This is a genomic window from Pseudomonas sp. Q2-TVG4-2, assembly GCF_013620795.1.
GTDB lineage: Bacteria > Pseudomonadota > Gammaproteobacteria > Pseudomonadales > Pseudomonadaceae > Stutzerimonas.
The window spans coordinates 57,672-115,342 of record NZ_LGLW01000005.1; the positions used below are offsets into that span (position 1 = coordinate 57,672).

Sequence of the window (57,671 nt, forward strand, 5' to 3'; positions counted from 1 at the left end):
TCTTTCAGGGCAACGAAGACGATGCCGCTGTTAGGACTGTTGGTGAAACCGTTAATCGACAGGCCAGGGAAGGCAATGGTGTTTTCCACGCCGGGATGCTCACCGGCGATTGCCGACATTTGCTTGATCACGTCTTCGGTGCGGTCCAGGGTGGCGGCATCCGGCAGTTGTGCAAAAGCCACCAGATATTGCTTGTCCTGCGGCGGCACAAAGCCGGTGGGTGTGCTGGCGAAACCCATGTAGCCCAGACCTACCAAGCCGACATAAACCACCAGCGCGATGCCGCTTCCGCGCAGGATGCGTTTGACCGCGCCGACGTAGCCGTGGCTGGCACGCTCGAATACGCGGTTGAAGGGCGCGAACAGCCAGCCGCCGAACAATTTGTCCAGCAGGCGCGAGAAACCATCCTTCGGTGCGTCGTGGGCGCGCAGCAGCGCGGCTGCCAATGCGGGGGACAGGGTCAGTGAGTTGAACGCGGAGATCACCGTGGAAATCGCGATGGTCAAGGCGAACTGCTGATAGAACTGCCCGGTAAGGCCGGAGATAAAGGCGGTCGGGATGAATACCGCGCAGAGCACCAGCGCGGTGGCGATAATCGGCCCGGTCACTTCCTTCATCGCCTGCTTGGTGGCGTCGACCGGCGACTTTCCAAGGCCGATATTTCGCTCGACGTTCTCCACCACGACGATGGCGTCATCCACCACGATACCGATTGCCAGCACCAGGCCGAACAGCGACAGCGCATTGAGTGAGAAGCCGAGCATGTGCATTACAGCGAAGGTGCCGATCAGCGATACGGGCACGGCAGCCAGCGGAATGATCGAGGCGCGCCAGGTCTGCAGGAACAGGATCACCACCAGCACGACGAGCACAATGGCCTCGAGCAGGGTATGCACCACCGCTTCGATGGAGCCGCGAACGAAGATGGTTGGATCGTAGACAATCTCGTAGTCCACGCCTTCGGGGAAGTCCTGCTTCAGCTCGGCCATGCGTGCACGGACCGAGTCGGAAATCTCGATGGCGTTGGAGCCGGGGCGCTGGAAGACTGGAATGGCGACGGCAGGCTGGTTGTTAAGCAGCGAACGCAGGGCGTACTGGCTGGACCCTAACTCAATACGCGCGATGTCCCTTAGGCGGGTGATCGAGCCGTCCTCGCCGGCGCGAATGATGATGTTCTCGAACTCTTCCTCGGTGACAAGTCGGCCCTGCGTATTGATCGATAGTTGAAAATCCGTCGCACCCGGAGCCGGTGGCGCGCCCAGCGAGCCCGCCGCAACCTGGCGGTTCTGCTCGCGGATCGCATTGACCACATCGGACGCGGTGAGATTGCGCGAGGCGACCTTGTTCGGGTCGAGCCAGACGCGCAGCGAGTAGTCACCCATGCCGAACAGTTGCACGTCGCCAATGCCGTCCAGGCGCGCCAACTCGTCCTTGACGTTCAGCGCGGCGTAGTTGGACAGGTAGAGCATGTCGTAGCGCTCATCCGGGGACGTCAGGTGCACCACCATGGTCAGGTCCGGAGACGCCTTGTCCACTGTCACCCCGAGGCGTTGTACTTCGGTGGGCAGGGTCGGCATGGTGCGGGTTACACGGTTCTGCACCTGCACCTGCGCATTGTCCAGGTCAGTGCCGAGGGCAAAGGTGATGGTCAGGGTCAGCTTGCCGTCGGCAGTCGCCTGGGACGACATATAGAGCATCCCTTCGACACCCGTGATGGCCTGCTCCAGCGGCGAAGCGACCGTTTCACCGATGACCTTGGGGTTGGCGCCGGGAAAGTTGGCCCGTACTACGACCGTGGGCGGTACCACCTCGGGGTATTCGCTGATCGGCAGCTGGAACAGCGAAATGGCGCCGCCGATGAGGATCACCAGCGACAACACTGCAGCGAAGATCGGCCGCAGGATGAAGAATTGAGAGAAATTCATGACGCACTCCGGGGGGAAAGGATGCGCATGACGCACCCTGACGGAATCGGTTTTTCTAGGTGTGCGCCGAGGCGCACGAATCGGCTGCTGCTAGCGCTGGGTTCAGCTACTCGGGCGACGCGCCACGTTGCGATCAACGACCTGCCGTTCGAATGCGGCGGTTATCGCACGGTGCTGTTCCTTCAGCGCTGCCAGGGTGTCCGCGTCCGCCATCGGCACGTTCTGCGGCGCGACCGTCGCACCTGGGCGAACCCGCTGCAGACCGTTGACGACGATGGTTTCGCCCTGCTCGAGACCGTTACGCACGATACGCAGCCCTTCGAGCTTCGGGCCCAGTTCGACGGAGCGGTAACTGACTTTCCCGTCATCGCCGAGGACCAGCACGAACTTCTTGCCCAGATCGGTTCCCACCGCAACGTCCTTGATCAGTACCGCCTCATAGGTCGCGCTGCCAACCAGCTTCAACCGTGCGTAGAGACCGGGGGTGAAGCGTCCGTCACGGTTGTCGAACACGGCGCGGCCGCGAATGGTGCCGGTACGCGGATCGACCTGGTTGTCGATAAAGTCCATATGGCCGAGGTGCGGATGACCGTCCTCACTGGATAGGCCGAGGTAGACGGGGGTCGCCTCGCCACGAGCGCCGTCGCGGGCCAGCTCGCGGTATTTCAGATAGGTGCGCTCGTCTGCTTCAAAATAGGCGTAGACCTTTTCGGTGGAAACCAGGGTAGTCAGCAAGGCCTCGCCTGCGTTGACGAGGTTTCCGGCGGTGATCAGCGCGCGTCCGGCTCGGCCATCGATGGGCGCGGTAACACGGGTGAAGCTGAGGTCCAGCTTGGCGGCATCCAGTTGCGCCTGGATGGCAGCGACGGCGGACTTCGCTTCGCTGGCGGCGCTGACACGCGCGTCGGCCAGTTCGGCGGAGATGGCGTTGTTGGCACGCAGCCTCTCACCACGCTGGGCTTCGCTGGCAGTGCGTTGCTGGGTCGCGCGGGCTTGTTGCAGTTCGGCTTGCAGTCGCTTGACCTGTGCCTCGAACGGCCGCGGGTCGATCTGGAACAGCAGGTCGCCTTTCTTGACCAATGCGCCTTCCTCGAAGGCGACCTTGTCAATGAATCCTGAAACCCGCGGACGAATCTCGACCGACTCCGGCGCCTCCAGACGTCCGGTGAGCTCGTCCCATTCGGTCACCTGCTGTTCGATGACTTCCGCGACGCTGACCGCTGGCGCCGGCATTGCCGCTTCGGTCGCCTCGGGTGCCTGTCCGCACGCGCCGACGAGGGCAGCGGCAATCGCAACCAGTGGGTAACGCAAGGCTTTGAGTGAACGTTCCATGCTTGACTCCGCAACTCGGTTTTTATCGATGGCGGGAGTGTGCAGGCTGGCCTCGCTATGCAGAAATCGAACAAGCCGAATGTGAATATCATCCACGATGATGTTGCAGACTGTTTCATCAACGGCGAGATAGCCGGGCGGAACCCTTGGCTCGCAACTAGATAGTGAAGCTGGAGTTCCGGCGGGCTGAAGTCTATGGCGGACTCAAGCGGAGCGCTGTCGGGGTCACCCTGCGTAAAGCCAATCAGAGGCTGTCGGGGTCACCGACGAACATCTGGATGCGCGAGCGCAGCCAACGCTCTGCGGGGTCGTTGTCCTGGGCGCCACGCCAAGCCATGGAGAGTTCGAAGTCCTGGCTCGTCTCGAATGGCAGCGGTTCGGCACGCACGCCACCATTGGCGGCTAATGCCGCCGCGGCGTAGTCAGGCAAAGTCGCTACCAGGTCGGTGCCCGCGAGCAGGCTTGCGAGGCCGTTGAACTGCGGCACCGCCAGCACGACCTTGCGCGTGCAGCCGTGCAGCGCCAGCTCCTCATCGATGTAGCCGTTCAGGTCGCCAGCGAAGGAAACCATGGCGTGCGGGCGAGAGCAGTAGTCGTCCATGCTCATCCGTCCGGGAATACTGTCCGCGCGCAGTAGCATGGGCTTCGGCCGGCGCAACACTTTGCGTTTGGCATTGGCCGGCAGCTCCTGGGTATAGCAGACGCCCACCGATATCTCGCCGGAAGCCAACAGGCCCGGCATCAACAGGTAATTGGCGCGCCGCACCACCAGCACCACGCCCGGTGCCTCGGCCCGTATGCGCCGGAGCAACTGAGGCAGCAAGGCGAACTCGACCTCGTCGGTCAGGCCGATGCGGAACACCAATTCACTGGTGGCTGGGTCGAAGGTCGAGGCACGGCTGACCGCCGTGGAAATCGAATCCAGCGCGGGGGAGAGCAGCCCGGCGATTTCCTGGGCACGGGCGGTCGGCTCCATACTGCGGCCCGTGCGCACGAACAGCGGGTCGTCGAACAACATACGCAGGCGTGCCAACGCGGCACTGATCGCCGGTTGGCCGAGAAACAGCTTTTCGGCCGCTCGGGTTACGCTGCGCTCATGCATCAACGTTTCGAAGACAATCAGCAGGTTCAGATCCACACGGCGAAGGTCGTTGCGATTCATGCCATTCACTTCAAGCTGTGGTCAGACAAAGGTGCGGCTGACCTTCAGGGTTGCGTCTGCATTCTAGACACATCCGCGTGAAGCCGGCATGTCCATTTCCGCTTTGCAAATACACAAACCTGCAGAAAGCGTGCGACTTTACATACAGCCGATCATCATTCCCGCGCATGGCGACTATCGAACGGAATGCAGGCATCGCGACTGGAGTTGTGTCGGCGGTGCAGATAGAGTCACTAATACAGTAGTAAGCGAGGGGTCTTTCAATGTCCCGCATCATCCGTTTCCATCAGTTCGGCCCTGCTGAGGTGCTGCGCTACGAGCAGCAGGACGTCCCACGGCCAGGCCCCGGCGAAGTGCTCATTGGCGTCCACGCTATTGGCATCAGCTGGAACGACGTGCTGTGGCGGCAGGATCTCGCCCCGCGCCATGCGCAACTTCCATCCGGGCTTGGCTGCGAAGTCGCCGGTGAAGTGCTGGCGGTGGGCGATGAGGTCGATGGTTTCTCCGTGGGCGACCGAGTGGCTAGCTTCCCGGCTCATGACCTTAACCAGTATTCGCTATATGGCGAGCATGTACTGCTGCCGCACACTTCGCTCGTCCACTATCCCGACATGCTCAGTCCGGTCGAGGCTGCCATTCACTACACGCCAGCGCTAGTGGCGTACTTTGCGCTGGTTGAGTTGGCGCAGCTGGAGCCCGGCCAGTACGTATTGGTGACCGAGGCGCGTCATTGCACGGGCCCGACCGCTGTGCAGCTGGCAAAGGCCCTGGGAGCGCGCGTGATTGCCACGTGCGATACCGCTGAAGACCGTGATTTTCTACGCGAGCTGGGCGCCGAATCGGTGATTGCCACCGAAGAGGAGGATCTCGTCGGGCGTCTGCAAAAGATCACTGGCGGCGCCGGCGTCGAGGTGGTGCTGGATGGTTGCGGCGGCTCGCAAATGAAGCTGCTGGGCGATGTCATCGCGCCGCGTGGCAAGTTGATTCTCTACGGACTCAATGGCGGCAACGAGACGGCATTTCCAGCCTGTGCGGCGTTCAAGAAAAACTTCAAATTTTTCCTGCACTGCCTGTGCGATTTTACCGGCCAGCCGGAACTGGGCATTGAGCAGAACCGCGAGGCAGTCAAGCGCGCACTGTTGCACATCAATCAGCTGACCGCGGACCGACTCATCACGCCCCAGGTCGATAAGGTGTTCGGCTTTGGTGACGTCGTCGCGGCGCATCAATACGTCGAAAGCGGCGTACCACGCGGGCGAGTCACACTTCGCCTCGATTGAAGCGGGGCCCACTGGCTGGGCCCTCTCATCGCTTCACAGAAACTTTTCCCCAGCCGTTCAAGTCCTCCGAAGACAGGTTATTCACCTTGACGGAGATATTGGCATGGCCGACGAAAACCAGACTCTACCGCCTCAACAGCAACCCGAACCTGGCAAGGAAGGCTTGATGAACCCCCGCCCCGAATTCAAGGGTGAGGATTACAAAGCCGCCGGCAAGCTACAGGACAAGGTCGCCATCATCACCGGCGGCGACAGTGGCATCGGTCGTTCGGTCGCGGTGCTTTACGCTCGCGAGGGTGCCAACGTGGCGATCCTGTACCTGGACCAGCACCAGGATGCGGATGAAACCCGCCGGGTGGTTGAAGGCCATGGTCGCCAATGCCTGACCTTCGCTGGCGATGTGGCCGATCGTGAGGTGTGCCGCAAGGTTATTGACGAGACGCTGGCCAAGTTCGGCAGGCTCGACATCCTGGTCAATAACGCCGCTGAGCAGCACCCGCAGAAAAGCCTGGAAGACATCAGCGAGGAGCAGTGGGAGAAAACCTTCCGCACCAACATCTTCGGCATGTTCCAGATGACCAAGGCTGCGCTGCCGCATCTCAAGGAGGGCGCCTCGATCATCAATACCACGTCGGTGACGGCCTATAAGGGAAGCCCGCAACTGCTGGATTATTCGTCTACCAAAGGCGCGATTACCGCCTTTACCCGATCGCTGTCCATGAACCTGGCCGAGCGCGGCATTCGCGTCAACGGCGTCGCGCCGGGGCCGATCTGGACACCGCTCATTCCGTCCACCTTCGATGCGGATAAGGTTGCTGAATTCGGTGCCAACGTGCCGCTCAAGCGTCCCGGCCAGCCGGATGAAGTCGCTCCGGCATACGTCTACCTGGCCAGCAGCGATTCGTCCTACGTGAGCGGTCAGATCATCCATGTGAATGGCGGTACAGTGGTCAACGGCTGATCGCCTGTCGACAGGAGAGAACGTTATGCCTCGCACGATCTGGAAGGGAGCCGTCAGTTTCGGCCTGGTCCATATTCCCGTCGCCCTGGTGCCAGCCACTACTCGCTCGGGAATCGATTTCGACTGGCTCGACAAACGCAGCATGGATCGGGTCGGCTACAAACGCATCAACAAGACCACCGGCGAAGACATCGACAGCGAAAACATCGTCAAAGGCGTCGAGTACGAAAAAGGCAATTACGTCGTGATCAGTGATGAAGAGATCAAGGCGGCCCATCCCAAAGCGACGCAGACGGTAGACATCGTCGCCTTCGTCGACGCCAAGGACATATCGTTTCTCTATATCGACAAGCCCTATTACCTGACGCCCGATCGTCGGGGGGAGAAAGTCTACGCACTGTTGCGCGAAACGTTGATCCAGACCGGCAAGGTTGGCGTCGCCAATGTAGTGCTACGCAACAAGCAGCACCTTGCGGTGGTGATGCCGCTGGGCAAGGCGCTAGTGATGAACACGCTGCGTTGGGCGGAGGAAGTGCGCGGCGAGGAGTACCTCGAGATGAAGGACGAGGCGCTCAATGCTGATCTCAATCCCCGCGAGCTGGAGATGGCTAAGCGGCTTGTCGAAGACATGACCGAAGAATGGAGCCCCGAACGGTACAAAGACACCTTCCAGGACGAGATCATGGATCTGGTGGAAACCAAGGCCCGCGAAGGCAAGCTGGAGGCTGTTGGCGGGCCGGAAGAAGCGGTCGATCGCCGCAGCGCCGATGTCATCGACCTCACCGAGCTGCTCAAGCGCAGCCTTGCGGGCAAAACGGCCAAAAAAGCTGTACCGGTAGACGAGGTCGACGATGAGGAGGAGGCCAGCGAGGAAGAGGCGACGCCGCGTAAAGGCACGACCAGCAAGAGCACCACGGGCAAGAAGGCGCCTGCCAAGTCGACGGCCAGCAAATCATCGGCAAGCAAGGCCTCGACTACGCGTAAGAGCGCAGCCAGCAAGTCCAGCAGCAAGAAAGCCAGCTGACCCGACGAGGTACGCGCATGCCCGCAAAGTCCGGCAAGAGCAGCCGCCCCGATGTGGGCGGCATCGGCATCAGCAACCCCCAGCGGGTTATCGACGCGAAGAGCGGCGCGACCAAGCTGCAGCTGGCTCAATACTATCTGACGGTGGGCGACTGGCTGACGCCGCATCTGGCCAATCGGCCGTTATCCATCGTCCGCGCGCCCGACGGCGTGGATGGGGAGAGCTTCTTTCAGCGCCATTGCGGCCGCCTCAAGATGCCCAACATGCGGGTATTGGACAAATCGCTCGATCCAGAACATGCACGTTTGATCCAGGCCGACAGCATCACGGCGGTGGTCGAGGCGGTGCAGATGGGTACCGTTGAATTCCATACCTGGAATGCCCGTAGCGACCGGATCGACCGGCCGGACCGTATTGTTTTCGACCTCGATCCGGACCCCACGCTGCCATGGTCGAGGATGATCGAAGCGACCGGTATGACGCTTGATCTGCTGGAGGAGCTGGGCCTCCAGGCATTCCTCAAAACCAGTGGCGGACGCGGCATGCACGTGGTCGTGCCGATCGATCGTCGGCAGAGTTGGGATTGCATCAGCGAATTTGCACGTGGCGTGACGACGCGTCTCGCCACAGAGGCACCCGAACGGATCGTGGCGAAGATGGGACCGAAAAACCGTGTCGACAAAATCTTCGTCGATTATCTGCGTAATCAGCGCGGCGCCAGCACTGTGGCAGCTTACTCGGCGCGCGCTCGTCCCGGTTTGCCGGTTTCGGTACCCATCGGCCGCGGCGAATTGGAGCAGATTGCCGGTGCGGACCAGTGGAACATTCAAAACCTCCAAGAGCGGTTGGAGCAAATCCGTGTCGATCCCTGGTCCGATTACGCCTCGACCAGACAGTCGATTTCGGCGCGCTTGCTGAAGTTGGTCAACGCGAGCGCCTGATTCGACCGGTGGGCTTTCCATTACCGAAACTCCAGCTAGCCTTCAACTAGCGTAGCGAACATGCGCCGAACTCATCGTCGGTCTGCAGGAACCATCGTAGAGCGGTTGCAGTCGACTTATTCGATGAGCAGAACATAACAAGCAAACAGGAGATACCGATGACCGTGCGAGTATCCCGGCGACAGTTCCTGAAGTTCGGTGCGGCTGGTGTAGGTGCATCGAGCATGGCCATGATGGGGTTTGCGCCTGATGAAGCCGTAGCGTCGATTCGTCACTTCAAACTGACCGGCGCGAAGGTTGCGCGCAACATATGCACTTACTGCTCGGTAGGCTGCGGCATGTTGCTCTATTCCCGCGGTGATGGCGCCGCCAACGTAGTCAACGAGATCTACCACGTCGAAGGCGACCCGGATCACCCGGTCAGCCGCGGCTCGCTCTGCCCACGCGGCGCGGGTGTGCTGGACTTCATCAAGAGCGAATCAAGGGTCAAGTACCCCGAGGTGCGTGAGCCATTCACCAACGAATGGAAGCGCATCAGCTGGGACGAAGCTTTCACCCGTATCGCGCGGCACATGAAGGACGACCGCGACAAAAATTTCGAGACGCATAATGAGAAGGGTCAACTGGTCAACCGTTGGCTGACGACGTCCATGGTGGCGGCTTCAGCCTGCACCAACGAGACCGCATACATCACGCAGAAGATTACCCGAGCACTCGGCATCCTCCAGCTCGACAACCAGGCGCGCGTTTGACACGGACCAACGGTGGCAGGTCTTGCCCCAACATTTGGTCGCGGTGCCATGACGAACCACTGGGTCGACATTGGAAACGCTAACGTCATTCTGTCGATGGGCGGTAATTCGGCTGAAGCACATCCCGTGGGCTTCCGCTGGGTCATGCATGCCAAGGAGCGCAGCAATGCGATCCTGATTTCGATCGATCCTCGCTTCAACCGCACCACGGCGGTGGCGGATTATCACGCCTGGATTCGCACCGGCACGGACATCGTGTTCCTCGGTGGTTTCATCAGCTACCTGATCGAGTCCGATCGCTATGCTCATGAGTACGTACGCGAATACACCGACGCGAGCTTGATCGTCGCAGAAGGCTTCGGTTTCGAGGATGGTTTGTTCACTGGCTATAATCCAGAGGACCGAATCTACAACCGTGAGACCTGGAATTTCGAACTGGACGAGCGCGGCTTCGCACGCTCCGATCCCAGCCTCAGGCATCCACGCTGTGTGTTCCAGCTGATGCGTCAGCATTACAGCCGTTACACCATCGAGCAGGTGGAAAACGTTTGTGGCATGCCTCGCCAGAAGGTGCAGGAGCTCTGGGATTTGATGGCGCAGACCTCGGCGCCGGATAAGACCATGACCATCCTCTATGCCCTGGGATGGACGCAGCACACCATTGGTTCGCAGATCATCCGTTGCGGTGCGATGGTGCAATTGCTGCTCGGCAACATGGGCATGCCCGGCGGCGGTGTGAACGCGCTGCGCGGCCACTCCAACATTCAGGGCCTGACGGACATCGGTCTGCTTTCCAATCTATTGCCGGGCTACCTGAACCTGCCGTCGGCGAATCTGCAAAGCTATGCCGATTACATGAAGACCCGGATCAAGCCGCCGCTGGTGGAAGGCGAGGTGTCGTACTGGAAGTTCTATGAGCGGTTCTTCGTCAGCCTGATGAAAGACTGGTACGGCGACGTCGCCACTGTCGAGAACGACTGGTGCTACGACTGGCTACCGAAGCTGTCGGTGCCGATCTACGACGTGCTTTACGCCATCAATGACATGACCCTGGGCAAGATGACCGGCGCCTTCTGTCAGGGCTTCAACATCCTGGCGGCGTTTCCGAACAAGGCCAAGGTCATGGATGGCCTGTCGAAGCTCAAGTACTTTGTGATCATGGATCCGCTGACAGTGGAAACCGGCGAGTTCTGGAAGAATTTCGGTGAGTATCACGATGTCGATCCGTCGCAGATCGGCACCGAAGTGTTCCGCTTGCCGACCACCTGTTTCGCCGAGGATGACGGTTCCATCACCAACAGCTCGCGCTGGCTGCAGTGGCATGAGAAAGCGGCGCCGGGACCGGGCGAATCGATGCCTGATACCGAAATTCTCGGTGAGCTCATGCTGCGGTTGAAAGCGATGTATCAGGAGGAGGGTGGCGCGTTCCCGGATCCGATTCTGAATCTTTCGTGGAATTACAAGGACCCGAAGTTTCCGCGAGCCGAAGAACTGGCCAAGGAATATAACGGCCGAGCGCTGACAGACCTGACTGACGAAGCGGGCAATGTCGTCCGTCGCAAAGGTGAGTTGCTGAAGGATTTCAGCGAGCTTCGCGACGACGGCTCGACAGCCTGCGGTTGCTGGATCTACTCCGGAGCCTGGACCGAAGAAGGCAACATGATGGCCAGGCGCGACAATTCCGATCCCTACAACACCGGCAACACCTTGGGCTGGGCCTGGTCTTGGCCAATGAATCGGCGTTTGCTCTATAACCGTGCGTCGGCGCGGCCGGATGGCACGCCGTGGGCACCCAACAAGGCGTTCGTCTGGTGGAATGGCGAACGCTGGACCGGGGCGGACGTGCCGGACTTCCCGCTGACGTCGCCGCCGTCACAGGGCGTGGGACCGTTCATCGTCACTCAGACAGGGGCTGGACAGTTTTTCGCGTCGGAATGGTTGAACGAGGGGCCGTTCCCGGAGCACTACGAGCCAATGGAAACGCCCATCGACCGCAACCCGATGAGCCCGAACAATCCATTGGCGCTGAACAATCCGATTGCGCGTGTTTTCGAACAGGATCGCGATTCGTTCGGCTCAAACAAGGAATTTCCCTACGCGGCGACAACCTACCGTCTTACCGAACATTTCCATTATTGGACGACGCATGCGCGGCTCAACGCGATTGCCCAGCCGGAAAAGTTCATCGAGATCAGCGCCGTGCTCGCCGAGGAGCTGGGTATCGTTGCGGGAGAACGGGTGCGGGTGAGCTCCAAACGGGGCTTCATCACGGCAGTCGCCGTGGTGACCAAGCGACTGGTTCCGCTGCAGATCGATGGCCGTACCGTGCACCAGATCGGTATCCCTATTCATTGGGGCTTCAAAGGTGTGGCGAAGAAGGCGCACCTGACCAACACCCTCACGCCGTTCGTGGGTGACGGAAACACCCAGACACCGGAATTCAAGTCGTTCCTGGTGAATGTGGAGAAGATTGGAGGAGCTGCCTGATGCGTGGAGACCAGATCAACCTGCAGAACATCATCGCCCGCTCGGCGACCACCACGCCATCGCCGCAGGTGCGGCATGGCGGCGTCGAGAAAGTGACCAAACTCATCGATGTCTCGGTCTGTATCGGCTGCAAGGCTTGTCAGGTGGCCTGTTCGGAGTGGAACGACCTGCGCGACGAAGTCGGCGAGTGCGACGGGACCTACAACAACCCGCAGGACTTGACGGCGGAGTCCTTCGAGGTCATGCGCTTCAGTGAGTATGAGAATGAGCAGGGCAACCTCGAGTGGCTGATCCGCAAGGACAACTGCATGCATTGCGCAGAGCCGGGTTGCCTCAAGGCCTGTCCGTCGCCCGGCGCCATCGTGCAGTACGCCAACGGCATCGTGGATTTCAATTCCGAGCATTGCATCGGCTGCGGCTATTGCATTGCAGGTTGCCCGTTCGACATTCCTCGAATCTCGAAAAAGGACAACAAGGCGTACAAATGCACGTTGTGTTCCGACCGGGTCTATCACGGGCTGGAGCCCGCCTGCGTGAAGAGCTGCCCGACCTCGGCAATCATGTTCGGCACCAAAGAAGACATGCTCGACTACGGTGCCCATCGGGTCCAGCACCTCCAGGGAAGAGGGTACGAGAACGCAGGTATCTACGATCCAGCGGGTGTAGGCGGCACGCACGTCGTGTATGTGCTGCAGCATGCGGACAAGCCGGAAATCTACAGTGGACTGCCGAAGGACCCACACATCGCTCCGACCGTAGAGCTATGGAAAGGTGTGACCAAGCCGATCATGTCGGTGGCGCTGGGTATGTCGGTTCTGGCCGGCTTCTTCCACTACGTGATGAAGGGGCCGAAAGAAGAACCTGAAGACGATCCGGATCCAGAGTTGGCTGCGGCCGATCGAGAGCTTGATCGCCGTGGGGAGGACCGGTTATGAGCCATTCCAATGTCAAGCACGGCATCCTGCGCTACGGCTGGTGGACGCGAGTTAACCACTGGCTGATAGCGATCACCTTCGTGATGCTGACACTAAGCGGACTCGCGCTGTTCTACCCTGCCTTCTTCGGCCTAACGGCTCTTTTCGGCGGGCCTGAACCGACTCGTATCGTGCACCCCTATATAGGGGTGTTCATGTCGTTGTTCTTCATCATTCAGGCGGTGCGTTTCTTTGGCGACAACCTGATCCGAAAGCACGATGTGCAGTGGACCAGGCAGATCCGCGACGTACTCAGCAACCGCGACGAGCGCTTGCCCCCGGTGGGCAAGAACAACGCGGGGCAAAAGCTGGTGTACTGGATCTTTCTGGCTACCGTGCCGGTGCTGCTGATCACTGGAATCGTGCTCTGGCGCCCCTGGATTGCCGATGACATGCCGATCTGGGCCCTGCGCTGGGCCGCAATGATCCACGCGATTACCGCATTCATTGCGATCATCACGCTGGTCATCCACATCTACTCGGCGATCTGGGTCAAAGGCTCGGTGCGGGCCATGACGCAAGGCCGTGTCAGCCACGCCTGGGCGCGACACCATCATGGGCTGTGGTACGAGGAAATCATGCGTAACAAGAAATCTGATTCGCAAAGTGCGTCGCCCACCAGCGAAGTGCAAGACCGCCGCCGATGAAAGGAGCTGCAGTGAACCATTCTTATGGAAGTGCGCCTTCTGGGATTATGGACGCGCCACATGTGGTGCTGCCGGACGCCAAAGTGTTTAGCAAGCGGGCCACGCGGCTGCGGGAGCTGGTGTTACAGGTTCCGCCGCTGGACGAGTTTCTTGCTTTCATGGCGCGTCTGGTTCAGGCCCAGCATCAGGTGCTGACCGAGCAAGAGCCAGCCTGGCAACCGGCGGCGGATGCATTTGATCAGGCGCTGAAACACGGCATGCCGCCGCTGGGCTTTCAGGCGCTGCGGCGAGATGTTTGCTGGCAACAAGACCTGCTTGCCATTCTCGATGCGATCGAACTTCACGTTGGTGAGCGCCAGCGGCCACTGCTCGCCACGCTGCGTGAGATGTCGGCCGATCAGCTCAATGAACTGGCCGATGACGTATTCGAGATGCGCCCCGGCAACGAGGCCACCCGCGCCTTGCTGCCGTTGGTTGCCGCAGCGCTGCAGGTGACCTGGATGCGCCTGGCCATCGGGCTGCCGAACCCTCCGGCACGCCCGGTCGGCGAGGCGCAGGCGCTGTGTCCCTGTTGCGGAGCCGCGCCTGTGGCGAGCGTGGTGCATAACGAGCGCCATCGCAGCGGCGTGCGCTATCTGCACTGTTCGCTGTGCGCGACCGAATGGCATCTGGAACGCGTCAAGTGCAGCGTGTGCGACAGTGGCGGCAAGTTGCTTTACCTGACCCTCGACGATGATCAAGGCAAGCCGTTCCTGCCGGTCCAGGCGGAGGCCTGCAACGAGTGTCACAGCTATCTGAAGGTCATGCAGCGCGAGCTTCACGGGCGCGCTGATCCGGTGGCCGACGATCTTGCCAGTTTGGCCCTGGACCTGTTGCTGGCCGAGCAGGACGAATACGCGCGCAGCGGCTACAACCCCTTGCTGATCGCTGGGGACTAGGTCGGCTCCGGCGCCTCGTCGGCTACGGCCTGGCCTCCGAAAGGCGTGCCAGGTTTGTAATCATCGAGGTCGTCGGGGCAGGGCACCTGGGGCAGATCACCCGGCTTGTCATGCATGACGGGATCGGGTTGGGGCACATCGGGGCGGGCATGCGGAGTCATGGCAGTCTCCATCAGTTCAATCAGTAATCATCAGGAATAGCTCGTGATGGGCGGAACGCAAGCGCACCGGTGACCGTTTCCCACGTCCGGCTTTTCCATTTGATTAAAGACCTTTCCTGAACCGCCATCGAAGTTTCCGACGCCCGTCGTATAGCTGCGTGCAGCGGCATCGTAGCGGCGTGTCATGCTGAACTTTTACGGCCTCCTTTGGTTCGGAAGAACAGAGCCCGAGAAAGCCCGCACAGCGGATTCTTACGCGGTGAACCCAACCCGTACGGTTCTCTTCCGTAGCGGTTGGGCGTCGTATTGCAACGATTTAGGCCCCAGGAGCCCGTTCGATGAACGATGCACAGCCCCACGCAACGATTCACCCCCGACTGGAACAGGCACTGAAGATGCCACGCATTGCCATCGAGTCGACCGAGCCGGTGCTCGACGGCGGGCGATTCGCGGCCAAGGCCATCATCGGCCATCCGGTAAACGTTACCAGCAAGATCTTCGCCGACGGTCATGACCAACTGGCCGCCGCGATCTGTTGGCGTACCAAGGACGAGAGCACCTGGCGCCGTGCACGACTCAAGCTGCTCGGCAATGACAGCTGGGAAGGCCAGTTCACCCCGACTCAGGTCGCCGGTCACGAATTCATGATCGAAGCCTGGTGGGACATCTACGAGACCTACCGTTACGAACTCTCGAAAAAGCATGCTGCCGGCGTGCCTATCCAGCTGGAGCTGGAAGAGGGCCGTAGGCTGTTGGAACGAGCAAGCGGCCGAACCCAGGGCGAAACCAGGGCCATCATCGACGATCTACTGCATCGCCTGAGCACAGCGCATCTGGACGATGAGCGCGTCTCGGTAATGCTCGCTGAGGAGACCGCCGCGGTGATGGCTGCCGCCGACCCTCGCGAGCATTGCAGCCAGAGCCCGGTATTCCCCCTCGATGTCGAACGCCCCCTGGCTCAATTCGCCAGTTGGTACGAGCTGTTTCCTCGCTCCGAAACCGACGATCCGAATCGCCACGGCACCTTGCGCGACGTGCACAAACGCCTGCCGTCGATCCGCGACATGGGGTTCGACGTGCTCTATTTCACGCCTATCCACCCCATCGGACGCCAGCACCGCAAAGGCCCCAACAACACGCTTGAGGCCGGCCCCAACGATCCCGGGAGCCCCTATGCCATCGGCAGCGAGCAGGGCGGCCATGAGGCCGTTCACCCGCAGCTGGGCACGCTGGAGGATTTCCGTGAGCTGGTGGCCGCTGCGCGCGAACACGGGCTGGAAATCGCGCTCGATTTCGCCATTCAGTGCTCCCAAGACCATCCCTGGCTGAAGGAGCATCCGGGCTGGTTCTCCTGGCGGCCTGACGGGACCATCCGCTATGCGGAGAACCCGCCGAAAAAGTATCAGGACATCGTCAATGTCGATTTCTACGCCGAAGACGCCATGCCCGACCTATGGATCGCCCTGCGCGATGTGGTCTGGCATTGGGTGCAGCAGGGGGTGAAGATTTTCCGTGTCGATAATCCGCACACCAAACCGCTGCCATTCTGGGAATGGATGATTGCCGACATCCGCGAGCGAGACCCGGACGTGATGTTCCTCTCCGAAGCGTTCACCCGGCCGGCCATGATGGCGCGCCTGGGCAAGGTCGGTTTCAACCAGAGCTATACCTACTTCACCTGGCGCAACAACAAAGCGGAGCTGAGCGAGTATTTCACCGAGCTCAACGAGCCGCCGCTGCGCGATTGCTATCGACCGAATTTCTTCGTCAACACCCCGGACATCAACCCGTTCTTCCTGCATGACTCCGGCCGCCCGGGGTTCCTTATTCGTGCGGCCCTGGCCACGATGGGGTCGGGCCTTTGGGGCATGTATTCGGGCTTCGAGCTGTGCGAATCCGCCGCGATCCCGGGCAAGGAGGAGTACCTCAATTCCGAGAAGTACGAAATACGCCCACGCGACTATCACGCGCCGGGAAACATCATCGCCGAAATAGCCCAGCTCAATCGCATCCGCCGGCAGAATCCGGCACTGCAGACCCATCTCGGTTTCAAGGCCTACACGGCCTACAACGACAACATTCTCTTTTTCGGCAAGCGCACGCCGGATCGCTCGAACTTCATTCTGGTTGCCATTAGCCTGGATCCGCACAACGCCCAAGAGGCGCATTTCGAATTGCCTTTATGGGAGCTTGGGCTTTCCGATCACGCCGAAACACGTGGCGAAGACCTCATGAACGGGCATCGCTGGACCTGGTACGGCAAAACACAGTGGATGCGAATTGAGCCGTGGCATCAGCCATTCGGTATCTGGCGACTGACCGCCGAGGCGCCTGATCCAGACCTAAAGTAGATTCTAGAAAATTATAACAAAACCATTGGATATCAGAGCTTTACGGATAAAACATAATCTGACATCTAGACCGTTAGTGCACTTTTTCAGTCTCCACCCGGCGCCTTTATGGGTCGGGTTCTGGAGGTCATGAAAGGAAAGAGAACATGGCCAAAGCGCGCAAACCAGCCGCCTTCATTAAAGACCCCCTCTGGTACAAGGATGCGGTGGTCTATCAGGTCCACCTTAAATCGTTCTATGACTCAAATAACGACGGCGTCGGCGACTTCCAAGGGTTGATCGACAAGCTCGATTACATCGCCGACCTTGGCGTCAATACCATCTGGCTGTTGCCGTTCTACCCCTCGCCACGACGCGACGACGGTTACGACATCGCCGAATACCGCGGCGTACATTCGGACTACGGCACCATGGCCGATGCCAGGCGCTTTATAGCCGCCGCGCACAAACGCGGTCTGCGGGTGATTACCGAACTGGTCATCAACCATACCTCGGATCAGCATCCCTGGTTCCAACGAGCGCGCAAGGCGAAAAAGGGTTCTGCGGCGCGCGATTTCTACGTCTGGTCGGACAGCGATGACAAGTACGACGGGACGCGGATCATCTTCCTCGATACCGAGGTATCGAACTGGACCTGGGACCCGGTGGCCCAGCAATACTTCTGGCACCGCTTCTATTCGCATCAGCCGGACCTCAATTTCGACAATCCGCAGGTGATGAAGGCGGTCCTCAGTGTGATGCGCTATTGGCTCGACCTTGGCATTGATGGGTTGAGGCTCGACGCGATCCCGTATTTGGTCGAACGCGACGGCACCAACAACGAGAACCTGCCCGAGACCCACGTGGTGCTGAAACAGATTCGGGCCGAGATCGATGCCAACTACCCGGACCGCATGCTGCTGGCTGAAGCCAACCAGTGGCCGGAGGACACCCAGCTGTATTTCGGCGGTGAGGACGGCGGCCTGGGCGACGAATGCCACATGGCGTTCCATTTCCCGCTGATGCCGCGCATGTACATGGCCCTGGCACAAGAGGATCGCTTCCCGATTACCGATATCCTGAGGCAGACACCGGACATTCCGGAAAACTGCCAATGGGCGATTTTTCTGCGCAACCATGACGAGCTGACGCTGGAAATGGTGACCGACAAGGAGCGCGACTACCTCTGGAATTACTACGCCTCGGATAAGCGCGCGCGGATCAACCTCGGCATTCGTCGGCGCCTGGCGCCGCTGTTGGAACGCGACCGCCGGCGGATCGAACTACTCAACAGCCTGCTGCTCTCGATGCCCGGCACGCCGGTAATCTATTACGGCGACGAGATCGGCATGGGTGACAACATCTTCCTCGGCGACCGCGATGGGGTCCGCACCCCGATGCAATGGTCGGTAGACCGCAACGGGGGTTTCTCCCGCGCCGACCCACCCAGCCTGGTATTACCACCAATCATGGACCCGCTTTACGGGTATCAGGCGATCAACGTCGAAGCGCAGCAGCGCGATCCGCATTCGTTGCTCAACTGGACCCGACGCTTGCTTTCAATCCGCAAGCAGTTCAAAGCGTTCGGCCGTGGCACGCTCAAGATGCTCGCGCCGAGCAACCGGCGCATCTTGGCTTACCTGCGCGAGTTCACGGCACCCAGCGGGGAAACCGAGGTCATCTTCTGCGTGGCCAACGTGTCGCGCTCGGCTCAGGCCGCCGAGCTGGAACTGTCGCATTACGCCGGCATGGTGCCGGTGGAAATGGTCGGCGGCAGTGCGTTCCCGCCGATCGGCCAATTACCTTATCTGCTGACCTTGCCACCGTATGGCTTCTACTGGTTCCAGCTGGCGACCAGTCACCAGATGCCTAGCTGGCACCAAGAACCGGTGGAAACCATGCCTGACTTTCAAACGCTGGTACTCAAGCGTCTGGATACGCTTACTGCGGCCAACAAGCGCACTCTCGAAACCGAATCGTTACCGGCGTACCTGCCGAAACGGCGCTGGTTCGCCAGCAAGGACGCGGCCATCGACTCGATCAAGATTTGCTACAGCGTGCCGTTCGGTGACCCACAGCGTCCGGTACTGCTGAGCGAAATTGCAGTGGAGGCGGCAGGACGCACCGATCTGTACCAGTTGCCGCTGGGCTTCCTCGACGAAGGCGATTTCGACACCGCGCTGCCGCAACAACTGGCCATGGCGCGAGTACGACGGGGGCCCCAGGTGGGGTTGCTGACTGATGCGTTCGCGCTAAACCAATTTGTGCTGGGCGTGATTCAAGGGCTGCGCGAGGAACGGGTAGTGCAGTGCGGCGACGGTGAGATCCGCTTCGAACCGATGGCCCAGCTGGCCGAAATCGAGCTGCCAGCTGATGCCGAGGTGCGCTACCTCACGGCCGAGCAATCCAACAGCTCGGCAATCATCGGCGGCAGCATGATGATCAAGTTGCTGCGGCGGGTGTCGGCGGGTGTGCACCCGGAACTGGAAATGGGACGTTTCCTGACGGAGCAGGGCTTCAACTACATATCTGCGATGCTCGGCCAGGTGACGCGTGTCGACAAGCAGGGCGAGCTGCATGCCCTGATGGTGATTCAGCGCTATCTCGACAACCAGGGCGACGCCTGGGAGTGGACGCTCAATACGCTCGACCGCGCCGTGCGCGACCAGATCGCTGGCGGCGTCTCCCTGCATGAAAACCAGTTCGACGCACTCGAAGAGCTTGAAGCCTTCAATCGCCTGCTCGGACAACGTCTGGGCGAGATGCACATGACACTGGCCGCACACACCGATGACCAGGCATTTGCCAGTGAGCCGACTCGTCCGGCCGATACCAAGGAATGGATCAGCGCCATCTCTGGCCAGGTGGAACGTGCGCTGGATCTGCTGCAGGCGCGCCGTGGCGATCTCGACCGCAAGATGGCGGCGTTGGTCGACCCGCTGCTCGGTCAGCGCACGCAGCTGTTGGCCGAAGTGAAACGGTTGGCTGAACGGACCGTTGGTGGCCTGCGAACCCGTGTGCATGGAGACCTGCACCTTGGTCAGGTATTGGTAGCGCAGGGCGATGCCTATTTCATCGACTTCGAGGGCGAGCCGGCGCGTTCGCTAGAGGAGCGCAGAAGCAAGCTGAGCCCATTCAAGGATGTTGCCGGCGTGTTGCGCTCATTCGAATACGCAACCGCCATGACCATGCGCAATGCTCAGATCAGTGACAGCTCCGAAGCGGCGGATCTGGCGCGACGCAATATTTCCGATACCTATCAGCAGAGCGCGCGCAGTGTCTTCCTTGAGGGCTATCGCGAGGCTACCGCAGACATGCCGCACGCCTGGAAGGATGCCGCCGGAGCCGACGCCGCGCTGGCGTTGTTCAGCCTGGAGAAGACGGCATATGAAGTGGCCTATGAGGCAGAGAACCGCCCGGCCTGGCTGTCCGTTCCCCTACAGGGATTGGCGGCGTTGGCCCAACAGATTTCCGATGGAGGTTCCCAATGAATGATCGTCCGGTGGTGACCATGCCCGGTGAAACCCTACTTCCCAGAGATGCCGATGTAGACGCGCTGGTACGCGCGGAGCACGGCGATCCGTTCTCGATCCTCGGGCCGCACCCAGACGGTGATGGCCTGGTGGTGCGTGCTTATCTGCCCAATGCGCTGGGTGTCGAGGTGCTGGAACGCTCCGGCGGCCGTGTTCTGGCAGCGATGGAGCAGGGCCAGGTGCCGGGGTTCTTCTTCACTCGGCTGACCAATCAACAGTCGTATCTGCTGAGGATTCGTTGGGCCGGCGGTGTGCAGGTGACCGAGGATCCGTTCAGTTTCGGCCCGCAGCTCGGTGAGACGGACATGTATCTGTTCGCCGAGGGCAACCACCGGCAGATCGGCCGCGTGTTCGGCGCACAGCCGATGGAGGTCGACGGCGTGCAAGGCGTGCGCTTCGCCGTCTGGGCGCCTAACGCCAGGCGGGTATCGGTGGTGGGTAGCTTTAACGATTGGGATGGTCGACGGCATCCGATGCGTCTGCGTTTCCCGGCGGGTGTCTGGGAGATTTTCCTACCGCGCTTGCAGCCCGGCGACCGCTACAAGTACGAGATTCTCGGTCCGCACGGTATCTTGCCGCTGAAGGCCGACCCCGTGGCGCTGGCGACCGAGCTCCCTCCTGGAACCGCTTCGGTGATCTCGCACCCGTTGGAGTACGAATGGAAAGACGATGCCTGGTTGCAACAGAGAGCGGCGCGGCAGTCGCTTCAGGCGCCGATGACGATTTACGAGCTGCACGCCGGCTCCTGGCGTCGGGAAGGCGGCGACGATGGCCGGCTCTACGACTGGCATGAACTGGCCGAGCGATTGATTCCCTATGTTGTGGATCTGGGCTTCACCCACATCGAGCTGATGCCAATCATGGAGCACCCGTTCGGTGGCTCGTGGGGCTACCAGCTGCTCTCTCAATTCGCGCCCAGCGCGCGTTACGGCAGCGCGCATGACTTCGCCGCCTTTGTCGATGCCTGCCACACCGCTGGCATCGGCGTGATCCTCGATTGGGTGCCGGCGCATTTCCCGACCGACGCTCACGGCCTAGGGGAGTTCGACGGCACGGCGTTGTATGAGTATGCCCACCCCTTCGAGGGCTTCCATCAGGACTGGGATACCTACATCTACAACCTGGGGCGCAGTGAGGTACATGGCTTCATGCTGGCTTCGGCGCTGCATTGGCTGCGTGAATTTCACGTCGACGCATTGCGTGTCGATGCGGTTGCCTCGATGCTCTATCGCGACTATTCACGCAACGAAGGCGAATGGATCCCTAACCGTCACGGCGGTCGGGAAAACCTCGAGGCGATCGACTTCCTGCGTCACCTGAACGACGTCGTAGCGACCGAGACACCTGGCGCGTTGGTGATTGCCGAAGAGTCCACGGCATTCCCTGGCGTCAGCAAACCTACCTCGGAAGGTGGCCTTGGCTTTGCTTACAAGTGGAACATGGGCTGGATGCATGACAGCCTCAAGTACATCCAGGAAGATCCGATCAACCGCCAGTATCACCATGACAAATTCACCTTCAGCATGGTCTACGCCTACTCGGAGCACTTCGTGCTGCCGATCTCCCACGACGAAGTGGTGCACGGCAAGGGCTCGCTGATCGACAAGATGCCCGGTGACCGCTGGCAGAAGTTCGCCAATCTGCGTGCCTACCTGTCGTTCATGTGGACGCACCCGGGCAAGAAACTGCTGTTCATGGGCTGCGAGTTCGGTCAGTGGCGCGAGTGGAGCCATGACCGCGAGCTGGATTGGCATCTGCTTGAGGAAGCCGACCACCGTGGTGCGCAGAATCTGGTTCGTGACCTCAATCGGCTATACGGCCAGGAGCCTGCATTGCATCAGCTGGACGCCGACCCGCAGGGCTTCCAATGGCTGATCGGGGATGATCGCGCCAACAGCGTGTTCGCCTGGTTGCGCAGGAGCTCGACTGGCCATCCATTGTTGGTCGTCGGCAACTTCACCCCTGTAGTGCGCGAGGGCTATCGGGTCGGTGTGCCGGTAGACAGTCGTTGGCTGGAGATTTTCAACAGCGATGCCGAGTGCTACGGTGGTTCCAATGTGGGCAACGGCGGCGGCATGCTCGCCGAGCAGGTGCCTGCGCACGGCCAGGATGTGTCACTCAGCCTGACGCTACCGCCGCTTGGCGTGATCATCCTGCGACCCCAGGTGTAGCAAGGCCGGCATCCCGGAGCGCATGCCAGAAACCGAAAAAGCCGGGACGACGAATCGTCCCGGCTTTTTAGTGCGCATCTCCACGTCCAACGGTACTACTGACGAGCCTCAGCGCCGGCGGAGGGATGTTTCGTCTGCTCCTCATCGGGTTTGGGTTGAGCTTCGTTGCCGGAACGCAGCTTCTTAGCCCGCGCTTCGAGCACGACGTACAGAATCGTGGCAAAGAACAGCGGCACCAGGAAATACACGACCCGATAGCCGATCAGGCCAGCCACGATTGCGCTCTGGCTGAGTTCATCGGCGAGCATCGCCACGAACACCGCTTCGATCACACCGAGCCCGGCCGGAATGTGCGCTATCACGCCAGCGATGCTGCTGATCATCAGGATCCCCAACACTTCGGGATATGGGGCCTTCTGCGACAACATGAAATAGACCACGAGGGCCATCAGCGACCAGTTGGCCGCGCCCAGCAGCATCTGTAGGGCTGCCAACCGCAGTGAGGGAAGGTGAATTTCATGCTTGCGTATCGTCCAATGACGGCGCTTGGAAAAACCGCATGCCCACAGATACACCAGCGCGACCACCAGCAAGCTGATGCCGAGCACACGCAGCGCTGTGTGACCGATTTCCCACGAGTCCGGCGGGGTGATCCAGCCCATGACGAAGATCAATCCGGCCAGCCAGATGTAGCCAAGCCAGTTGGTCAGCACGCTCATTGTGAACACGCGGGTGATCTGCGAGGCGCGTAAGCCAAGTCGGGAATAGAGACGATAGCGCAACGCGATGCCGCCAACCCAGGCGCTCAGGTTCAGGTTGAAGGCATAGCATACGAAGGTGACCGGCAGGATCTGCCGGACCGGCAGCTTGTGCTGCGCATAATGTTTGCCGAGCACATCGAAGAAGCAATACACCGTGTAGCTGGCGAATGCCGCGGCGCCGGCCATCCATAGCGTCTTTGCGTTGTAGTTGCGCAACGTGGTGTACACCTCGTTCCAGTCCACATTGCGCGCGAGGCCGATCAGCAGCCCGGCAACCAGAATGAAGAAGACATACGTCAGGATCTTCTTGATCAGCGGCCAGCGGCGTCGCCAACCGCTGCGTGGCTCATCATGTGACTCGGTCATCGCTGATCTCGTTGCAAGGGGGCAGGACTAGGCTCCAGTGGCTCGGCATCGAGCAACTGCAGCCGGGGCCGATGGGCGGGGAACAAACCCACCATCTGCGGGAAGTGACGCAGGAAGTGGAAGATGAAAAAGGCCAGCGGTGCGCGCCACCAGTAACCACGAATGATGCGTTCCAGTGGAATGCGTCGGCAGTCTTCCTGCAGCAGCCGGTCGAGTTTTTCGTGCAGTTGCCGGTTGAAATTGTGGTCGCGGATGATCAGATTCGCCTCGAGATTCAAAGAGAGGCTAAGCGGGTCGAGATTGCTCGAACCCACCGTTGACCATTCGTAGTCTGCCAACGCGACCTTGCCATGCAGGGGGCGGCGGCAGTATTCGTGGACCTCGACGCCGTCGCTCATCAGATAGTTGTAGAGCATGCGTGCGCCGAACTTGGCGATCGGCATATCCGGTTGGCCCTGCAGGATCAGACGCACTCGGACGCCACGACGAGCAGCGTTGCGGATCTCACGCAGTACACGGTAGCCGGGGAAAAAATAAGCATTGGCGATCAACAGCCGCGAACGGGCATCACGTATCGCCTGCAGGTAGTGCTGCTCGATGTCGTTGCGGTGATCATTGTTATCGCGGGTGACGAACAGCGCACGCGCTTCGCCCCGGCTGACGCCGACGTATCCATTGCTCTGCGTGCGTGTACGCCGATGCCACCAGCGTCGGTTCGACTGCGCCGGCGCGATGGTGCTGAGGGCAAAACGGTGAATGTCATGTACCACGGGCCCTTCGACCCGCAATGCGTAATCCTGCTTGGCCGCCGGGCCGAAATCGCCAAGGTGATCGGCAGAGAAGTTGATGCCACCGATGAAGGCGAGCTCGCCATCCACCACGACGATTTTACGATGCATGCGACGGAACACATTGATCCGCTTGCCCAGCAGGCGCTTGCCGGGATCGAACATATGGATGCGTACGCCGGCCCGTAACATCGCAGCGGCAAAGTCTCCGTTAAGGTCAGCCGAGCCATAACCGTCCACGGTCACGTCGATGCTGACACCGCGCTCGGCGGCGGCGATCAGCGCCGCTTGAAGCTCCTGGCCAACCTTGTCCTTGAAGAAAATGAAAGTCTCCAGCAGGACTTCCTTTTCCGCGGCCGCAATGGCCTCGAACACGGCGGGGAAAAATTCCTCGCCGTTTTCCAGCAACTGAAGGCGATTCCCGTCTCTCCAGTGAAAATTCATAGGTGTATCTCCACCGCCAAGGGCAGATGATCGGACAAGTGCGTCCAGGGTTTGTTACCCAGGATTCGCGCTTTATGACTCGTGGCATTTCGCACGTAGATCCGGTCCAGGCGCAGCATCGGCCAGCGTGCCGGAAAAGTCTTGGCGACTTTGCCCTGGGAAACGGCGAATACCTCGTGCATACCGGCGCAACGATCCAGGACCTGGGCACCCTTCAGCCGCCAGTCATTGAAGTCGCCGGCGACGACCACCGGTGCGCCGTCTGGCAAAGAGTCGAGCAGGTCGCAGAGCAGACGGAGCTGCTGCTGTCGATGGGCTTCGCGCAGGCCAAGGTGCACACAGATCGCATGGAATTCCTCGTGGCCCGGCACCTGCAACACGCTGTGCAACAGCCCGCGACGCTCGGGGCCGGCGATGGAGATGTCGAGATTTTCGTAGCGCGTGATGGGGAATTTGGAGAGCAGGGCATTGCCGTGGTCGCCGTCCGGGTAGACCGCGTTGCGGCCGTAGGCGAAATCCGTCCAGATGCTGTCTGCCAAAAATTCGTATTGCGACATTTTCGGCCAGTCGTGGAAGCGCAGGGCGTGCTTCTCATGCGTGCCCAAAACCTCCTGCAGAAACACGATGTCGGCCGACACGGATCTGACGGCCTCGCGCAGCTCCGGCAGGATGAATCGCCGATTGAGAGCGGTGAAGCCCTTGTGGGTGTTGACGGTAAGCAGGCGGACCGAGTTGACCGCCGTCGACATGTGGGCGTCCAGGTCGCTGCTGTCGAGCGGATGATTCTTGTCCAGATTCAAGCCAGTGCTCCTTCCAGGTGGCCCGGAGTGGTCTCCAGGTTTTCCTCCAATCCGAGCCGGCGCAACAGCTGTCGCGCATCGTAGGGGGCCCGGACCTTCACGTCGTTATCGAAATAGCAGTAGACCTCTCGCGCCTTGCGTGAAGGAGGCTCGGCGGAAGAGATGAGCTGGGCATCGGCGGGTTGCCGGCCCTGGTTCCAGAGGTTGATCCGCTGGCACCAGTTGTCCAGCGCCTCGTCGCTATAGCCGCTGGTATAAAGCTCTTCGGCGCCATGCAGGCGGATATAGACGAAATCGCTGGTCAGGTCCTCGCGGTAAGGCCACTTACCAGCGGTGTCCGCAACGACCAGCGCGACCTTGTACTTGCGCAGCAACGCGACGAACGCCGGATCGACGAAACTCTCGTTGCGGATTTCCACCGCATGCCGTAGACGGCGCTTGCGGTCTATCTGCAGGTAGCTGCGGCCTTCCATCCGCGCCTCGCAGCCTTTCGCCATTTCCAATGCTGCCTCGGTATCGTGAGGCAGCAGGGCGAGAAAGGCCTCGAAGCGTTCCGGATCGAACTTGAAAGACGGCGGGAACTGCCAGAGCATTGGGCCGAGCTTGTCCTTGAGCGCCAGCACACCCGAGGCGAGAAAGTTGGCGATGGGCTTCTCGACATCGCGCAAGCGCAGGATGTGCGTGATATAGCGCGGTGCTTTGACGCTGAAGACGAAGCCGTTGGGGGTTTCGTCGTACCAGCCGGCGTAGAGCTCGGGCCGCTGGAGCGAATAGAAGGAACCGTTTATTTCGATGCTGCTTACGGCACGCGAGGCGAACTTCAGTTCGTTCTTCTGGGTAAGACCCTTGGGATAGAAGTCGCCTCGCCAGGGTGCGTAGCGCCAGCCTGAAATTCCGATATGGATGGCTGCCATCGCCGTCTCCTGTTGTTACCTGGGATTCTGCATGCTGGTCGGGTCGCTGGCTGGGAAGGTGTCGGCGATCGCTTTGTCGACCACGTTCTCCTCGGATCCGACCCCGGCCGAACTGCTGCGCTGGGGCTGCAGCTCCACCTTGATCCAGCCACGTTCACGCCGGTCGAACGCCTCGAAGGCGGCGATGGCGTCGGTCATCGGCTTCACCTGGGTCAGGATTTTCGCCGGGTCGATGCGCCGCGCCTGGATCATCTCGATCAGCCGGGGGATGTATTTGCGGTGATGGCAGTTGCCCATGTTCATGGTGATGTTCTTGTTCATCGCCATGCCGATAGGGAAGGTCATCGCGTCCGGTGGATAAACGCCGATGATGGACAGCGTGCCGGCTTTCGCAAGACTTTGAACTGCCCACTCCAGCGCCTGGGACGGGCCGTCGCCGGGCTGCCATTGGGCGCCTTGGCCTGCCTGCGCACCGTCGGCTGGCTTGCCTCCGCAACAGCCGTGTTCGGCGTCGATGCCGACCGCATCGATTACGCGGTCGACCCCGATGCCACCGGTGAGTCGCTTGAGCGTTTCGATCGGGTCCTCGCGATTGAAATCGATAATCTCCGCGCCCTGATGTTGCGCCATGCGCAGTCGATCCTCGAACTGGTCTATGGCGAACACGCGTCCGGCGCCCAGCAGCTTGGCGCTGGCTATGGCGAACTGGCCGACCGGCCCGCAGCCGAACACCGCCACCGTATCGCCGGAACGGATCTCGGCCATTTCGGCGCCGAAGTAACCGGTTGGGAAGATGTCCGAAAGCAGGATGGCTTGATCATCGCTGACGTCTGCCGGGAGCTTGACCAATCCGATGTTGGCAAAGGGAATACGCGCCTTTTCCGCCTGTAGACCATGGAACGGGCCAGTCGCCGACGGACCGCCATAGAACGCCGTGCCTGCTTCCTTGCCGTTGGGATTGGCCACGTCACATTGAGCGAAATAGCCGGAACGACAATAAGAGCAGTTGCCACAGGCGATGGTCGAAGGAATCACGACCCGATCGCCGATCTGCAGGTTACGAACGTCGCTGCCGAGCTCTTCCACGATGCCGACCGCTTCGTGGCCCAGGATGGTGCCGGGCTTCATCCCGCTGAAGGTGCCGCGTACAAAGTGCAGGTCGGTTCCGCAGATGGCCGAGGCAGTGATGCGAACAATGGCGTCAGTCGGCGCCTCTATGCGTGGTTCGGCTACGTCCTCAAGGCGGATGTCGCCGACACCGTGATAAACAACAGCTTTCATGGCTACTCCGTAACGCACCGCTCAAGCCGGCTGGGCTCGAACGGTATGGATGGTTGGTGACGTCCTGCGAGTCGGTCGGCGTTCCTTCGGAGTGGGGCCCGGCCTTTGCCGGCGGGCCATCCAGCAGCACACTGCGCCGAGCAGGTGCACCTTCATTCCGACTGACCGTGGCTTGCGCGGTTCATCTTTTTTTCGGTCGACCAGGCGTAGGCGCCCGCTTCAGAGGCGTTTTCTGAACGCAGCGCGACTGTGCATGTGATTGTTGCGGACGCCGGGAAGCGGCGGCTGGCCGGAGAGTCAGGCGTGCGCTGTCATCCAGGGCAACTCGCCTGAGAAGGCTTCGACGAGATAATCGATCATCGCCCGCACCTTGGCCGGCGGGCGGCGATCAGGCGGGTAAACCACATGGATGCCGCCGAGACCCAGCGTAGGCTGATCCAGCTCCACCACCACCAGCTCGCCACGGCTCAGGGCGGCAGCGACGATGAACAGGGGTTGGTAAATCAGGCCCTGATCGCCGACGGCGGCGGCCACCAGCGCCGCACCGTTATTGGCGATCAGGTTGCCTTGGATGGGTACGCGGACTTCTGCGGCGGTGCCGAATGCCCATTCACGGCCGCCGAGCATAGCGGACAGGCTATACCCCAAGCAGTTATGCCGGGACAGATCGCTCACCCGCCGCGGCACGCCATGCCGAGCGATATATCCGGGCGAGGCGCAGACCCGCATCTGGCAGTCCGCCAGGCGCCGCGCCTGCAAAGGACTATCGTTGAGGCGGCCGATCCGCACGGCCATGTCCCAGCTCCCGTCGATCAGATCAACCTGGCTATCGGTAAGCCCCAGTTCCACCTTTACTGCGGGGTGGCGACGGCTGAACTCCGGCAACAGCGGGGCGATGAAACGAGTACCGAATGATAGGGGCACGTTCATGCGCAGCAGCCCCGAAGCATCGACTCGCTGCGAGGCGACGCTGGCTTCGGCCTCATCGATCTCCGGCAAGATGCGTAGGCAGGCCTAGAGGTAACTGCTGCCGGCCGCTGTCAGGCTCAAGCGTCGGGTGCTGCGATGGAACAGCTTGACGCCGAGCCGGGCTTCCAACGCGTCGACGTGCTTGGTCGCCATTGCGGGCGAGAGGCCTAAATGCCGCGCCGCAGCGGACAGGCTGGCAGCACTGGCGGCACGGGTGAACACGCGCATCCCTGTGATTCGGTCGAGCATCTCGGCTCCTACTGCCAGTTGGAACTGTTGAAGTGTTTTACCTTGTTAAAGCCAAACGAAGTGTAATCCATACTGATGCCTCACCCCGTGAGGACGACGACGAGATGATCCGCCACTCCGATAACGCGCCAGCTCCGATGCAGATGCCAACCCTGTTCGTACCGCACGGTGCCGGTCCCTGTTTCTTCATGGAATGGAATCCGGCCGATGCCTGGGACAAGATGGCGGCCTTCCTCAAGGGCATTGCCGCGACACTGCCGCAGCGGCCACGCGCCATTGTGCTGATATCCGGGCACTGGCTGGAGCGACAACCCATGGTCACCGCCAGCGCCAACCCCGAGTTGATCTACGACTACAACGGTTTCCCTGCGCATACCTATGAGCTGCGTTATCCGGCGCCGGGTGATCCTGCGCTGGCGGCGCGTCTGGTGGAGCTGCTCGGCCAGGCCGGAATTACGGCTGGTGAAGACCCTCAGCGCGGTTATGACCACGGAACCTTCATTCCGCTGAAGGTGATGTTCCCGGATGCTGATGTACCAGTCGTGCAGCTGTCTCTGCGCAGCGATCTGAATGCCCGGGCCCATCTTGAAATCGGCCATGCCATTGCCCCTTTACGTGACGAAGGCGTGCTGATCGTTGGCAGCGGCATGAGCTTTCACAACATGCGCGGGTACGGCAATCCACGTTTCGCACCGATCTCGGACGAATTCGATCATTGGCTGAGCGAAGCCATTGCCGCGCCGCCAGACCGGCGCGACATGCTCCTGCAGCAATGGGACGAGGCGCCCTCGGCACGGCTGTGCCATCCGCCTCGCGCCGAAGAGCATCTGCTGCCGTTGATGGTGGCCGCTGGCGCCGCAGCGAACAGTTCGGGGCGCAAGATTTTCACCGACCGGGTCATGCAAACGACGTTGTCGGCTTATCAGTTCGGCTGAGCGCATCAGCCCATCAACATGGAGATTTACATGCCCAGTTCTAGCGTACGGATCGAAACGTCCAGCCCGAGCCGCCTGATCCGCCGGCTCTGCAAACATTGGGGTCACAAGTTCAATGTGAGCCATGACGATCGGCAAGGGCGTATCGCGCTCGGCGATACCGACTGTTTGCTTACAGCTGGCGAGGGAAGCCTGACCGCGAAACTACAGACTGCAGACGAGGCACAGCTGGCGCGTATGGAAACCGTGGTCGCCGATCACTTGCAGCGCATGGCGACGGACGAGACATTCAACTTCGCGTGGCAGCGTTGAGCGCCTCGGACGGTCATTGCTCGTTGCGAGCGAAGTTCGGCAATGAGCTGACCGGCTTGGAGAAGCGGAAGGGGATCGACACCATCGAATCGCCATAGGATTTCTGCACCACAAAATGCAGGTGCGGACCGGTGCTACGCCCGGTGTTACCGGATTGGCCGAGCAGCGTGCCGGCCCTGACTTGCTGACCGGCCTTGACCTGTACCGAGCCGCGCTTGAGATGCAAATAGGCGCTGTGCGTGCCGTCATCATGGAGAATCCGCACGTAGTTACCGGCCGGATTAGGTAGGCGGCCGCCCTGACCGTTGCGCACCTTCAATACCGTGCCTGCGCGTGCCGCAACGATCGGCGTGCCCACCGGCATGGCCACATCCACGGCGTAGCGGCCCTTAGGTGAGTTGTGGCTGAAATCCCCACCGGCACCCTGGGAAATACGGAATGGGCCGCCTTTCCAAGGCAGCGCGTAAGCGTAACCGCCAACCGAGCCTTTCTTGCCCGGCTCCGGTGAATAGATCAGGGAATAGCTGAACGACTGCTGATACATCAAAGGGTAGCCGGACTTACGCTTGCGCAAAGTGGCAATGCGCATGCGGGTGCGCGCAGGCACGGTCTGGCGTATCACGCCCTTGCCGACGCCAGCGACATTGACCATTCGCGTCAGGCGCAGGACTACTTCAACCGGTACGTCGGTATCGTTGCGCACGTCCATGGCCTTGCCGGAGCCGACGCGGTTGACGAACAGCCGAACGTTGCCAGGTTTGCCCGCCGGAAGCGTCGCGTTGGTGATAGCGCCGCCAGCCAGAACGGGCAGGGCGGGAGCGGAACAGAAGATCAACAGAGCAAGCGAAATGATCAGCCGAGTCGAAGCCATAAGCGTGTGATCCGTCACGGATGGGACAACCTGCATGCGGCTGGCAGGAACAAATCCGTAGGTTTCATGATGCCGCGCAGGGGTTGGGACTAAAGGCCTGCAATGGGGTTCACTACCGCACGTCGATATCCAACGAACGATTGAGAAACAGACAGTCATGGCGCCGGATGCATCGCGATCTTCCGCTGCATAGACGCCAAGGCCCCGAAATCGGGGCCCTGGCATCGCTAGCAACGAAGCGTCGTTCGCGCGTGGTGCTATTCCTCTTCCTTGATCAGCTCGAACAACAACAGTGACCGCCCAGTCAGCGCGTACTCATCGCTGAACTCGAAACGCTCGGGCCGGGCGTTGGGGTTGTTGGTATCGATCAGACGATTCCAATAGATGCCTTGCGGCACTTCCGGCAAGGTGAAGTTCACGATGTCGTGATGGGAGTTGACGATGATCAGCAACGTCGCATCCGAGCCCGCGCGGCGAATACCCGTCGGCTGGGCGCGTCCATCGAGCAGCATGCCCATGCAGCGGTTATTACCGTCTTCCCAATGCCCGACCGTCATCTCTTCGGCGTGCGGGGCCAGCCAAGTGACGTCCTTGACTCCCAGCTCCTCGTTGTAGGCGCCGACCAGGAATCGCCCGCGGCGCAGCATCGGATAGCGCTGACGTAGACGAATCAACTTACGTACGAAGGTCTGCAATGAGCGACTTTCTTCAGGGATGTCCCAGTTGACCCAGCCGATTTCGCTGTCTTGGCAGTAGGCATTGTTATTGCCGTGCTGGGTACGAGCGAACTCATCACCCGCAACCAGCATCGGCGTGCCTTGGGAGAACAGCAGCGTTGCGAAGAAGTTGCGCATCTGGCGGAAACGCAGCTCATTGACATCCGGGTCATGGGTCGGGCCTTCGACGCCATGGTTCCAAGAGATGTTGTTGTCGCTGCCGTCGCGGTTGTCCTCATCATTGTCTTCGTTGTGCTTCTCGTTGTACGAGACCAGGTCCTTGAGGGTGAAACCATCATGCGCGGTCACAAAGTTGACCGAGCTGAACGGCCGCCGACCGCGCTGATTGAACAGATCGCCCGAACCGGTGAGACGGCTGGCGAAGTCGGCCAACTGACCCTCATCACCTCGCCAGAAAGCGCGGACCGTGTCGCGGAACTGGTCGTTCCACTCCGCCCAGCCAGGAGGGAAACCGCCTACCTGATAGCCGCCCGGACCGCAGTCCCACGGCTCGGCGATCAGCTTTGTCTTGGCCAATACCGGGTCCTGACGGCAGGCGACGAGGAAGCCGTGGCGCTCATCGTAGCCATCATGCTGCCGTCCCAGAATGGTCGCCAGGTCGAAACGGAAGCCATCGACGTGCATCTCTTGCGCCCAATAGCGCAACGAATCGGTGACCATTTGCACGACACACGGGTGGCTCATGTCCAGCGTGTTGCCGGTACCGGAGTCGTTAATGTAGTAGCGCTTTTCGTCGGGCATCAGCCGGTAGTACGAAGCGTTGTCAATGCCGCGCATGGACAGGGTCGGGCCCAGCTCGTTGCCTTCGGCGGTGTGGTTGTAAACCACATCGAGAATGACCTCGAGGTCGGCATTGTGCAGGTGCGCGACCATTTCCTTGAACTCGCTGATCTTGCCGCTGGCCAGATACTTCGGGTGCGGTGCGAAGAAGGCGATACTGTTGTAGCCCCAGTAGTTGCTCATGCCCTTTTCCAGCAGATGCTGGTCCTGGACGAAGGCATGAATCGGCAGGAACTCAATCGACGAGACGCCGAGTTTGCGCACGTAATCAATCACGTCCGGCGTCTTGAAGCCGCCGAAGGTACCGCGCATATCCTCGGGCACCGAAGGATGCTGCATGGTAAAACCGCGCACGTGGGTTTCGTAGATGATGGTGCGATCCCAAGGTACCTGCACGGGGCGATCATGGCCCCAGGTGAAAGCCGGGTCGATGATCTTGGATTTCGGCACGAAGGGCGCACTGTCGCGCTCGTCATAGCTGAGGTCAGCATCGGCATGGCCGATGGTGTAGCCAAACAGCGCCTCGGACCATTTCAACCCACCCACCAGCTGCTTGGCGTAAGGGTCGATCAGCAGCTTGTTGGGGTTGAAGCGATGGCCGGCGTCTGGCTCGTAAGGGCCGTGCACGCGATAGCCATAGATCTGTCCCGGGTGGGCGTCAGGCAGATAGCCGTGCCAGATTTCATCGGTGTATTCGGGCAGCTCGATACGCTCGAGCTCGGTTTCGCCATCGGTATCGAACAGGCAAAGCTCCACCTTCGTGGCGTTCGCGGAGAAAATCGCAAAATTCACTCCCAGCCCATCCCAGGTGGCGCCAAGCGGGAAGGGCAGCCCCTCACGAATACGCGAAGGGATCAGAATCTGAGGCGCCGCAGGCTTTTTTCTACTCATGAAATCTCCGATGGCACTCGTGATCAATGCTGTGCAAGGCAAACTGGGCGCCGTGTTCGCCCGACACGCTAGGGAGTCGGGCTACACCGCCGCAGGGGTTCAGGTTTCTTTCTTGGTGCGAGGCGCGCGGGTTTTCTTCACGCCAGCCGGAGTGCCTTCGGCGGCATCAGTTCCGGCCTTGTCCTTGGGGCGCGCCGTGCCTTTGGCCGCGGCCGTCGCCTTAGCGGGTTTGACGTCTTTTGGGTTCTTGGCATCTTTCGCTGCCTTGGCAGATGTTGTCTCCGGGGTTGCGTCGGTTGGCTTGGTGGCGGTTTTGCGCGCGCGACTCGCAGGCTTTTCGGTTGGCTTGCCGCTTTCCGCCTCGGCGAGCTTGCTAGCCATCTCCCAATGCCGCTCGCTCTCACCGTCCGGCCGCCCCTCCGAAACCCAAATGTCGTACGCGAGTTCACGAATCCGCTGCTCGTTTTTATTCATCGTTCTGACTCTCCTGTTGAACTGATTGAAACTTGTAAAACCGCCACCGGCAGCTGCTGTAGAACCTCGGCCGCAGGCAAACTTTCTTGTTTGGGTGTGACTGTCATTCCGTCGAAAAGTCGCTCCATTTCACGACCGCTCAGCGCATCGGGTAATCGCACCTGAGTATCGCCCCAGCGCTGGGCCGGTATTTGCGGCGTATGACTGTCGGCGAGCAGGCTGCTGGCGAGCCGCGCTGCAATCACGATGACCCAGGCACCGTCCAGTTCGCGTGCGAATGCAATGAGCTGATCGGCATGCTCACCCTCGACCTTCAATGGCAGATAGCGTCCCTCGGTGAACAGCCGTGGCTGAGCCCGACGCAGCCCGAGAGTCCGTGCGATCAACCATTGCTTGATGCGGCCATCTTGCCAATTCGCCAGCAGTTCGGCGGGTTGTGCCTGCGGATCGAACGTGGCACGACGTTTGTCGAAATCCACCGGACGACGGTTGTCTGGATCTACCAGACTGAAATCCCAGTAGTCGGCGCCTTGATACAGGTCCGGCACGCCGGGTGTGGTCATGCGCAGCAAGGTCTGGGTCAGGCTGTTCAAGGCGCCGGCCGGTGCCAGCTCGGCTGCCGCCTCAGCAATATCAGTGCGCAGCGCTTTGCACTCGTCGCCTAGCAGCAGGGCACGCAGATACTGCTGGCAGGCACCTTCGTATTCACTATTAGGGTCGGTCCAGGTGCTGCGAAGCTTGGCTTCGCGCACGGCCTTTTCCTGCCACTTTATGATCCGCTCGCAGAAGCCCTCGAGCGCGGGTTGATCATCGACGGTGAGGTCCAGCGGCCAGCTGCTGATCAGTATCTGAAACAGCAGCATTTCGTCACCCGGCGAGGGAGCCGGCCCATCGGCAAGTTCCTGACGCTGCCCATAGGCGAGCTGGCGCCAATGGCGAACCTTGGCAGCAAACCATTCGGCACGCTCGCTGATCACCGTCATCCGAGCGCGTGTGTCTTCGCCACGCTTGTGGTCATGAGTCGCGGTGGTCAACAGGTTTCGCGGGAAGTGCTCCGCGCGCTCCAGGCATGCGTCATGAAACGCCTCCACCGGTGCACTGAATGTCTGCGGGTCGAACCCTACATCGTTGCGTGATAGCAAGGCGCCGGAGCGATAGCAGGCGGTGTCTTCAACAGCCTTGGCGGCGGCCGGTGAGGTGAGCTGCTGGAAGCGGGTGCAGGCATAGCGGCGAATACGCCGTGCCGGCCCTGGCGGCAGCGAGCGTAGGCTTTCACCACCGAGCCAGCGATCGAGCAATTCCAGCAGAGGCCAGTCCGCCTCGCCCAGCGTGGTGCGCGCGCCTGCCAGCGCCTGCTGAAAGAACGGCTCGTCAGCCTCGCGCCGACCATGCGCTCCGATATAAGTGCGGTACACCGGGAAGTGGACGATCAGCTCCAGCAGCGCCCGGCGAATGGCGCCGAGGGTGATGTCGCGGGTCATCACGTCGTAGCGCGCCACTTGCAGGAGGGCTTGTGCGACGGTCTCGAAGTCGCCTGCCAATGGGCCGGTCAGCACAAGCTGGCGCGCTTGGCGTACTTCTTCCATGAAATCTTCCGGGCGCTCGGCAGTTTCACTCCAGAGCGAGCAGAGCACTGCCTTTCCGGCGGGATCGTGCTGCAGCAGCGATACCTGATTCATGAATTCGTAGCCGGTGGTGCCGTCCACACCCCAGTCGTCGTGTAGGCGCTCGCCCTCGGCAAGGATTTTCTCGACATAGATCGGCACATGCTCCTGCGCGGCTTCGGCAGGGCGGGCGGCATTGAGGCGGTCGACTCGCCGCCGCAGTCGCCGGCAGTAGCCGCGCGGGTTGGCCAGACCGTCGATGTGGTCGATGCGCAGGCCGTCGATCAATCCTTCGCTGATCAGTTCGAAAATCTTCGCGTGGGTTTCTTCGAATACCACTGGCCGCTCGACGCGCAGACCACCCAGCTCGTTGATATCGAAAAAGCGCCGCCAGTTGATGTCGTCGCCGGCGGTACGCCAGCTGGCGAGGCGGTAGTTCTGCCGTTCAAGCAAGCCGTGAAGGCGTTTGAAACCTGCCTCGGTAGTAGCATCGTAGTGCTTGAGCGCCTTTTCCAGCGCCTGCCGGGTCGCGCTGTCCTCAAGCAACCGGGCCAGATCGGCGCGCAGTTGACGGGCGGTTAAGTAAGCTGCTGGCTCAGTCTTCAGTGCATCGAAATGCTGCGCCAACGTGCGCAGTTCCGGGTTATCGGTCAGGCGTAGGATCTCGCCGTAGCTGGGCGGGGTGATAGGGAAGCGATGTTCGTAGTGCTCGGCATAGAAGGCGCCGCTTTCCGCATCCAGGCGCAGGGGAATTTTGCCCTCCTGCAGCGCCTCACCATAGTCATTGCCCAGGAACGGAACCAGCAGCTGACCTTCGAGCAACGGGTCGGGCGAATTCCATTGAATATCGAAGAACTGTGCGTACGGGCTACGGCGGCCCCATTCGAGCACGTCGAGCCACCAGGGGTTGCCCGAGCCGCCAACGGCCATATGGTTGGAGACGATATCCAGAATCAACCCCATGCCTTTGCTCCGCAACGCCTCGACCAGGCGGCGCAGGGCGGGCTCGCCGCCCAGTTCGGGATTGATACGTGTCGGGTCGATGACGTCATAACCGTGCATCGAGCCTGGCCGCGCCATCAGCAGGGGCGATGCGTAGAGGTGGCTGATGCCCAGGTCCGCAAAGTAATCGACCAGTGCCGTCGCGTCGTCGAGGGTGAAATCACGATGAAACTGCAATCGCAGCGTGGCGCTAAGGTCTTTCATCGAAGGTTGCTTCCAGTGGTCTGCTTGCGGGCTTGGGCAAGGATATTCAGGCGGCGCGTGCAGGCGGGATCGTCCAGTAGCGTGGCGCTGTCACCGGGGTAGCGGCGCCGCCAATTGGGATGGGCATCGGTGGTGCCCGGCAAGTTCGGTTGTTCCAGAAGACAGAGCGCGTCCTCCACCGGAAACAGGGCCAGCGGTGCTGGCGTGCGTCCAATGAAAGCGCCACAGGCATCGGCCAGCACCTCCGGGTCGCTAATGTCACCCTGAACGTTTGGTGCAAATTCCCGAAGCAGACGAAGCAGGCCCGCACGCTCGCGTTCGCGTTCCTTTAGTTGGGCTGCACGCTCATGCTCCTGGTGTTGACCGACGCGGATGCGCCAGTCGATATCATGTTCCTGCCACCAGCCCTTGATAGTCGGCAGGTCGTGGGTGGTTGAGGTGGCCAGCGCGCTTCGCGGCCACTGCATCGGTGGCTTGAAATTGCCCTGATGGTCGCGCTCGAAGAACAACACGCGCATTCCCAGCAAACCGCGATCAGCCAATTTTTCACGAAGCCCTTCGGGTACGGTGCCGAGGTCCTCGCCCAGGATCACCGCATTGCGCCGCCAGGCTTCAAGGGACAGCAGGCGCAACAGGTCATCGAACGGATAGTTGAGATAGGCGCCCTCCATGGGGCCGGCGCCGGCGGGCATCACCCACAGGCGCATCAAGCCCATGACGTGGTCGATCCGCATGCCACCGGCGTGCGCCAGGTTGGCACGCACCATCTCAATGAAGGCGCGGTAGCCATGGGCCTTGAGCCCCCAAGGCGAAAAGGCGGAAATACCCCAGCTCTGGCCCTGCCGATTGATGATGTCCGGCGGCGCACCGACGCTCAGGGCAGCCAGCACTTCGTCCTGCCGGCTCCAGGCCTGGCTGCCGCCACCGTCGGCGCCCACCGCGAGATCGCTGATCAGGCCGATCTTCATCCCGGCACTGTGCGCGGCGACCTGAGCACGCTCAAGGCCACGCGCGATCAACCACTGGCAGAACGCGTAATAGCTGACTTCGTCAGCGTGTTCCTGGGCAAATCGTTCGACCGCTGGGCTCTGCGGGGTGCGGTATTCCTCCGGCCAGTCGCGCCAGTGTTGCGGATAGCCTTCAGCGTTGAGCAGGACGGCGTGCAACGCCTCGAAGCGGCAATGGTTTTCCAACGCTTCGCCGCCTGCTTCGCGAAAGCTGTCGAAATCCGCCTGTTGTGCGTTACCGCCGGTGGCGAAGTCATCATAGAGCGCGCGGAGCAGACACTGCCGGGTCGTGGACACCGCGTCCCAGTCGATCAATTCCAGTTGCTCAAGCCGTTGTAATTCGTCGTTTAGACCGCAGGAATCGATGGCGATCCGCAATGGTTTTTCACCGAGCACCGCCTCCGGAGCGCTATGGAGAATGTTATAGAAGAGACGGCTCGAGGGTGAGTAGGGGCTGTATTGGCCGCTGTTGCCGGTGAACATCGCGTGAATCGGACTGATGCCGAGAGCATCGGCGCCATGTGCCGCCGCGTTGCGCACCAATGCTTCGAGGGCCAGGGTGTCGCCGAGCCCGCCATCGCCGGGGCGCCGCAGGCTGTATAGCTGCGCGGTAAGGCCCCAGGCATTGGGACCTGCCACGTGCTCGACGCTGGGGCATGCATGCGGCGCAACCGCCAGCGTCAGTTGTTGCCCGGCGATTTCCAGGCGATGGTAGCCAGGCGTGTCGATCGCAGCCAGGCGCGCCTGGTCATCCAGCGCTCCCTCGCGACGGTTGCCATCTTCGAGATCCAGGCTGTAGCGGGTGGACGGCTCGAAATAGGCGCTCAGCTCCAGCGTACTGCCCTGATCGAGTGTCAGGAGGGGAGGTAGGCTGGACGTGCCGTTGATGGCGTCGAGCTTTTCCAGGCTGCTTTCGATATCGGTGTCGCTGTCGGCAGCAAGGCCCAATCCGTTGAGTACCGCACGCAGCACTTCGGGGCTTACCCGCTGGTCGCGGCCGTCGGCATCCACCCAATCGATGGACAGGCCGGCGGCCTCGGCCAGGCGGTTCAGTCGTTCATCACTCATCGGCAGTCTCCAGATACATCTTGGCGGAGCGCGCTTGTAGCGTGCCTGCACTGAGTTCGGTCTCGGTGCCACGACTGGCGTGCAGCAGACGCGCTCCCGCAACGGGAGCGCTGACCGCGAGATCCACGTCGCTGAGGTTCAACTCCAGGCGCAGCGTGGTGCCGTCACCCAAGCGCCAGCGGGCGAGGGCGGCGGCGCTTCCCAGCGCCTGCGCACCGAGGAACTGGGACCCTTCCAGGCGGGGCACGATCTCGCTGTGGCGGATCCGTAGCAGCTGGCGATACAACGCGAGCCACTCGGCATGGTCCGGCTGCTCCTTCTTGCTGAAGTCAGGCTTGGAGGCCTCGAAGGTTTCCACTGCGTTCGGGTCGGGAATCCGCTCGCGGGTCTGCTCGTCGGCGAACTCGGAAAACTCAGCGAATTCGCCGCGGCGCCCTTCACGCACGGCATCGGCCAACTCACCGTGGTGGCTGGTGAAGAACAGGAAGGGCTCGCGTGCGCCCCATTCTTCGCCCATGAACAGCAGCGGGATCATCGGTGAGAGCAGCAGAACGGTAGTCGCTGCCTTCAAAGCATCTGGATCGGCGAGGTCGATCAGGCGATCGCCGAAGGCGCGGTTGCCGGTCTGGTCATGGTTCTGCAGAAACAGTACGAACGCAGTCGGGGAAAGATGCCCACTGGGCTCGCCTCGCGATTCGCCGCGGCGATTCTGGTGGCCCTGGTAGATGAAACCTTCACCGAGGAAGCGGACCAGCTTGTCGGTCGAGTCTTGGTGATAGTCCGCGTAATAGCCCTGACTCTCGTCGGTCAACAGAGCGTGCAAGAAGTTATGTCCATCGTCATTCCACTGCGCGGTAAAACCTTGAGTCAGCAGGCTGGAGCGGTTGTCTTCGTTTTCCAGGACCAGATGCACATGGCGGCCGGGCTCGGATTCAGCGCGTACCCGCTCGGCCAGTTCGGTGAGAAAGGTGCGATCCGGGATGGCATGGACCGCGTCCATGCGCAGGCCATCGAAACGGTATTCCATCAACCACATCAGCGCGTTATCGATGAAGAAATCGCGCACCTCGCGGCGGCGGAAGTCGATAGCATCTCCCCAAGGGGTCTGCTGATCATGGCGGAAGAAGTGCTTGGCATAACGGTGCAGATAGTTGCCGTCCGGCCCGAAGTGGTTGTAGACCACGTCGATGAAAACCATCAGGCCCAGCCCATGGGCTGTATCAATCAGGTGCTTGAGCTGCTCGGGTGTGCCATAGGAGGCCTCGGGCGCGTACAGCAGCACCCCGTCGTAACCCCAGTTACGGTCCCCAGGAAATTCCGCGAGCGGCATCAACTCGATCGCCGTGACGCCAAGCTCGGCCAACGCCTGAAGGCGCTGTTCGATCTGCGCATAGCCGCCATAGGCACCCACGTGAAGCTCGTAGAGCACGGTTTCGTGCCATGGGCGCCCCAGCCAATCGCTGTTGTGCCATTGATAAGCGCCCGGATCGACCACGACGCTGGGGTCGTGCACATCGGCAGACTGCGCCCTGGACGCGGGATCGGGAACCTGTAGCTCATCGTCGATCAAAAAGCTGTATTGCGTGCCGGCTCCGGCGTTCGCCTCGATGCTGTACCAGCCGTCCTCGTCTTCCAACATGGGCAGCGTCTCGCCGCCGCTTATCACCAGGCTGACGCTTTGCGCGTCGGGTGCCCAGAGCCTGAACCGGGTGCGTGAAGCGTCGAGTAGCACCGGTCCGTGTTGCCCGTTGCGGGCAGGCCACTTGTGCATTGATTGACCTCGTTAAAAGATGGCATGGGCCTCGCGTCGCGCCCCCACGAGCTGTCGATACAGCTGGTTGTAGGGTTCGATCGCGTGGCGCCAGAAAAATCCGCTGCTCATCGCGCGGCAGCGCATCGCACTGAGCAGTTGCGGCTTGTGATGCACCGCCAATGCGCGCTCCACGGCTCGGCGGTAGCTCTGCGCGGTGGCCTCGTCAAACAGGAAACCGGTCACGCCGTCGTCGATGCTGTCGGCAAGGCCTCCCGTGCGGTGGGCGATGGGCAGCGACGCGAAACGCTGGGCGTACATTTGGCTCAAGCCGCAGGGCTCGTAGCGGGATGGCATGAGGAGGAAGTCGCTGCCGGCGAACAACCGACGGGCATCGGTCTCGTTGAAGCCGATATGTGCACCGACTCGGCCGGGGAACCGTTCGGTCAGCCGCCGCACTTCGTCTTCGATATGCGAATCGCCCCGCCCGAGGATGGCCAGTTGGCCGCCGTGCGCGACAATCGTCTCAGCCACCTCGATGGTCAGGTCGATGCCTTTCTGGTGGGCCAGTCGAGATACCACGGCGAACAATGGGCCTTCGCTGTGCTCCAGATCGAACAGATCGCGCACATGGGCCGCGTTGGCCTGCTTGCCGGCCCATTCTCGAGGGCCGAACTTGCTGATGAGATGCGAGCACTGCTGCGGTTCCCAGCTCTCGTCAATTCCGTTCAACAGCCCGCTCAGCAGCCCCTGACGCGCTTTCATCGCGAGAAACCCTTCCATGCCGCAACCAAACTCGGGCGTGGTGATCTCTCGTGCATAGGTCGCGCTGACCGTGGTGACATGGTTGGCGTAGGCGATGCCGGCTTTGAGCAGCGACAGTGCGCCATAGAACTCCATTCGCTCCGGGCTGCAGGCTTCCTGTGGAATGCCCAGCGTCCGGCGCAGGCTCATGTCGATGTTGCCCTGGTAGGCCAGATTGTGAATGGTAAAGACGCTGGGCGTGCTCAACCCCCGCCAGCGCATGTACGCCGGCGTTAACCCGGTTGGCCAGTCGTGCGCATGGACAAGATCGGGGGCCCAGCAAATGCAGGCTGTGCCGGCGGCGATATCCGCTGCGGCCATACATAGGCGGGCGAAGCGCATCGGGTTGTCCGGCCAGTCGTTGCCCTGTGCATCGCCGTAAGGCAAGCCGTCGCGCTCATAGAGCTCCGGGCAGATCAGCACGTAGATGATCAAGCCATCGGGCATGTCGAGGCGCCCGATTCGGCAAGGCGGTAAGTCGCCATGGGAAAGTACGCTGCCAACGATGCGGATCGGTTCTGCGCATTGCATCACCTGCGTATAACCGGGGATCAGCACGCGTACATCATGCAGATCACCCAGCGCGCGGGGCAGGGCAGCCGAGACATCGGCGAGCCCGCCTGTCTTGACCAGATCGGTAAGTTCCGAGGTTACGAAGAGAATTTTCTTCTTGTCATCCTGACTGCTACGAAGCTGCAATACCGGACGCTCGCTAGGCGTCCTCAAATGCTCGGTTGCATTGAATCGGACAGACGGGGTGTTCACTGCAGCAATACTCATAAGCACATTCCCCAAATAACCGGCTTCTGCGCCAAGGCCGGTTACAAGCACGTTTGTCTCCACACCGCAACCCCATCGGGAAGCTGCAAACCATGAGTACGGCAAGAGTGATTTTTGTTGTTGTAGTCACTTATTTCGCGGGATAGAGCCATCAGGCCCTACCTTGAAAAAAGACCGGCGCGCTGTGAATTAGTTCTCAGTTTTTGATCAAGGTCATTGCGCGGAACTTTGCGGACCAAGCCCGGTTCCGAAAATTGACTCAACCTGCACGTTTTTTTCGCTGTTTTCGGAGTCAAAACCATGCATGACCTTGCTGAAATCGTGCGCTTTCTAAGCGACAAGAAAATGAAGCTAACCACCGCCGAATCCTGCACCTGTGGCCTGATGGCTTCGTTGCTAGGCGATATTCCAGGTTGTGGTCGGGTACTCGACAGCGGGTTTGTGGTGTACTCGCCGAAAGCAAAAAACCGGTTGCTTCATGTCAGTTTCGAAACCATCGAATCCTTTGGCCTGACCAGCGAAGAAGTCGCCACCGAGATGGCCATCGGTGCACTGAATGCCAGTGTTGCGGACATCGCAATCGCCAACACCGGGGTTGCCGACGACAGCGAGGAGGATCCGGGCGGAACCCAGTGCTACGCGTTCGCCTTGATGCAGGGCGAACGCCAGGTAAGCATCAGCGAGACGGTGCAGTTCGAGGGTGATCGGGTGGAAATTCGCAAACAGGCCGCGCGCTACGGGCTCGAGCAGTTACCGAACCGATACGAGCAGTTGTTGCGCAAGCTGAACGAGCACGACTGAACGACAAAGGCTCCTGAACCGCGTACCGAAAGACAGCGGTCGGCTGCTCAGCGCGCCAAATTCAGCTGAGCGCTAGCGCGCGCGTCAGTACGATCAGACCGGCGGCTGGCGCTCTGGCTCCACATGGTCCGGTACGGTTTTGTCGATGCTTGGCTTCTGCCCAACGCTCAGGTCCGCGCGCAACTGTGGCAGGCACTGCGGGTATTGCCGCTGAATGAACCCGATTAGGCTTTCGCGCACATGGCAGCGCAGATCCCAGTTGCGCGACGAATCCGGGGAGCTGACGAGGACGCGCAGCTGGATGGATTTCTCGCTGGTTTCCGTCACCTGCAACACGATGACCCGGCCGTCCCAGAGCTCCGGTACGTCGTGGCAGAGCCTGCGCAGCTCTTCGCGCACCGGCTCCAGCGGCAACGAGTAGTCGACCCAGAAAAAAACCGAGCCGATGATGCTGGAGTTGCGCCGTGTCCAGTTCTGGAATGGTTTTTCGATGAAGTACTGCAACGGCACCACCAACCGCCGGTCATCCCAGATGCGCACAATGACGTAGGTGCCGGTGATTTCCTCGATACGGCCCCATTCGTTCTCGACGATTACCACGTCATCCAGGCGGATAGGTTGGGTAATCGCAATCTGAATGCCGGCAATGAGATTAGCGAGCACGGGACGAGCAGCGAAACCAACGGCCAGGCCGGCGAGTCCCGCTGAGGCGAGCAGGCTGGCACCGAACTGGCGGGCCGCCGGGAAGGTCATCAGCATGCCGGCAACGCCGATCACCAGAACGAAGAAGCCCAGCGTACGCAGCAGCACCCGCGATTGGGTCTGGATCTGCCGGGCACGCAGGTTGTCGATGATGTCTACAGGGTTCTTCAGCCGTACCGCATGTTCGACACCGCGCAGCAGGCGCAGTGCCAGCCAGGTGAAACAGCCGATGATCAAAAGGGTGGTGATACGCCGGCCCATCCCGATCAATGCGAGCTCGTCGCTGGCCGCCGCAAGCACGGCCTGCAGGCCGAGCAGCGGCAGCAATACCCGAATGGGTTTTTCCAGCTGTTCGGATACGGCCTTGGTGAGAAGAAAACCGCGGCCCAGCCGTAGCATCACCGCCGTCAGCACCCGGCTGAACACGCTCAGCAGCACCACGACGAAGGCTGCTGCCAGCAGCGTGCGCAATGCGGGCTCGGTTATGTAGCGCTCCCATTGCAGGAGAGAATCAAAGGTTTCGATACGCCAACTCCGCGTTGATGACTGCATCAGATGACTGATCGCGGCTTTGCAAGTTCATGCCAGAGGTGCTGTCAGTCGGATACGCGGAACTCCCACGTGCAGTCCGTTTCACATTAACAAGAGGTGTGAACCTGATCGCTATCCAAAACGATGGGAGAGACGACATGCAAAGTGCACAAACCGGAAATGATGTCCGCGTCGAACGCTTGATCGAATGGTTGCGTGATGCTCACGCAATGGAAGCCCAGGCTGAGTCCATGCTCAGCAAGCAGGCCAGCCGCATCGAGCACTATCCCGAGCTGAAGGCACGTATCGAGCAACACATCACCGAAACCCAGAACCAGGCCAAGCTGATCGAAACCTGCTTGCAGCGGTACGACAAGTCCTATTCGGGCTTCAAGGACCTAGGCGGCAAAATGATGGCGATGGGGCAGGCCATGGGCGGTATGACGGTCAATGACGAAATCATCAAAGGCGCGCAGATGGGCTACGTCTTCGAGAACCTGGAGATCGCCTCCTACGAAATCCTGATCGCCGCTGCCAAAGCCGTTGGCGATACACAGACCGAGGAAATCTGCACTCGCATTCTGGCTGAAGAAGTTGCGATGGCCGATTGGCTGCGCAGCCATCTGGCGGAATTGACTCAAGCCTATCTGACCCGTGCGCAAGCGCCAAACACCGAGGCCAAGCGCTGAGAAGAGCAGCCGTTGGCCGAGCGGCAGCGTGGGCTACCGTTCGGCCACTTTTGCCGGGAGCGAGTCGTTCATCAGACCACCACGAGTCGCGTAAAGCTCGAAACGCAACTCCTGGGCGAGCCGTACGAGGTTGGCTGCATCGCGACATTGATCATCGGTGATGCCGAACACGGTCAGCTCCTCGCCATCCAGGTGTTCTTCGTAGAGTCGGACGGTGACGCGGCTGTCTTCCTGGGCGTGACAATCGCAGCGGAACGGATGAAGGTAATTGCGGAGGATGTTCTCTATCGTCAGCAGAGGTAGACGTGAAGCCATGATCCTTCCTCCTATCGTATGTCCAGATTCAGCGAGATGTCTCGCAGCCAGATGCGGCAGCTTTACACTCGCGGCATCTCTCAACGCTAGCAGGACCTGCCTCGTTGTAAATACCGTTTTGCCACCGCTCGGCAGAAGGCCGCCCGCGCCGTAAACCCTCGCCGCTGCGCCTGCCAAAGGGCTTCGGTGCGCTGGGGAGGCGATTCCAGCCCGCCCACGGGCTTCGCCGGCTCGCTTGATTAGAACCCGCTCGCGCACCACGGAGGCTGTGCCATGGCGCTTGACGAATACAACCGAAAGCGTGATTTCGCCGCAACCCCCGAACCTGGTGGCGAGGCGAAGGCGGCCCGCAAACGCGGGGAACGGCAAGTGTTGCAGTACTGCATCCAGAAGCACGACGCAACAAGGTTGCACTATGATTTCCGCCTCGAACTCGACGGCACGCTGAAGAGCTGGGCGGTCCCCAAGGGACCTTCGCTGGACCCCAAGTCGCGCCGGCTCGCAGTACACGTCGAAGACCATCCGCTGGAGTATGCCACCTTCGAAGGTACCATCCCGGCCGGCCATTACGGCGCGGGTGATGTGATCGTCTGGGATCGCGGCATCTGGATTCCGCAGGGCGATCCGCAGGAAGGTTATCGCAAGGGCAAGCTCAAATTCGCTCTGGAAGGCGAAAAGCTAAGCGGCACGTGGAATCTGGTGCGCACTCGCATGGAGGGCGGCAACGAGCAGTGGTTTCTGATCAAGTCCAACGACGAAGCCGCGCGGCCCGAGCAGGAGTACGACATCGTCACGGAACAACCCGACAGCGTGCTCAACGATCGCACGCTGATTCCCCGCAAGCGCGGCAAGGCGAAACTCGAAGTCGATGCCAAGCCGGTCAAGACGCCCGCCGCACGCAGCCGCAAGAAAGAGGCGTCGGCCACGCTTTCCGGGGCCAAACCCGCGCCGCTGCCCGAGAGCATCAAACCGCAGCTAGCGACCCTGGTCGAGTCGGTGCCCGACGGAGATTGGCGCTATGAGGTCAAGTTCGACGGCTACCGGATCATGGCGAGAATCGATTCAGGCAAGGTGCAGCTATTCACCCGCAACGGTCATGACTGGACGGCCAAAATGCCGCAGCAAGCCGAAGCGCTGGCCGCGCTCGGGCTGGAGTCCGCCTGGCTCGACGGCGAGGTGGTAGTGCCGAACGAGGAGGGCACCCCCGACTTTCAAGCGCTCCAAAACGCGTTCGAAATCGGGCGCAGTGGCACCATCGTCTATTACCTGTTCGATCTGCCGTATCTGAACGGCCTAGATTTGCGGCAAGTCCCGTTGGAAGAACGCCGCGCTGCGCTGGGCCAATTGTTGGAGAGCAACGACAATGAGCTGCTGCGCTTTTCCGCCGATTTCACCGAGCACCCGGAAAGCGTTCTGGAAAGCGCCTGCCAGATGAAGCTCGAGGGATTGATCGGTAAGCGCGCAGGCAGCACCTATGTATCCAAACGCAGCAATAGCTGGGTGAAGATCAAGTGCAAGAACCGTCAGGAGTTCATCATTGTCGGTTTCACAGATCCAAAGGGTACGCGCACCGGTTTCGGCGCCTTGCTGCTGGGCCTGCACAACGATAAGGGTGAACTGCATTACGCCGGCAAGGTTGGCACCGGCTTCAACCAGGCGACGCTGAAAAGCCTGCATGCCAAGCTAAAATCGCTGAAGGTCGACAAGAGCCCGCTGGCTAAGGCACCACCCGCTGCGGATGTTCGAGGGGCGCATTGGCTCAAGCCGGAACTGATGTGCGAAGTTGCCTTCGCCGAAATGACCCGACAGGGCGTGATCCGCCATTCGGTGTTTCATGGGCTGCGTTCCGACAAGCCCGCCCAAGCGATTACCCACGAGCGCCCCGGCAAAGCGGCCAATGGCTCGACCAAGCCCACGGCCAGCGCAGCGAACAGTCTCGGGGGCAAGATCAAGATCTCCAATCCGGAGCGCATCATCGACAAATCCATCGGCGCCACGAAGATGGAGCTGGCCCGTTTCTACGCCGAAGTGGCGCCTTGGGCCTTACCGCACCTGCGTCACCGGCCACTGGCGCTGGTGCGCGCGCCGGAAGGCATCGATGGCGAGCTGTTCTTCCAAAAACACACCGAGAAGCTGAGCATCCCGCACATTACCCAGCTGGACACTGCATTGTTTCCGAAACATGCCGCGCTGATGACCATCGACACGGCGGAAGCGCTGGTCAGCGCAGCCCAGATGGGCACCATCGAGCTACACACCTGGAATGCGGTGGCGCCGGTGCTCGACCATCCAGACCGCTTTGTACTAGACCTCGACCCGGATCCAGCGCTGCCATGGAAACGCATGATCGAAGCGACCCAGCTTACCCAGACCCTGCTCGATGAGATCGGCTTGCAATCGTTCCTCAAGACCAGCGGCGGCAAAGGGTTGCACATTCTGGTGCCGCTTGAGCCAATCCATAGCTGGCACGAGGTGAAGGCGTTCAGCCAGGCCATTGCGCAATACATGGCGAAGCTTCTGCCGCAGCATTTCTCGGCAGTAAGCGGCCCAAAGAACCGCGTTGGACGCATCTTCATCGATTACCTGCGAAACAGCCAGGGAGCCAGCACCGTTGCGGCTTACTCAGTGCGGGCCCGCGAAGGGCTTGGCGTGTCGGTGCCGATTCATCGTGATGAGCTGGCCGACCTCAAAGGCGCCAATCTCTGGACCATTCGCAATCTCATCCCACGCCTGGAAGAGCAGGGCGGTGACGACCCGTGGTCCGGCATTGAGGAGACGGGGCAAACGATCACAGCGGACATGCGCGAGCGATTAGGGATGAAGTGATCCGTATAGCCAGCTTGCGGATCGTTTCGCTGCGTTATAAAACGAGGCCGCAACACCGCCTCTGACTTTTAGCCACCTGATCCCGTCTTGACGTCCAAGCAGTACAGCTAGGACACGGCCAGCGTCGATAGAAGATCATGTCCCGATAGCATGCTCGGCTATGGCGATACCTGAGTTAATCTCAGCTTTAAGCAATCCAGATATTTTATATTAGGGAAGAGGCGGCAGCCTGTGGTTCCACAGTAGCTTAAATCGAATATCGATCAGACTGAGCCGGTCTATCTGGCGCTTCGACCAGCCAACCACGAACACCGTATCTTTTATGCAGCTTCTGCACGATCCTAGATGCTTCGATTTTATTAGGATAACTCCCAAGCGAGAGCGAATACTTACCGCGGCGGAGCACACGCAAGCCCATATATCGCACTGCTCTAAAAATAGCCTGCCGCGTTGAATCGTCGATATTTATCTCTATCATCCATGATCCACGCTGCCGGTCTTCCAGAACCTCTGAAGCTATTTCGAGAGACGAGGCAGGTGGCGTTACGCTTTGTACATGCCTTCTTTTCCACAAGAAAAATACGAGCAAAGAAGCTATCAGCGCACCTAGTACGATCCAATCCGCAGCGGGTACGGGGCGTTTCAGGCTCTGGTTAAATTTCTTTAGCGACTCACCTAGCTGTCTAGGAGAGAACGTCCCTATGCGGTTGTTATCCTTTGACGTAGCCGTTTCGTTCTCCGCAGAGACCGAAAAACGATCAGCGACAGACGAATCAATAGCCGGCGAATATAGCCCCGTCGTTTTCATTTTCGTTTCTGTGCCAAATCCGGCGCCATAAGCGGCGGCTGGCTTAGCTTGGTTCGTGACTTTTTTCAGGGCGTCTACGGTTGGACCGGAGCTCACGGAGTTTTCCTGAGCAATAGCGGTTACAGGACAGGACGAGTCGGCAGAAATCTGGGCCAGCGCGATCCACTGTCCAACCACAACGAGAGCCAAAACAATTACAAACAGCTTCATCATAATTGCTACTAGCGAAGGGGGATTTGTTGCCTCTAGGCGAGGCTTTCATGAAGCGTAGCAGAGCTGTTGGAGGCCGCCCAGGCATGGCATATAAATGACGTCAAGTATTAGACGCACGGTCCTGACCGGCTGGTCACCGGCGAGCTAGAGCAGCACAGATTACTTAGGGCTTCGTGCCGTTGCGGTTTCTACCTCAATTCGGGTAATAAGGAACGGCTTGGAAGCTAACCGTCGATTTTTAGTATCACTAGAAATCTTGATGTCTCCGGTTCCGAGTAGCACTTCGGATAGGGTCCTAACGGTCGCGAGAGCTGAATGCCTCTGTTAGTTCAGCTAATGGATAGGCGGCGGTCTTTTTCTGTAGAGTTTCCAGACTCATTCCGGTAGCCATTTCCCGCGGCTTGCAGGCATTGCGCCCGCGGTTGCCCCTGACAGGAACTCGCCCATGATACGACTTCAAATCAACGGCCAAATCAAGGACGTTGAAGGCCCCGACGACATGCCCTTGCTATGGGCTTTGCGCGATGAGCTCGGGATGACCGGAACCAAGTTCGGCTGCGGCATGGCCATGTGCGGGGCCTGCACCGTGCATATGGACGGCGCGGCCATTCGCTCGTGCGTCACCCCGATTTCGGCGGTGGCCGGGCGGGCGATCTCGACCATCGAAGGGATGGAGGTTGACCCTGTGGGGCAGGTGGTGCAGCAGGCTTGGATCGAGAACAACGTTGCCCAGTGCGGCTACTGCCAGGCGGGCCAGATCATGACAGCGGTGAGTCTGCTCAAGAGCACAGCCAAGCCCAGCGAAGAGCAGATCGATCAAACCATGAGCGGCAACATTTGCCGCTGCGGCTCCTATCCGCGCATCCGCGCAGCCATCCAGCAGGCTGCTGGCCAACTGGCGCAGGGAGGCCAGCAATGACCATCACATCTGGACTCTCCCGGCGCGGCTTTCTGCAAGGCAGCCTGGCTGCGCTGACGCTCGCCGTGACGGCCAAGGGGCTGGTCACTGCCGCTTGGGCCGACGACGGCAGCGAGAAATATGGCGCCGACGGTATGTCCGGCGGGACGGTGGACGATCCGCTGATCTTCGTTTCCATCGCCGAAGACGGTACCGTCACCATCGTCGCGCACCGTGCCGAGATGGGTACGGGCGTGCGCACCAGCCTGCCGATGGTGGTGGCGGACGAGATGGAAGCGCGCTGGGAGCAGGTCAAGGTCGTGCAAGCCGAGGCTGACGAAACGCGCTACGGCAATCAGAACGTGGATGGCTCGCGCAGCGTGCGCCATTTCCTGATGCCCATGCGCCGCGTCGGTGCGGCAGCACGGCAGATGCTCGAAGCGGCTGCCGCGGCGCGCTGGTCTGTGCCTGTGTCCGAGGTCAAGGCCATCCAGCACGAGGTAGTACACGAGCGTACCGGACGGCGCCTGGGTTACGGTGAGCTGGCGGTGGATGCGGCCAAGCAACCGGTGCCCAACGCCGACGCACTCAAGCTCAAGGCTCGGGAAGATTTTCGCTACATCGGCAAGGATCGAGTACGTCTGGTCGACCTGGAGGCCATTGGCAAGGGCCAGGCCACGTACGGTATGGATATGCGTCTACCCGGCATGGTCTACGCCGTCGTCGCGCGCCCGCCGGTAGTGGGCGGCAAGGTGCGCCGATTCGATCCAAGTAAAGCGCTGGCCATGCCTGGCGTTATCAAGGTGGTAGAAATACCCGCTATGAATGGCTCACCGGCCTTCCAGCCTCTGGGTGGCGTGGCGGTCGTCGCGCGCAACACCTGGGCCGCGCATCAGGGGCGTGCTGCGCTGCAAATTGAATGGGACGACGGCGCCAACGCCAGCTACGACTCCGGTGAATACCGCCAGACGTTGGAGACTGCTGCACGCAAGGCCGGCAAGGTGGTGCGTGACCATGGCGACGTCGCCCAGGCCTGGAGCAGGGCGCCCGAGGCCGAACGCCTGGTTGCGGAATACCACGTGCCGCATCTGGCTCATGCCTCGATGGAACCGCCAGTGGCCACCGTGCAGATCCAGGGTGGCAAGGCCGAGGTCTGGACCTCGATCCAGAATCCGATTGCGGCGCGCGATGCGGTGGCGGCGCGGCTGAAGCTCCAGGCGAAGAACGTCAAGGTCAACGTGCTGTTGCTGGGCGGCGGTTTCGGTCGCAAGTCCAAACCCGACTTCGTGGACGAAGCCGCCATCGTCGCCCAGGCCATGCCCGAGGGAACACCGGTCAAACTGGTATGGACACGGGAAGACGACATCCAGCACGACTACCTGCACACCGTCTCGGTGGAGCGGCTGGAGGCGGTTATCGATAGCCAGGGCCAGGTCAGCTCCTGGTTGCATCGCAGCGCCGCGCCCACCATCGCTTCGCTGTTCACCGAGGGCGCCATGGGCGAGCAGATGTTCGAATCGGCGATGTCGGCGATCAACATGCCTTACCGCATTCCGAACGTGCGGGTGGAAACCGCCGCAGTGCCTGCCCACGCCCGCATCGGCTGGTTCCGCTCGGTGGCCAACATTCCGCATGCCTTTGCGGCGCAATGCTTTATCGCCGAACTCGCACATCGCGCAGGCAAGGATCATCGGCAGTTCGCCCTCGACCTGATCGGCCCCGCGCGTCGGATCGATCCGGGTACGATGGCCGACACCTGGAACTACACCGAGTCGCCCGAGCGTTACCCCTACGACACTGGCCGCCTGCGTGGCGTGATCGAAGCCGCATGCGAGGGAGCAGGGTGGGGGCGCGAGTTGCCGGAGGGCCATGGTCTGGGGCTGGCGTTCTGCTACAGCTTCCTCAGCTACACGGCCGCCGTGGTCGAGGTGGCGGTGGACGACAAGGGGATGGTGCGCGTGCTGAGCGTGGACATGGCGATGGACTGCGGCCCGCAGATCAATCCCGAGCGTATCCGCGCCCAGCTCGAAGGCGGCGCCATCATGGGCCTGAGCCTGGCACTGAGCAGCGAGATCACTTTCGCCAAGGGCCGGGTGGTTCAGAGCAACTTCCATGACTACGAGGTGTTGCGCCATAACGCTTCGCCGCGGGTGATCCGCACTCATCTGGTCAACGATGACCACAACCTGCCGCCCGGCGGTGTCGGTGAGCCGCCGGTGCCGCCCGTAGCTCCAGCGCTGTGCAACGCCATCTTCGCCGCCACCGGCAAGCGCGTGCGTAGCCTGCCGGTGCGGACGGTGGCGTAGCGCAAGCTGCGTAAGCCTGCTCTTGATCGCCTGGCAGACCGATAAGGTCAGTCGGGCACGAGCGGTCAGTTACTTCGCAACGTACCAGCGCTGGTGGGATGCAGGAATGGCGAAGCCGGATGCGAGGCATAGATACGCAACAGCTAGAGCTGCCTGTTATTGAATGATCCGTTGCTAGAGAACGCGTTCATTAATCAGCCTAACGCACCACTAACGAAACCACCCGTACTTCGCATAATGCATATTATGTTAAATAAGGTATCGCGACGTCAGACTCTAGCACTCTCTACCAATCATTGTTCTTATAACCAATAGCCGCGTCTGGTCCATGCTCAAGACGCCTAGCAGTCGTTCATCGCACATAGCCATGAACGCCGTACGCAACAAACGTATTCGCTACGTCGCAGCTGGCATTCCAAGCGTCGCTACGGATGCCGCTACCCGTCGAACACTCATATCAAAATGCCATTACGCCTTGACTCCCTCGCGATGGGCGCTTGGGGACGTCGCGAAACCATCCGAGAGTCGTCGAATGAATATCGATAAAAAGTTGACCTTGGCATTTGTCACCATCTCGTGCGTTCCAATTCTTCTGGTTGCCGCGGTAGTCATCTACAACTTGCGCACACAGGCTGAGGCCGATTTCCTTGACGGAAGCGTTCGGGAGATCCGCCAGATCAGCAACTCCATGAATGTATTTTTCAAAGGTATCAGCGAGAACGTCGATTATCTGACGAAGGAACCGCAAATTGTCGCCGCCCCGCTGCTGAAGGACTATTCCTCGGCGGATGCGCCAAGCACGCCTTTGCCTGAAACCAACCAGGCTATAGAAAGCATTTTCGACCGCTTCGCCAAGTCGCACCCGACTACGGCCTATCTGTCCTACGGGCGTGTTGATGGTGGCTACGCCATCTGGCCGGGCGACCCCGACCTCAAGAGTTATGACCCCCGCGTTCGTCCCTGGTACAAGACGGCAATAGCGGCCCCAGGCAAGACGCTGCACACCGCAGCCTATTACTGGGCGCCGGATGATGCCGTACTGATCGGCACCGTACGCACGGTTAATGACAACCAAGGCAACTTGGCGGGCGTGGTGGGCGTGGATGTATCGCTCAGGCAGCTCACCGACATGGTCAAACAGATTAAGATCGGTCAAACCGGCTATCTGATGCTTGTAGAAGGCAGTGGCAACGTATTGGTCGACCCCAGCAACTCGGAGCACAACTTCAAATCGCTCGCTGACCTGGGCGGCGATTATGCCAAGATGGCCGGCATCGAAGGGCTGGCGGAAGTTGAACTCAACGGAACGCGCTACATGGCCAACGTATGGACCTCGCCGACGCTGGGCTGGCACTTCATCGGTTTGATCGAGCGCAGCGAAGTGATGGCCAAGGCCAACGCGCTGGCGTGGCAGATCGGCGTCATCGTGTTGATTCTGGCGGTTATCTTCGCGTTCGTGGGTGCCCTGTTCGCCAAACTCATCGTGAGTCCTATCCGCAGTGTCGCCAGTGGGCTGGAAAACATCGCGCAAGGCGAAGGCGACCTGACGCGCAGCCTCGTCGTGCAAGGCAAGGACGAAACCGCGTCGCTGGCGCGTTGGTTCAATCAGTTCCTCGGCGCCATCCGGCAGTTGGTGCAGCGCATCATCGAGGCGTCGGCAGCCCTGCGACTGACTTCTGAAGGCTCGACTCGCGTCGCTCAGGACATGACCGACGTGGCCGAGCGCCAGCGTGGTGCGGTAGAGATGGTATCCACGGCATTCAACGAGATGGTCGCGACCGCCAACGAAGTGGCGCGCTCATGCAGCGCGGCCGCCACCTCCGCCGACGATGGTCAGCGCCAGGCCCATGCCGGGCAGGCACAGATCGAGGCCGCCACTGAAAGCGTTACACGCCTGAGCGAGAACCTGAAGCAGTCGGCTATGGCGTTGCAGACCCTGGAGCAGGACAGCCAGAACATTAACGCTATTTTGAGCACCATCAGTTCCATCGCCGAACAGACCAACCTGCTTGCGCTCAATGCGGCCATCGAAGCCGCTCGGGCCGGCGATCAGGGGCGCGGTTTCGCGGTCGTGGCCGACGAAGTCCGAGCGCTAGCCAAGCGGACAGCCGACTCTACCGGCGAGATCGATAGCCTCCTGGGTGGGCTTGCGCGGCAAACCCAAGAAGTTACGCGCCAGATGCAGAACAGTCTGAAAATATCGCAGGCCAGCGTCGAGGGCATCAGTCTGGCCAGCCAGAGCTTCGAGCAGATCCGAGGCGCTGTGGATCACATTCGCGACCAGAACACCCAGATCGCCACGGCTGCCGAGGAGCAACACCAAGTCGCAGAGGAGATCAACCGGCACGTCGCGCAGATCCAGGACGATGCGCTGTTGGTGGAAAACCTTGCGCAATCTGCGCATCGCGACTCGGAGGAGCTGGCCCAGTTGTCCGAGCAACTGCAAAGTCTGGTCGGACGCTTCAGAACCTAGTCACAGCGATACAGCACGCACAGATCTGAGCATCTGCATCTGTGCATGCTGATACTCTTCTGTATCAAGCCGCCTGGATGGGCAGAGGTTCCGGTTGTCGCCCGCCGCGTTTCCCTGCACCGCCTTGAGCCCTGTTAATTCAGCTGTTGGTGTATCTCCGCAGTAATCCGTTGCCCCCGTTTCGTTGATTCCGGTCCAGGAATCATCGTCGCCCTGCTCTTCTAACTACCGTTCTTCGGGGCGCGCAGAGCTCCTGATCTCGTTCATGCTGTGCTTCCGAGCGTCCACCGCCGCGCCGCCATTGCGACAAGCGCGGCCTACTCGTCGGTTATTGGTTCTGCAGAACCACGGTGCGTATGTCGTCTGCCAATTGGCGTACACGGTCCTCGCTGGTGTCCCATGAGCACATGAAGCGTGCGCCGCCGACGCCGATGAATGTGTAGAACATCCAGCCGCAACTTCTGAGTGCCTCCAGTGCCAACGGCGGAATGCTTACGAAGACGCCATTGGCCTCGACGGGAAACATCAGTTCCACGCCCGGCACATCGCTGATCAGTTCGGCGAGCAATTGGGCGCAGCTGTTGGCGTGTTCGGCGTATTTCATCCAGGCGTTGGTCTCCAGCAAACCCACCCATGGCGCGGATAGAAAGCGCATCTTGGATGCCAGCTGGCCGGCCTGCTTGCAGCGGTATTCGAAATCCTCGGCCAGGACCCGGTTGAAAAACAGGATCGCTTCGCCCACGGCCATACCGTTCTTTGTCCCGCCGAAACAGAGCACGTCCACCCCGGATTTCCAGCTCAGCTCTGCCGGTGACAGGCCGAGAAATGCGCAGGCATTGGCGAAACGTGCGCCATCCATATGCACATGTAGCCCCAGCTCCTTGCAGGTATCGCTGATGGCTCGTAGCTCGTCTGGCCGATAGACAGTGCCGATCTCGGTGGCTTGGGTAATGCTAACGACGCGTGGTTTGGGGTAATGGATGTCCTTGCGCTTCAATGCGATTTCGCGGATTGCCGCTGGCGTAAGTTTGCCCTGCTCGGTCCGCGCCACTAACAGCTTCGAGCCGTTGGAGAAAAATTCAGGCGCACCGCATTCGTCAGTTTCGATATGCGCAATATCGCCACAGATCACGCTGTGATAACTCTGGCATAGCGAAGACAGCGCCAGGGAATTCGCAGCGGTGCCATTGAATGCGAAGAACACTTCGCAATCGGTCTCGAACAACTGCCGGAAATGATCGGCGGCGCGTGTCGTCCACAGGTCGTCGCCATAGGCACGGTCGTGGCCCTGGTTCGCCCGAGCCATGGCTTCCCAGGCTTCCGGGCAGATGCCTGAATAGTTGTCGCTGGCAAATTGCTGATTGGCGGTAGTCATCTAAGCCTCTTTGAGTTGCTGCCTCAGCTACTGATCGGCAAGAAAATAACGGTATAAAGCCCTAGCGCGCCGAGTACGGATACCGAAGCGCCTAGCCATAGGACGGAGACAGCATCGGCATGAATGCGTCCGCTCTTCAGACCGCTGGCGCTGCGTGCGTAACGATGCTTTTGCGTGGTCCAGATCCCCAGCGATGTAGCCAACGACAGCGCAACCAGCGTGCCGACAAAAAAACCGTGATATGGCATCCAGCGCAAGAAAAGCGCACTGACGGTAATCATGGTGAGCAGCGTTCTGCCCCAGGCCAACGAGGTGCGCTCTGGTTGAAGCCCAGGGTCCTCATGCAGTGGCGGTGGTGGCGGTTTTGGCTCCAGGCGGCGACGAAAGGATATCTGCATGGTCAGCTACGAAGTGCGACAAAACTGATCAGAACCAGTGTAACCAAGGTGCCGCCAATCGACAGAATCGGAATCAGCAGCGGAAACGGCAAGGGGCCGCTGTGGCGCATGGCTCGCTCGATGCTCAACCAACGGACGCACGCCGTAGAGCTGATAAACATCGCAAGCAGCAGCAGTGAGATCGATAGGACCTTACGCACCTCAAGCGAAAAAATTCCGCCGGCAAAGGCTTCGACTGCCACACCACCAGCCAGTAACGCCAGAGACGTACGGATCCAGGCGAGAAAGGTTCGTTCGTTGGCCAGGGTGAACCGCGGATCGGGTTCCTTTCCGCCGGATAACAACCGGTGACTCCAGCGACTTCGTTCCATTGGGTGATGCATCTCCGATCAGGTGGGGTTAACGGATGACGAGCTTCGCTCTTTGTGCCTCGTTTCGTGCGCTACCTGGCGCCAGCGTGGCTGGAAATGGAGCGGGAACAGCCCTCGGTTCATTCAAACAGAAACGCCGCTCCCCTGCAGGCTCCATTACGACCACTCGTATCGGTGATCTGAACATCAAGCCTCATGCTAATGTGCGCCGTCGCAAACCACCCTGGAGAGATTCATGTTGCTTCGCATGGTTACCGCTCTTGTGCTTGGCACAGCCCCCCTGACGGTCATGGCAGACGATCATATGCACGCTCATCATTCAATGACCGGAGCGCCTACCGTTACGCAGGTATGGTCCCGGGCCATGCCGCCAATCGCCCCGACCGGCGCGGTGTATTTCACCTTGAGAAACCCTGGCGACACGCCGGATCGGCTGACCGGTGTAAAAACAACCCGTGCCGAGAAAGCCGAGCTGCATACACATGTCCATAAGGGTGATGTGATGCGAATGAAGCGTATCGACTCGGTCGAGGTACCGGCCGGCGGTGAGGTGGCG

The 57,671-nt window shown here is 60.6% G+C and carries 42 protein-coding genes and 2 pseudogenes (2 of these 44 cut by a window edge); 21 read left to right on the top strand and 23 right to left on the bottom strand.

All coding sequences use genetic code 11. The features are described 5' to 3' along the window. The 3 genes from H3028_RS11475 to H3028_RS11485 form a co-directional block, all read right to left on the bottom strand. On the bottom strand, positions 1–1,925 hold the 5' portion of the coding sequence (locus H3028_RS11475; protein WP_181297152.1) for an efflux RND transporter permease subunit. It extends 1,264 nt beyond the left edge of the window; the window shows 1,925 of its 3,189 coding nt (coding positions 1–1,925); its start codon is at positions 1,923–1,925; its stop codon lies off the left edge, out of view. A 102-nt stretch (positions 1,926–2,027) separates the two neighbouring features. After that, positions 2,028–3,257, bottom strand: coding sequence for a multidrug efflux RND transporter periplasmic adaptor subunit MexE (mexE, locus tag H3028_RS11480; protein ID WP_181297153.1), 1,230 nt, complete (start codon positions 3,255–3,257; stop codon positions 2,028–2,030). Between the two features lie 244 nt (positions 3,258–3,501). Further along, positions 3,502–4,419, bottom strand: a complete 918-nt coding sequence (locus H3028_RS11485) for a LysR family transcriptional regulator (protein ID WP_258237781.1) — start codon at positions 4,417–4,419, stop codon at positions 3,502–3,504. 263 nt (positions 4,420–4,682) lie between these two features. Here H3028_RS11485 and H3028_RS11490 point away from each other — a divergent pair, with 263 nt between their 5' ends. The 8 genes from H3028_RS11490 to fdhE all read left to right on the top strand — a co-directional run bounded on the left by H3028_RS11490 (position 4,683) and on the right by fdhE (position 14,423). Then, on the top strand, positions 4,683–5,699 hold the full coding sequence (locus tag H3028_RS11490; protein ID WP_181297154.1) for a zinc-dependent alcohol dehydrogenase family protein: 1,017 nt from the start codon (positions 4,683–4,685) through the stop codon (positions 5,697–5,699). 103 nt (positions 5,700–5,802) lie between these two features. Beyond that, the gene (locus H3028_RS11495) at positions 5,803–6,660 is read left to right on the top strand and encodes an SDR family oxidoreductase (RefSeq protein WP_181297155.1); all 858 of its coding nucleotides are present in this window, start codon (positions 5,803–5,805) and stop codon (positions 6,658–6,660) included. A 25-nt stretch (positions 6,661–6,685) separates the two neighbouring features. Beyond that, positions 6,686–7,684, top strand: coding sequence for a Ku protein (locus tag H3028_RS11500; RefSeq protein WP_181297156.1), 999 nt, complete (start codon positions 6,686–6,688; stop codon positions 7,682–7,684). A gap of 17 nt (positions 7,685–7,701) precedes the next feature. Next, positions 7,702–8,625 carry a non-homologous end-joining DNA ligase gene (gene ligD / locus H3028_RS11505; protein WP_181297157.1) on the top strand — a complete coding sequence of 308 codons (924 nt, stop codon included), beginning with the start codon at positions 7,702–7,704 and terminating at the stop codon, positions 8,623–8,625. A 164-nt stretch (positions 8,626–8,789) separates the two neighbouring features. Then, entirely contained in the window at positions 8,790–11,864 is a 3,075-nt protein-coding gene (gene fdnG, locus H3028_RS11510; RefSeq protein ID WP_181297481.1) for a formate dehydrogenase-N subunit alpha, read from the top strand. Further along, the gene (gene fdxH, locus H3028_RS11515) at positions 11,864–12,799 is read left to right on the top strand and encodes a formate dehydrogenase subunit beta (protein WP_181297158.1); all 936 of its coding nucleotides are present in this window, start codon (positions 11,864–11,866) and stop codon (positions 12,797–12,799) included. The genes fdnG and fdxH overlap by 1 nt, the downstream gene beginning before the upstream one ends. Continuing rightward, positions 12,796–13,485, top strand: a complete 690-nt coding sequence (locus H3028_RS11520) for a formate dehydrogenase subunit gamma (RefSeq protein ID WP_168423646.1) — start codon at positions 12,796–12,798, stop codon at positions 13,483–13,485. The genes fdxH and H3028_RS11520 overlap by 4 nt, the downstream gene beginning before the upstream one ends. Beyond that, a complete protein-coding gene (fdhE, locus tag H3028_RS11525; RefSeq protein WP_181297159.1) occupies positions 13,482–14,423 on the top strand; it encodes a formate dehydrogenase accessory protein FdhE in 942 nt (313 codons plus the stop codon). Before H3028_RS11520 ends, fdhE begins: the two co-directional genes overlap by 4 nt. Here fdhE and H3028_RS11530 read toward each other — a convergent pair. Then, a complete protein-coding gene (locus H3028_RS11530; RefSeq protein WP_168423644.1) occupies positions 14,420–14,584 on the bottom strand; it encodes a hypothetical protein in 165 nt (54 codons plus the stop codon). The two genes, fdhE and H3028_RS11530, sit on opposite strands and share 4 nt — an antisense overlap. Positions 14,585–14,922: 338 nt before the next feature. Here H3028_RS11530 and H3028_RS11535 point away from each other — a divergent pair, with 338 nt between their 5' ends. The 3 genes from H3028_RS11535 (at position 14,923) to glgB (ending at position 22,618) form a co-directional block, all read left to right on the top strand. Then, complete coding sequence (locus tag H3028_RS11535; RefSeq protein ID WP_181297160.1) at positions 14,923–16,935, top strand: alpha-1,4-glucan--maltose-1-phosphate maltosyltransferase; 2,013 nt, start codon at positions 14,923–14,925, stop codon at positions 16,933–16,935. A 146-nt stretch (positions 16,936–17,081) separates the two neighbouring features. After that, entirely contained in the window at positions 17,082–20,405 is a 3,324-nt protein-coding gene (gene treS / locus H3028_RS11540; RefSeq protein WP_181297161.1) for a maltose alpha-D-glucosyltransferase, read from the top strand. Beyond that, positions 20,402–22,618, top strand: coding sequence for a 1,4-alpha-glucan branching protein GlgB (gene glgB, locus H3028_RS11545; protein WP_181297162.1), 2,217 nt, complete (start codon positions 20,402–20,404; stop codon positions 22,616–22,618). Before treS ends, glgB begins: the two co-directional genes overlap by 4 nt. 95 nt (positions 22,619–22,713) lie before the next feature. Here glgB and H3028_RS11550 read toward each other — a convergent pair whose 3' ends face one another. The 6 genes and pseudogenes from H3028_RS11550 to H3028_RS11575 form a co-directional block, all read right to left on the bottom strand. Next, positions 22,714–23,745 carry a lysylphosphatidylglycerol synthase domain-containing protein gene (locus H3028_RS11550; RefSeq protein WP_181297163.1) on the bottom strand — a complete coding sequence of 344 codons (1,032 nt, stop codon included), beginning with the start codon at positions 23,743–23,745 and terminating at the stop codon, positions 22,714–22,716. After that, entirely contained in the window at positions 23,742–24,977 is a 1,236-nt protein-coding gene (gene clsB / locus H3028_RS11555) for a cardiolipin synthase ClsB (protein ID WP_181297164.1), read from the bottom strand. Before clsB ends, H3028_RS11550 begins: the two co-directional genes overlap by 4 nt. Beyond that, the gene (locus tag H3028_RS11560; protein WP_181297165.1) at positions 24,974–25,777 is read right to left on the bottom strand and encodes an endonuclease/exonuclease/phosphatase family protein; all 804 of its coding nucleotides are present in this window, start codon (positions 25,775–25,777) and stop codon (positions 24,974–24,976) included. The genes clsB and H3028_RS11560 overlap by 4 nt, the downstream gene beginning before the upstream one ends. Further along, positions 25,774–26,691, bottom strand: a complete 918-nt coding sequence (locus H3028_RS11565; RefSeq protein WP_181297166.1) for a DUF72 domain-containing protein — start codon at positions 26,689–26,691, stop codon at positions 25,774–25,776. The genes H3028_RS11560 and H3028_RS11565 overlap by 4 nt, the downstream gene beginning before the upstream one ends. 15 nt (positions 26,692–26,706) lie before the next feature. Further along, positions 26,707–27,972 carry a zinc-dependent alcohol dehydrogenase gene (locus H3028_RS11570; protein ID WP_181297167.1) on the bottom strand — a complete coding sequence of 422 codons (1,266 nt, stop codon included), beginning with the start codon at positions 27,970–27,972 and terminating at the stop codon, positions 26,707–26,709. Between the two features lie 297 nt (positions 27,973–28,269). Continuing rightward, positions 28,270–29,190 (bottom strand): annotated as a pseudogene (locus tag H3028_RS11575) (LysR family transcriptional regulator). Between the two features lie 104 nt (positions 29,191–29,294). Between H3028_RS11575 and H3028_RS11580 the strand changes: the two are divergent. Then, positions 29,295–30,125 (top strand): class III extradiol ring-cleavage dioxygenase, encoded by an 831-nt coding sequence (locus tag H3028_RS11580; RefSeq protein ID WP_258237783.1) that lies wholly within the window; start codon positions 29,295–29,297, stop codon positions 30,123–30,125. A 30-nt stretch (positions 30,126–30,155) separates the two neighbouring features. Next, positions 30,156–30,437: a DUF2218 domain-containing protein gene (locus H3028_RS11585; protein WP_181297168.1), complete on the top strand. Its 282-nt coding sequence runs from the start codon at positions 30,156–30,158 to the stop codon at positions 30,435–30,437. A gap of 13 nt (positions 30,438–30,450) precedes the next feature. On the opposite strand, the gene H3028_RS11590 is transcribed toward H3028_RS11585, so the two are convergent. From H3028_RS11590 to glgA, 7 genes are all read right to left on the bottom strand, one after another. Continuing rightward, positions 30,451–31,308, bottom strand: a complete 858-nt coding sequence (locus tag H3028_RS11590; RefSeq protein WP_181297169.1) for a M23 family metallopeptidase — start codon at positions 31,306–31,308, stop codon at positions 30,451–30,453. Positions 31,309–31,565: 257 nt separating this feature from the next. Continuing rightward, positions 31,566–33,716 (bottom strand): glycogen debranching protein GlgX, encoded by a 2,151-nt coding sequence (gene glgX, locus H3028_RS11595; RefSeq protein ID WP_181297170.1) that lies wholly within the window; start codon positions 33,714–33,716, stop codon positions 31,566–31,568. Between the two features lie 99 nt (positions 33,717–33,815). Then, entirely contained in the window at positions 33,816–34,190 is a 375-nt protein-coding gene (locus tag H3028_RS11600) for a DUF2934 domain-containing protein (RefSeq protein ID WP_181297171.1), read from the bottom strand. After that, positions 34,187–37,000 carry a malto-oligosyltrehalose synthase gene (locus tag H3028_RS11605; protein WP_181297172.1) on the bottom strand — a complete coding sequence of 938 codons (2,814 nt, stop codon included), beginning with the start codon at positions 36,998–37,000 and terminating at the stop codon, positions 34,187–34,189. The genes H3028_RS11600 and H3028_RS11605 overlap by 4 nt, the downstream gene beginning before the upstream one ends. Then, a complete protein-coding gene (gene malQ / locus H3028_RS11610) occupies positions 36,997–39,075 on the bottom strand; it encodes a 4-alpha-glucanotransferase (protein ID WP_181297173.1) in 2,079 nt (692 codons plus the stop codon). The genes H3028_RS11605 and malQ overlap by 4 nt, the downstream gene beginning before the upstream one ends. Beyond that, positions 39,068–40,846 (bottom strand): malto-oligosyltrehalose trehalohydrolase, encoded by a 1,779-nt coding sequence (gene treZ / locus H3028_RS11615; RefSeq protein WP_181297174.1) that lies wholly within the window; start codon positions 40,844–40,846, stop codon positions 39,068–39,070. Before treZ ends, malQ begins: the two co-directional genes overlap by 8 nt. A gap of 12 nt (positions 40,847–40,858) precedes the next feature. Continuing rightward, positions 40,859–42,409: a glycogen synthase GlgA gene (glgA, locus tag H3028_RS11620; RefSeq protein ID WP_181297175.1), complete on the bottom strand. Its 1,551-nt coding sequence runs from the start codon at positions 42,407–42,409 to the stop codon at positions 40,859–40,861. A gap of 300 nt (positions 42,410–42,709) precedes the next feature. On the opposite strand from glgA, the gene H3028_RS11625 reads away from it, so the two are divergent. Then, positions 42,710–43,210 carry a CinA family protein gene (locus tag H3028_RS11625; RefSeq protein ID WP_181297176.1) on the top strand — a complete coding sequence of 167 codons (501 nt, stop codon included), beginning with the start codon at positions 42,710–42,712 and terminating at the stop codon, positions 43,208–43,210. A gap of 93 nt (positions 43,211–43,303) precedes the next feature. On the opposite strand, the gene H3028_RS11630 is transcribed toward H3028_RS11625, so the two are convergent. Then, entirely contained in the window at positions 43,304–44,416 is a 1,113-nt protein-coding gene (locus H3028_RS11630) for a mechanosensitive ion channel family protein (RefSeq protein ID WP_181297483.1), read from the bottom strand. Between the two features lie 185 nt (positions 44,417–44,601). Here H3028_RS11630 and H3028_RS11635 point away from each other — a divergent pair, with 185 nt between their 5' ends. Then, positions 44,602–45,132 (top strand): ferritin-like domain-containing protein, encoded by a 531-nt coding sequence (locus tag H3028_RS11635; RefSeq protein WP_181297177.1) that lies wholly within the window; start codon positions 44,602–44,604, stop codon positions 45,130–45,132. Positions 45,133–45,165: 33 nt separating this feature from the next. Here the strand turns inward: H3028_RS11635 and H3028_RS11640 are convergent, their stop codons facing one another. Beyond that, on the bottom strand, positions 45,166–45,447 hold the full coding sequence (locus tag H3028_RS11640) for a DUF1652 domain-containing protein (protein WP_181297178.1): 282 nt from the start codon (positions 45,445–45,447) through the stop codon (positions 45,166–45,168). Between the two features lie 273 nt (positions 45,448–45,720). Between H3028_RS11640 and ligD (H3028_RS11645) the strand changes: the two genes are divergently transcribed. Further along, on the top strand, positions 45,721–48,273 hold the full coding sequence (gene ligD, locus H3028_RS11645) for a DNA ligase D (protein WP_181297179.1): 2,553 nt from the start codon (positions 45,721–45,723) through the stop codon (positions 48,271–48,273). 247 nt (positions 48,274–48,520) lie between these two features. On the opposite strand, the gene H3028_RS11650 is transcribed toward ligD (H3028_RS11645), so the two are convergent. Further along, positions 48,521–49,294 carry a hypothetical protein gene (locus tag H3028_RS11650; RefSeq protein WP_181297180.1) on the bottom strand — a complete coding sequence of 258 codons (774 nt, stop codon included), beginning with the start codon at positions 49,292–49,294 and terminating at the stop codon, positions 48,521–48,523. A gap of 445 nt (positions 49,295–49,739) precedes the next feature. Between H3028_RS11650 and H3028_RS11655 the strand changes: the two genes are divergently transcribed. From H3028_RS11655 to H3028_RS21595, 4 genes and pseudogenes are all read left to right on the top strand, one after another. Further along, positions 49,740–50,213 carry a (2Fe-2S)-binding protein gene (locus H3028_RS11655; protein WP_181297181.1) on the top strand — a complete coding sequence of 158 codons (474 nt, stop codon included), beginning with the start codon at positions 49,740–49,742 and terminating at the stop codon, positions 50,211–50,213. Beyond that, positions 50,210–52,498, top strand: coding sequence for a xanthine dehydrogenase family protein molybdopterin-binding subunit (locus tag H3028_RS11660; protein ID WP_181297182.1), 2,289 nt, complete (start codon positions 50,210–50,212; stop codon positions 52,496–52,498). Before H3028_RS11655 ends, H3028_RS11660 begins: the two co-directional genes overlap by 4 nt. Before the next feature lie 532 nt (positions 52,499–53,030). Beyond that, positions 53,031–54,116 (top strand): annotated as a pseudogene (locus H3028_RS21590) (cache domain-containing protein); the annotation flags it as partial. 126 nt (positions 54,117–54,242) lie between these two features. Continuing rightward, positions 54,243–54,971, top strand: a complete 729-nt coding sequence (locus H3028_RS21595) for a methyl-accepting chemotaxis protein (protein ID WP_375154412.1) — start codon at positions 54,243–54,245, stop codon at positions 54,969–54,971. A 328-nt stretch (positions 54,972–55,299) separates the two neighbouring features. Here H3028_RS21595 and H3028_RS11670 read toward each other — a convergent pair whose 3' ends face one another. Genes H3028_RS11670 through H3028_RS11680 form a run of 3 tightly spaced genes read right to left on the bottom strand, consistent with a single transcriptional unit; the run spans position 55,300 to position 57,115 of the window. Continuing rightward, a complete protein-coding gene (locus tag H3028_RS11670) occupies positions 55,300–56,346 on the bottom strand; it encodes a low specificity L-threonine aldolase (RefSeq protein ID WP_181297184.1) in 1,047 nt (348 codons plus the stop codon). A gap of 23 nt (positions 56,347–56,369) precedes the next feature. Then, positions 56,370–56,744, bottom strand: a complete 375-nt coding sequence (locus tag H3028_RS11675) for a DUF202 domain-containing protein (protein WP_181297185.1) — start codon at positions 56,742–56,744, stop codon at positions 56,370–56,372. A 2-nt stretch (positions 56,745–56,746) separates the two neighbouring features. After that, positions 56,747–57,115 carry a YidH family protein gene (locus H3028_RS11680; protein ID WP_181297186.1) on the bottom strand — a complete coding sequence of 123 codons (369 nt, stop codon included), beginning with the start codon at positions 57,113–57,115 and terminating at the stop codon, positions 56,747–56,749. A gap of 235 nt (positions 57,116–57,350) precedes the next feature. On the opposite strand from H3028_RS11680, the gene H3028_RS11685 reads away from it, so the two are divergent. Continuing rightward, positions 57,351–57,671, top strand: partial view of a copper chaperone PCu(A)C gene (locus H3028_RS11685; RefSeq protein WP_181297187.1) — the 5' portion only. It continues 171 nt past the right edge of the window; only the first 321 of its 492 coding nucleotides appear in the window; its start codon is at positions 57,351–57,353; its stop codon lies off the right edge, out of view.

Coding starts and splice junctions, on each gene's coding strand:
- H3028_RS11590 (WP_181297169.1), bottom strand. CDS start 31,308: ATGGCTTCGACTCGGCTGATCATTTCGCTTGCTCTGTTGATCTTCTGT.
- H3028_RS11570 (WP_181297167.1), bottom strand. CDS start 27,972: ATGAAAGCTGTTGTTTATCACGGTGTCGGCGACATCCGCCTTGAGGAC.
- H3028_RS11675 (WP_181297185.1), bottom strand. CDS start 56,744: ATGCAGATATCCTTTCGTCGCCGCCTGGAGCCAAAACCGCCACCACCG.
- mexE (WP_181297153.1), bottom strand. CDS start 3,257: ATGGAACGTTCACTCAAAGCCTTGCGTTACCCACTGGTTGCGATTGCC.
- H3028_RS11605 (WP_181297172.1), bottom strand. CDS start 37,000: ATGAAAGACCTTAGCGCCACGCTGCGATTGCAGTTTCATCGTGATTTC.
- H3028_RS11600 (WP_181297171.1), bottom strand. CDS start 34,190: ATGAATAAAAACGAGCAGCGGATTCGTGAACTCGCGTACGACATTTGG.
- H3028_RS11550 (WP_181297163.1), bottom strand. CDS start 23,745: ATGACCGAGTCACATGATGAGCCACGCAGCGGTTGGCGACGCCGCTGG.
- H3028_RS11565 (WP_181297166.1), bottom strand. CDS start 26,691: ATGGCAGCCATCCATATCGGAATTTCAGGCTGGCGCTACGCACCCTGG.
- H3028_RS11530 (WP_168423644.1), bottom strand. CDS start 14,584: ATGACTCCGCATGCCCGCCCCGATGTGCCCCAACCCGATCCCGTCATG.
- H3028_RS11640 (WP_181297178.1), bottom strand. CDS start 45,447: ATGGCTTCACGTCTACCTCTGCTGACGATAGAGAACATCCTCCGCAAT.
- H3028_RS11495 (WP_181297155.1), top strand. CDS start 5,803: ATGGCCGACGAAAACCAGACTCTACCGCCTCAACAGCAACCCGAACCT.
- H3028_RS11655 (WP_181297181.1), top strand. CDS start 49,740: ATGATACGACTTCAAATCAACGGCCAAATCAAGGACGTTGAAGGCCCC.
- treZ (WP_181297174.1), bottom strand. CDS start 40,846: ATGCACAAGTGGCCTGCCCGCAACGGGCAACACGGACCGGTGCTACTC.
- malQ (WP_181297173.1), bottom strand. CDS start 39,075: ATGAGTGATGAACGACTGAACCGCCTGGCCGAGGCCGCCGGCCTGTCC.
- H3028_RS11485 (WP_258237781.1), bottom strand. CDS start 4,419: ATGAATCGCAACGACCTTCGCCGTGTGGATCTGAACCTGCTGATTGTC.
- fdhE (WP_181297159.1), top strand. CDS start 13,482: ATGAAAGGAGCTGCAGTGAACCATTCTTATGGAAGTGCGCCTTCTGGG.
- ligD (WP_181297157.1), top strand. CDS start 7,702: ATGCCCGCAAAGTCCGGCAAGAGCAGCCGCCCCGATGTGGGCGGCATC.
- H3028_RS11490 (WP_181297154.1), top strand. CDS start 4,683: ATGTCCCGCATCATCCGTTTCCATCAGTTCGGCCCTGCTGAGGTGCTG.
- H3028_RS11585 (WP_181297168.1), top strand. CDS start 30,156: ATGCCCAGTTCTAGCGTACGGATCGAAACGTCCAGCCCGAGCCGCCTG.
- glgX (WP_181297170.1), bottom strand. CDS start 33,716: ATGAGTAGAAAAAAGCCTGCGGCGCCTCAGATTCTGATCCCTTCGCGT.
- treS (WP_181297161.1), top strand. CDS start 17,082: ATGGCCAAAGCGCGCAAACCAGCCGCCTTCATTAAAGACCCCCTCTGG.
- H3028_RS11670 (WP_181297184.1), bottom strand. CDS start 56,346: ATGACTACCGCCAATCAGCAATTTGCCAGCGACAACTATTCAGGCATC.
- H3028_RS11535 (WP_181297160.1), top strand. CDS start 14,923: ATGAACGATGCACAGCCCCACGCAACGATTCACCCCCGACTGGAACAG.
- H3028_RS11500 (WP_181297156.1), top strand. CDS start 6,686: ATGCCTCGCACGATCTGGAAGGGAGCCGTCAGTTTCGGCCTGGTCCAT.
- H3028_RS11635 (WP_181297177.1), top strand. CDS start 44,602: ATGCAAAGTGCACAAACCGGAAATGATGTCCGCGTCGAACGCTTGATC.
- H3028_RS21595 (WP_375154412.1), top strand. CDS start 54,243: ATGGTATCCACGGCATTCAACGAGATGGTCGCGACCGCCAACGAAGTG.
- H3028_RS11680 (WP_181297186.1), bottom strand. CDS start 57,115: ATGGAACGAAGTCGCTGGAGTCACCGGTTGTTATCCGGCGGAAAGGAA.
- glgA (WP_181297175.1), bottom strand. CDS start 42,409: ATGAGTATTGCTGCAGTGAACACCCCGTCTGTCCGATTCAATGCAACC.
- H3028_RS11660 (WP_181297182.1), top strand. CDS start 50,210: ATGACCATCACATCTGGACTCTCCCGGCGCGGCTTTCTGCAAGGCAGC.
- H3028_RS11650 (WP_181297180.1), bottom strand. CDS start 49,294: ATGATGAAGCTGTTTGTAATTGTTTTGGCTCTCGTTGTGGTTGGACAG.
- ligD (WP_181297179.1), top strand. CDS start 45,721: ATGGCGCTTGACGAATACAACCGAAAGCGTGATTTCGCCGCAACCCCC.
- H3028_RS11520 (WP_168423646.1), top strand. CDS start 12,796: ATGAGCCATTCCAATGTCAAGCACGGCATCCTGCGCTACGGCTGGTGG.
- glgB (WP_181297162.1), top strand. CDS start 20,402: ATGAATGATCGTCCGGTGGTGACCATGCCCGGTGAAACCCTACTTCCC.
- H3028_RS11625 (WP_181297176.1), top strand. CDS start 42,710: ATGCATGACCTTGCTGAAATCGTGCGCTTTCTAAGCGACAAGAAAATG.
- clsB (WP_181297164.1), bottom strand. CDS start 24,977: ATGAATTTTCACTGGAGAGACGGGAATCGCCTTCAGTTGCTGGAAAAC.
- fdxH (WP_181297158.1), top strand. CDS start 11,864: ATGCGTGGAGACCAGATCAACCTGCAGAACATCATCGCCCGCTCGGCG.
- H3028_RS11580 (WP_258237783.1), top strand. CDS start 29,295: ATGATCCGCCACTCCGATAACGCGCCAGCTCCGATGCAGATGCCAACC.